Origin of the sequence: Shewanella sp. (assembly GCF_047975355.1) — a bacterium.
Taxonomy (GTDB): Bacteria; Pseudomonadota; Gammaproteobacteria; order Enterobacterales; family Shewanellaceae; genus Shewanella.
Genome location: NZ_JBKEDJ010000053.1, coordinates 1 through 43,918 on the forward strand (window position 1 = coordinate 1; position 43,918 = coordinate 43,918).

A 43,918-nucleotide genomic window follows, 5' to 3' on the forward strand; every position below is an offset into this window, starting at 1 on the left:
AAAGCGCAAGGCAAGACGTACTACTCGCACTCAGGCTTCCCTGGTGGCATTAAGCAAATCAGCTTTGAAAAGCTGCAAGCTCATAAGCCAGAAATGATCATCGAGAAAGCAGTTAAGGGTATGTTACCAAAAGGTCCTCTGGGCCGTGCCATGTTCCGTAAACTGAAAGTTTACGCTGGCGCAGAACATAACCACGCTGCACAACAACCTCAAGTTCTTGATATCTAAACGGGATTAAGCAAATGGCTGCAACTCAGTACTACGGCACTGGCCGTCGCAAAACCTCTACAGCACGCGTATTCGCTAAAGCTGGTAGTGGCAACATCGTTGTAAATCAACGTCCTTTGGACCAATACTTTGGTCGTGAAACTGCTCGTATGGTTGTTCGTCAACCATTAGAGTTAGTTGAAATGACTGACAAACTGGACATCTATGTAACTGTTAAAGGCGGTGGTATCACTGGCCAAGCAGGTGCAATCCGTCACGGTATCACTCGTGCTCTGATGCAATTAGATGAAGCTCTGCGTCCATCATTACGTTCTGCTGGTTTCGTTACCCGTGACGCTCGTAAAGTTGAGCGTAAGAAAGTGGGTCTACGTAAAGCACGTCGTAAGCCACAATTCTCTAAGCGTTAATACGTTTTGGAATCTCAAAAAACCCAGCTTATGCTGGGTTTTTTATTACCTAAAATTAGTTATCCTCGCGTTAACCATCATTTTTTAGGTTAGAAAAATTCTAAGAGAGGGAAAATGAGCTTACAGTTATTTATGGTGGCCGTGGCATTGGTGTTGATTTTGGAAGGTGTGGGGCCATTGTTATTCCCCAATAAATGGCGCCATTACTTGAACGAATTATCCAATCAAAATCAACAAGTTTTGCGTAGAATCGGTGGTTCATTAGTCACCGCAGGTGTGGTCATTTTGATTATTTTTTCATAAATGCCTTACCACTTGCGGTTTAAAATCTGTTAGAATTCTTTTTTAACCACAACCTTGCAGCAAACAATGGGCAAAAACGTAGTTGTTCTCGGCACCCAATGGGGTGACGAAGGAAAAGGTAAGATTGTCGACCTTCTAACAGAACAGGCAAAATATGTAGTTCGCTACCAAGGCGGTCACAACGCGGGTCACACTTTAGTGATCAATGGCGATAAGACCGTACTTCATCTGATCCCATCAGGCATCCTACGCGACAATGTGAAATGCATTATCGGTAACGGTGTGGTGCTTGCACCAGACGCACTGATGAAAGAGATCAACATGCTCAAAGAGCGCGGTATTCCTGTTGAGGAACGTCTGCTGATCTCTGAAGCATGTCCGCTGATCCTACCATTCCATTGTGCCTTAGATATCGCTCGCGAAAAAGCGCGCGGTAACAAAGCTATTGGTACTACGGGTCGTGGTATTGGTCCTGCGTATGAAGACAAAATTTCCCGTCGCGGTCTGCGTGTTGGCGATCTGTTCAATGCTGAACTATTTGCTGAAAAGCTGAAAGAAGTTATGGCATATCATAACTTTATGCTGACAGAATACTACAAAGTTGACGCCGTAGATTACGAGCAAACACTGAGCGATGCGTTAGCCTTAGCAGACTATCTGAAGAGCATGTGTGTTGACGTAACAGAACTGTTGGATAACGCGCGTAAAGCGGGTGAGCCAATCCTGTTCGAAGGTGCACAAGGTACACTGTTAGACATCGATCACGGTACTTATCCGTTTGTGACTTCGTCAAACACAACCGCAGGTGGTGTGGCGACAGGCAGCGGCTTCGGTCCACGTCATTTAGACTATGTCTTAGGTATCATGAAGGCATACACCACTCGCGTGGGTGCTGGTCCTTTCCCAACTGAACTCTTATGTGAAGTCGGTGATCATTTAGGTACTAAAGGTCATGAGTTTGGTGCGACTACCGGTCGTAAGCGTCGTCCAGGTTGGTTAGATGCAGTGGCAATGCGCCGCGCAGTACAAATCAACAGCGTAAGTGGCTTCTGCTTAACTAAGTTAGACGTACTCGATGGCCTGAAAGAAGTGAAAATCTGTGTGGGTTATCAACATCCAGATGGCAGTATCTCTAAGGTTACGCCTTTAGCGGCTGAAGGTTATGAGCAGGTCACGCCTGTTTATGAAACTATGCCAGGTTGGAGCGAGTCTACTTTCGGTGCGACCTCTTTAGAGCAGTTACCGCAAGCAGCTATCAACTACATCAAGCGTATTGAAGAGTTGTTAGAAACGCCGATCGACATCATTTCTACCGGTCCAGACCGTAATGAGACGATGATTTTAGTTAGCCCGTTTAACTAAAATCGTAAAGGCCGTGTTTCACGGCCTTTTCTTCCTTTGTTGTTCCTTCCTGTTTGCTTTCTGTGGTTAGAAATTCGGCTTGAGCTCAAGAAATAGGTTATACTGCCGATGCAAGTATTCACCCTATTGTCATTGAGAGTCGTTATGCTACGTACTGCATTAGTTGCACTGCTGCCCTTAGTATCTTCAATGTGCTTTGCTGAAACACAGGCGGTGGATATTTATTCGCAAGATCAATTGCTTGAAATGATCCGCGGCGAAAAATATCTGGCAAAAGTGAAGCAAGATGACTGTCAGTTAGTGCAAGATATCGAAGCGCGCGCAGAAGTCTTAAAGCAGCCCCTATATCAGTTTCTGTGGGGGGAAATGCTCAACCATGGCACCTGCGTAAAAGCCAATGCAGTCAAAGGGATGGGATTATTGCAAGAGGCGGCCGAGCAGGGCAGCCCCGAGGCCATGGTGAAACTTGCCGAATATTATCAAAATGGTAAGTTTGTTATTCGAAATAAAGACCGTGCGGTCAATTATTTATTACCCGCGGCGGCGAGCGGCAGTTTAGCCGCTCGGATGATGTTGGTACGTTTATACGGTGAAGGTTATGGTAGTCCAAGGGATTACGAAATGGCCTATAACTGGTTATACAACAATGTATTTACCGATGAGGCGACTAAGAAAAAAGCCTTGTCATTACTGCAGGTGTTAGCCGCTAAAATGCCCGCCAGTGCAGTGGCGCGGGCCCAGCAAGAGCACTTGCGAACCCGTTGAGATGTCTCTACAGATAGAGACAGAAATATTGGATATTGAATGATCAAAGACCCTCATTTCGAGCGTGAACTGGATAAGTACGAAAACCCTATCCCAAGTCGTGAGTATATTATCGAGTACTTACGTTCTCAAAAATCACCTATTACCCGTGACAGCATCGCTGTTGCACTACAGATCCACGATGAAGAACAGTTAGAAGCCCTACGTCGCCGTTTACGAGCGATGGAGCGTGACGGTGAACTGGTTTTTACCCGCGGTCAAAGCTATGGCTTACCTGAAAAAATGGATCTGATTTCCGGCACAGTCCTTGGGCATAGAGAAGGCTACGGCTTCTTTAAGCCTGACGAAGGTGGCGACGATTTATTTATCTCAAATCGCGACATGCTGATGTATTTTCATGGCGATAAAGTGCTGGCACAAAAAGCTGGTATGGATCGTAAAGGCCGTCGCGAGGCCCGTATTGTCCGTTTGATCCAGCCGCGCAGTGCCGCCATTGTCGGACGTTTTCATGTCGATAGCGGCATGGCATTTGTGATTGCCGATGATAAACGCATTACCCAAGAAATTTTAATCGCTAGTGAAGATCGCAATGGTGCCCGTCAAGGTGATGTAGTCGTGGTGGCGTTAACCCGTCGCCCTGGCCGATTCGTTAAAGCCGCCGGTAAAGTGACTGAAGTGCTCGGCAAGCAAATGGCGCCGGGAATGGAAATCGAGATTGCACTGCGTAATTACGATCTCCCCCATACTTGGTCGGCAGCAATTGAAAAGAAATTGCGCCGTATTCCCGATGAAGTGACCGAGGCGGATAAAGTCGGCCGTGTCGATTTACGCAATCTTCCGCTAGTGACAATTGATGGTGAAGATGCACGCGACTTTGACGATGCAGTGTATGCCGAAGCTAAACCCAGTGGCGGTTGGCGTCTATGGGTGGCGATTGCCGATGTCAGCTACTACGTGCGTACCGATTCGGCTTTAGATACCGAAGCTCGCGCCCGTGGTAACTCAGTGTATTTCCCGTCACAAGTGATCCCTATGCTGCCGGAGAAGATCTCTAACGGCCTGTGCTCGCTCAATCCTCATGTCGATCGTCTGTGTATGGTCGCGGAGATGACGATTTCGGCCCGCGGTAAGCTATCCGGCTATAAGTTTTATCCGGCGGTGATGCATTCACATGCGCGCTTCACTTACACTCAAGTGGCAGCCATGCTCGAAGGTGGACCGATTGCGCCTGAACATGAAGCGCTATTCCCGCATCTGCAATGTTTACAGTCGCTCTATTTAGCGCTCGATGAACAGCGCGCCGAGCGTGGTGCGATTGCCTTTGAGACCTTAGAAACGCAGTTTATTTTTAACGACCAGCGCAAGATCGATAAGATCGTGCCTAGAGCGCGTAATCAAGCTCATAAAATCATTGAAGAATGTATGATTTTAGCCAACGTATCGGCCGCTAAGTTTGTGAAAAAGCACAAGGGTGAAATCCTCTACCGCGTGCATGAGTCGCCTTCTGAGCAGAAACTGGCAAACTTTAAAGAGTTTCTGGCCGAACGTGGTTTAAGCATGGGCGGTGGACTCGAGCCAACGCCAGCGGATTACCAGAATGTGATGCTGCAAATCGCCGATCGCCCCGATGCAGAGCTTATTCAGGTTATGCTGCTGCGCTCAATGCGCCAAGCAATCTATACACCTGATAATGAAGGTCATTTTGGTTTGGCACTGGAAGAATATGCACACTTTACCTCGCCTATTCGCCGTTATCCTGACTTAGTGCTGCACCGCGTGATCCGCTACCTTCTGGCGAAGGAAAAAGGTGAAGCCAACGAGAAATGGACTCCCGATGGGGGCTACCATTATCAGCTTGATGAGTTAGATCTATTGGGTGAAGAGTGCTCTAACACCGAGCGCCGTGCCGATGAGGCAACGCGTGATGTAAGCGACTGGCTGAAATGTGAATTTATGCAGGACCATGTGGGTGACACCTTCGAGGCGGTGATTGCCTCTGTCACTAACTTTGGTTTATTCGTTCGCTTAAATGACTTATTTATCGATGGTTTAGTGCATATTTCTAGCTTGGGCAGCGATTATTATCAGTTCGATCCTATGCGTCAGCGTTTGATTGGTGAGCACACTGGGCAAGTCTATCAGGTGGGTGACCCAGTCACGGTAAAAGTGGCTGCAGTGAACTTGGATGATAGACAGATTGACTTAGTCATGCTTGGCGACAGCGGAAAAGGCGGTCGCCGTAAGTCTGCGCCGAGTCGAGAAAAACCGATGACAGCGCGTGAGCGGGTAAACCGTGAAGGCGCCAAAATGGCTAAGGCAGCTAAATCGACAGGCACTAAAGCGAAAGCCGGCTCAGACAAAGCTGGCAGCAAATCTAAGTCTAAAGCTGGCACTAAGCCTAAGAAAAGCGTTAAAGATTCGGCGAAGAAGCCAAAGGCCGCAAAGCGGAGCACGAGAAAGAAGTAAATGAAAAAACAAGATATTATTTTTGGGATCCACGCGGTTGAAGCGCTGTTAACACACAGCCCAGAGCGCATTATCGAACTTTGGTTGTTGCAGGGCCGTGAAGATGAGCGCTTAACCCCGCTTATTCGCCAAGCTAAGGCCTTTGGGACTAGCATCCAAGTCACTTCACGCAAAGTGCTGGACGATAAAGCCGAAAGTACTCAGCATCAAGGCATTGTTGCCCGTGTAAAAGCGGCCAAAATCTTGGCAGAGCATGATTTAGATGAGCTGTTAGCTAAGACAGACTTACCGTTTTTATTGATTTTAGATGGCGTTACCGATCCGCATAATTTAGGTGCTTGCTTACGTAACGCCGATGCGGCGGGTGTGCAGGGCATTATTGTGCCTAAGGACAACTCTGTAGGCTTAACGGCTGTGGTCAGTAAAGTGGCCTGCGGCGCCGCCGAAACTGTGCCCTTATTCCAAGTGACAAATCTTGCGCGTACCATGCGTCATTTGCAGGAAAAGGGCGTATGGATTGTCGGCACGGCGGGCGAAGCGGATTGCGAGCTGTATCAAGCCGATCTCAAAGGACCGCTGGCCATTGCAATGGGTGCCGAGGGCAAAGGATTACGTCGCCTAAGCCGCGAATGTTGCGATACCTTGGTTTCTATCCCGATGGCGGGGAGCGTTTCTAGTTTAAACGTGTCGGTTGCCACGGGCATTTGCTTATTCGAAGCCGTGCGTCAGCGCCGTAGCTAATCGAGTCATCCAATAAAAAGACGGCCAAGGCCGTCTTTTTTTTATCATTTTTTCGCAGAGCTTAACTGGCCTTGATCGCATCCTCTTGCTCATAGCTTGATGCTGTTAAGGCAAGTTCTTCATCGTCAGTCGGTTCCGGTGACACTGTTGATTCAAGCGAATCTATATCAAAACTAAAGGCGAGTTGCTGCTCATACTCAGTGTCACTATAGTTATCGGCATCTTCATCATCAATAGTGACTGCCATTTGCTCCTGAACAGACTCGACATCGACCCTAGGATCGAGCGCTGCCACCAGTGGCGAAGAAACTAAATCGCCTGTGGCCATAATGTAGTCTTGGGTGACATTGGTTTCGGCTTTTTGTTGCGAGTGAACATAACGCAGGCGTAAGAACAGGATGAGGGTACAGGCCGACATAAAGCCGTAGAGCATGCTATTGCCGAGCCATTGCATTAGGGTTGAGGCGATAAGCGGGCCGATACTGGCACCTACACCAAAGGTCAGCAAAATGGTGGCCGACAGACCGACCCTTTCACTCTGCTCTACACGGGAGTTGGCCAGTGCTGTCGCCAAGGGGTAGAAAGTAAAGCCAAGAATACCGAACAGGAAAGTCATCACCAGTGATACCACGGGATGATAAGGCGTGAGGGCGATACCTAATGCCAAGATCCCAAGCAGTACACAGTTAATGCGGATAAGGCGACTGCGGGACATGATGTCGGACAATTTCCCCATTGGCCATTGGGCCAGCAGACCCGCGAGAATCGTGGCTGTCATATAGGTGGCGACTTTCTCAGGCGGTAAACCTAAGTTACTCGCATAGGCGGGGGCCAAACCATAAAAGGAGCCGACAATCATGCTACCTATGGCGATGGTGGTCAGCGCCTGCGGTGCTTTTCGCCAATAGTGGGTGATTTTTAAGGGCGCAGGTACCAGTGGCGCCGGGTGAATACGGCGAGTTAACGAAATGGGGACGATACACAGGGCAAAACAGATAGCGATCAGCAATAACGGCTCTAGGCCGAGTTCGGGATAGAGGCTGATGGCCCCTTGACCCAATATCAAGCCGAAGTACGAGACAATCATGTAACTGGCAAACACTGTGCCGCGTTGGCTGCTTTCGGCCTGCTCATTGAGCCAGCTTTCGAGCACCATGTATTGGCACATCATACCCATACCTACGATAAGTCTTAGGAGGATCCAAACCGCTAACTCATCCACCAAGGCATGACCGAGGGCTGAGGCGGCAACAATCCCCGCGCTGGCGACAAAAGCACGAATATGCCCGACTTGGGCTATCAAACGGTGGCCTATCTTCGAGCCTGCCACCAGACCGACGTAATAGGCCGACATCATGCCGCCTATCCATAACTGTGGAACGTGCATCACCGACAGGCGCAGGCCTAAATAGGTGGTGAGTAAACCGCCTGCCAACACAGTTAATAGAGTCGTGCTATATAAAGAGGCGAAAGTGCGTAGCGGATTTGCCATTAACTACTCCTTGTATGATTGCAGGGAGATTATATCAGGAGTTGGTGTTTATTCCGTGTTGCAAAATATTGGGGTTTAATGACTAATTTATCGTTTTTCTGCGTAGGTCACTAAATTGCACTGAACTGAGGTTTGGCTGACATATATATATCGCTTCAGCCAAACCACTGGGTATCCCGATTATCTAAAAGTGTAGAGCAGGTTAAAGGTGGTGACTGTGTCTGTCTGCTTACTGCCCTCGGGCACCACTTCGGTGTATTTGATATTCATGCCAATCTTAAATGCCCAATCCTGAAACACTAAATTCTTGTAGTTCATATCGAGGGTGAGAGTATTGTTATTTTCGCCCACCTCGGCGGTGAGATCCGCATTGATGCTGGTGTATTCCTGCAATTTTTGCGAAAACTTAGCTGCAGTACGCAGGATCACATCCTTCTCGGCGGCAGGATCTGGCTCTGTTACCGATTCCGCAGGCAGGTTGTATCGATAACCTGGGCCGATTTCTAGGCTTAGTTTGGTCTTATAGCTGCTGATGGCATTAAAACCATAACCCGAAGATAGGGTTGAGATTTGGGTATAACTACCAAACTGATCCCAAGTAAAGTCGCCACGGCCAAAGATATAGCCCTTGGTGAGTTTATAGTTGCTCTGGAGTTGGAGTTCGTACTTTTCTGAGGTGGTTTGGTTTTTCTCTGAAGCAAAATAGGCTTTTAGCGTGGCTTCTTGTTTCGTTTGCTTGGCATCATAAATCAGCTGGGTGCGACCATTAAAGCTGCTCGACTCGGTATTGCCCGTGTTCAACTGTAAGCCCGCTTCGACTTCTGCGGTAAAATCGCTTGGCGGTTCCTGATAATCGGGAGGTACAAGCGCAAGTGCCGGAAAAGATAGGCAAAACAAACTCACGGGTGCGATAACTTTTAGCATTATAATCTGTTCTTGAGTGGCTGATGTCTGATATCCGATTAGGGGTGAGGCGTCATCATACCCGTATTGAGGGATGAGGCAAAGTTATTGCTTGAGTTTCACGTCTGCTTTCTGTACTATCTCGCGCTCGAATCAGTCACTATTTTCGTTCCTTGCCTCCACTTGGTCTGACTGAGCCAATAACGAGGCTACATAACCGTAAGGAGCAATAAATGCGTCATTACGAAATCGTATTTATGGTTCACCCAGATCAAAGTGAACAAGTACCAGGTATGATTGAGCGTTACACCGGTGTTATCACCGAAGCTAACGGCAAAATCCACCGTTTAGAAGATTGGGGCCGTCGTCAACTGGCTTACCCAATCCAAGACCTGCACAAAGCTCACTACGTTCTGATGAACGTTGAAGCACCAGCAGAGACGATTGAAGAGCTAGAAACTGCTTTCCGTTTCAACGACGCAGTTCTGCGTAACATGGTAATGCGTACTAAAGTTGCCGTTACTGAAGCATCTCCAATGGCGAAAGCTAAAGATGAGCGCGATTCACGTCGTGGCCCAGCTGGCGACCGCTCATATGATGAAGCTAACGCTGAAGAAATCGCTGAGTAAGTTTATCTGTGACCACCAATAACTTGGTGTTGTCAGGAACCATAACCCGTTCCAGACGCTTTAAAAGCCCGGCAGGCATCGCACACAGTGTGATAATGCTAGAACACAAATCGCAGCGTTATGAAGCAGATATGCTCCGCAACGTCTACGTACAAATACAAGTGATATTGAGTGGCCCACGCTTTGAAAGCGTGGCAGATAATCTGAAAGCAGGTGTGGAAGTACAAGTTCAAGGTTTTATGACGCTTCAACAGGGGCGCAATGGCCAAAATCGCTTAGTCATCCATGCCGAAAATGTCGAATTGAAAACTTAGGAGACTGTCAAATGGCACGTTATTTCCGTCGTCGCAAGTTCTGCCGTTTCACCGCTGAAGGTGTTGCAGAAATTGATTACAAAGATATCGTTACTTTAAAGAACTACATCACTGAAAGCGGCAAAATCGTTCCAAGCCGTATCACTGGTACTAGTGCTAAATATCAGCGTCAACTAGCTCGCGCAATCAAGCGTGCTCGTTATCTTTCTCTACTGCCATACACTGATTTACATCAGTAATTGCAGTATTCCTAATCGAATATAGAGGATTTGATAATGAACGTTATTCTGCTTGATAAAATCGCTAACCTGGGTAACCTGGGTGACCAAGTTGCAGTTAAAGCTGGTTACGCTCGTAACTACCTGCTGCCACAAGGTAAAGCTGTTGTTGCTAACGAAAGCAACGTTAAAGTATTTGAAGCTCGTCGCGCTGAATTAGAAGCTAAATTAGCTGCTGATCTGGCTGCTGCTAACCAACGCGCTGAAAAAATCGCTGCTCTGGAAGCTGTTGTTATCGCTTCTAAAGCGGGTGATGAAGGCAAACTGTTTGGTTCAGTTGGCACTCGTGACATCGCTGATGCAGTCACTGCTGCTGGCGTTGAACTGGCTAAAGCTGAAGTTCGTTTACCATTAGGCGCTCTGCGTACTACTGGTGACTTCGAAGTTGAAGTTCAGTTACACACTGAAGTTAAAGCTGTTGTTAAAGTATCTGTTGTTGCAGAAGCTTAATTACTAACAGCTTTAAATGGAAAACACCGCTTCGGCGGTGTTTTTTTATGGCTGAATTTAGGATTTAAGGATATTTACTACTGTTTTGATACCAGCTCTACTATGGGGGGAAGTGCCAGTGATATGCAGATACTCATTCTGCACTAAAGTAAATGCGTTTCTAGAATACAAGCCAAAATAAAAGCCGCTTACAGTAAACACTGAGCGGCTTTTTGTCTAGAGCAGCCTATCGCTCAGGGGATTAATTTCTCACTAACTCGAGTTCTTTAATTAAATTATCAGCATGGTCGACTTCATCCATCATCCACAGGATATAACGAATATCCACGTGTACGGCACGGGTGATGGTGGGGTTGAAGAACCAGTCCTTGGTGATAGCTTCATAGGTGGAGTCAAAGTTAAGGCCGACGAGTTCGCCTTTGCCGTTAAAGACGGGGGAGCCCGAGTTGCCGCCAGTGGTATCCACGCTCGACAGGAAGTTAACTGGCACAGAGTTAAATTCTTCTGGCTTGTCTAGGCAAGAGAATAGACGGCAAATCCAGCCGCGTGGATCTTGGTAAACAGATTGCACTAAGTGGTCGCCAAAACGCTGCTCATGAATTGCATCGAGCAGTTTTTTCGGTGCGTTATAGGGTTCAACACCTGTGTGCTTGGCTACAATACCATCGAGACGAGTAAATGGCTGCTTGTAGAGGGCATCACGAGATTGATAACCATCAACCATGCCGTAACTGATGCGCAGGGTACCGTTTGCATCGGGATACACTGGCCAGTTGTTGGCTTTGTAGTAGTCGATAACGGCTGCCATGTAGGCTGGACGAGCGGTAGACAGTTTACCTGCAAGGATTTTTTCCGCTTTTTCCTGTGCCATATTGGTGTCGTACAAAGCGACTGCTAGGCGGATAAAAGGATCGCTGCTGGTTTCAAAGGCCTTCGCATCGGCGTCCATCCACGCCAGACGTTGTGCTTGGTCGGTTAGAGTAGTCAGCGAATAAAGGCCATCGAGTTTTGCTTCTAGACTGACGTTTTTATCGTCTAAATTCAGCATATTGTCTAAGGCAGTAACGCGATTTGGCTGTGACAAGTAGGCATTTAAGTCTTGTAACCAAAGGGTTTTATCGACTTTGACATCAAAGCTGGAGTCGATACGCTTTAAGCGCGAGCTGAACATGGCTAAGTCGCGCTCTTGGAAACCGATTTCACGCTCAGCATCACTCTTTTGCTTTTCCTTGGCTAAACGATAGAGATTGTTGGCCGCAGTGAGTAAAGTGCTCGATTGGGCGTTGGTGAAGTAATAATTGGTTTGGGTTTGCAGTTGCTGCTCGGCCAATAAGACTTCAAGCTCGCTGATAAGATTCTGATTAAGGCTGGGATTTTTATTTAACCATGCCAGAAAGTCATCTTCGCGTTGCTGCTTAATACCCACGATATCCGTAGCTTTAAAGCCTGCCAGCAGACCGTTGAGTTTTTTCATCCGGTTAGCCATAGACGCCATATTGCCTGCATATTTAATGGCGATATCGGCATCTTCCTGACCCATGGCTTCAATAGTATCAATCTGTAATTGATAGCGTTTTGCCTGAGTTGGATACAGCCAGTCGCTGGCAAATTTAAGCTCGCTAGTGAGATTGTAACGACTGGTGGTGCCTGGATAGCCCGCCACAAATACGCCGTCGCCCGCTTTTACGCCATCGGCGTTCACTTTAAGGTAGCTCTTTGGCGTGTAAGGGATGTTATCTTCGCTGTAGGCCGCAGGTTTACCATCTTTCCCCACATAGGCGCGCAGGAAGGCAAAATCGCCAGAGTGACGAGGATACTCGTAGTTATCGATATCACCACCGTAAGCGCCAACGCTTTCTGGTGGCGCATACACCAGACGCACATCGCGGATCATCAATTGTTTGATTAGGTAATATTCTAAGCCATTGTGGAAGCTGCGGACGTTACAGCGGTAGTTATCATCGGCCTCGCAGCTCTTGATTAAGGCCTTGCTGTGGTTTTCGATTTCTTCGTAGCGTTTGAGCGGATCTTGACTTAAGTCTTTGGTGATCTCGGCGGTGACATTGGTCACGGCTTCGGTGATGTATAAACGCTCGTTAGGGCCTGCCGACGGTTCTTTATCCATCGAGGTGGCTAAAAAGCCCTGTTCGAGATAGTTATGTTCTTTCTTAGTGTTATATTGTATCGCCTTGTAGGCACAATGATGGTTTGTCACAACTAGCCCTTGGGGCGAGACAAAACTGGCGGTACAATAGCCCAGCCCGACAACGGCATTCATAGGATAACTTGTGAGATCGGCTAATTTATCAGCGGGAATATCAATTCCACGCGCGCTGAGTTTGTCTGCAATTGAAGGCATTTGATAAGGTTGCCATTGTCCTTCATCGGCTGTTGCAATGCCGGAGGTCAGTACTAAGGTTGCAACCAATGCAATACGCATGTTCTTTCCTTATTTTTAGTTAGAGTGTCCGTTGAAATGAGATAACAGGCGAATGTAAACGGCCTGTTTGCTTGACGCGGGTTTTATATCATATTTTGTTAAGTTGTTGGAAATCGGGAGTGTTAATGTCACAACAAGGTGCTTTTAAGCCTAAGAGTAAGCCGAGGGATTTGCAGGTCGATAGCCTCAAGCTGCCGCCGCATTCAATAGAGGCTGAACAATCGGTATTAGGCGGCCTCATGTTAGACGCCGACGCTTGGGATAAGGTGGCCGAAACCGTGGTGAAAGAGGATTTTTATTCCCGCTCACACAGGATGATTTTTGCGGCCATGCACCGTTTAGTCGAAACGGGTCAACCCATCGACTTAATCACGGTTTCTGAACAGCTTGAACTTGAAAATCAACTCGAAGAAGCAGGTGGCTTTGCCTACTTAGGCGAGATTGCCAAAAACACCCCGAGCGCGGGTAACATCGTTTCCTACGCCGAGATTGTCCGCGAGCGCGCCGTGGTGCGGGAGATGATCCGCGTTGCCCATGAGATTGCCGATGCGGGTTACAATCCCGAGGGACGCGATTCCAGCGCCTTGCTCGACTTGGCCGAGAGTAAAGTCTTTAAGATTGCTGAGCAGCGCACCAATGCCAACGAAGGTCCCGAAGGCATCAAAACCATTCTCGAAAAAACCGTCGATAAGATTGAGCAGCTATACAACAACCCACACAACGGTGTGACTGGTGTATCGAGCGGTTTTAGCGACCTCGACCGAATGACAGCAGGCTTCCAATCCGGTGACTTGATCATCGTCGCGGCGCGTCCCTCTATGGGGAAAACCACCTTCGCCATGAACCTCTGCGAACAGGCGGCGATGAATGAAGACAAGCCTGTGCTGATTTTCAGTCTCGAGATGCCCTCGGAACAGATCATGATGCGTATGCTGGCCTCCTTGGGGCGCGTCGATCAAACTAAAATTCGTACCGGCCAACTGGATGATGAGGATTGGGCGCGGGTGTCATCGACCATGGGGATCATGCTCGAGCAGGGCAAGATGTATATCGACGACGGTTCAGGCTTAACCCCAACCGAAGTGCGTAGCCGTGCCCGCCGTATTGCCCGTGAACATGGCGGCTTATCGATGATCATGGTCGACTACTTGCAGCTGATGCAAGTGCCAGCATTATCAGATAACCGTACCCTAGAAATTGCCGAAATCTCTCGCTCTCTCAAGGCATTGGCTAAAGAGTTAGAGATCCCCGTTATTGCACTTTCCCAGCTCAACCGCTCGCTCGAACAACGTGCTGACAAGCGCCCAGTAAACTCGGACTTACGTGAATCGGGTTCTATTGAGCAGGATGCGGACCTCATCATGTTTATTTACCGTGATGAGGTGTATAACAACGATTCTCCCGATAAGGGCACGGCAGAAATCATTATCGGTAAGCAGCGTAACGGCCCAATTGGGCGTGTGCGCTTGACCTTCCAAGGCCAGTTTTCCCGTTTTGATAACTATGCTGGCCCACAGTTTGAAGAAGATTAATTTCTGGAGTTAGAAGCTAAGCACTGCTTATGTATTCTTTTTTATTTCCTGACTTTTCCAAATAGACAAGGCAAATTTTGAAACCTTTTCCCCGAGCAGAAATTAGCAGTAGTGCACTGCAAAACAATCTCGCCGTCTTGCGTCAACAGGCGAGTCGCAGCCAAGTGATGGCGGTGGTGAAAGCCAATGGTTATGGTCATGGATTATTAAATGTTGCCAACTGTTTACACACTGCCGATGGCTTTGGCCTAGCCCGTTTAGAAGAGGCATTAGAGCTGCGCGCTGGTGGTGTTAAGGCGCGTTTGTTATTGCTTGAGGGCTTCTTTAGAAGCACCGATTTACCTTTATTGGTCGCCCACGATATCGATACAGTGGTGCACCACGAATCGCAAATCGAGATGTTAGAGCTGGCAACGTTATCGAAACCTGTTACAGTCTGGTTGAAAGTCGATTCGGGTATGCATCGTTTAGGCGTGACACCAGAGCAATTTGCACAGGTGTATGCGCGTTTGACGGCCTGTGAAAATGTCGCTAAACCTATCCATCTGATGACCCACTTTGCCTGTGCTGATGAGCCCGAAAATTATTACACCCAAGTGCAAATGCAAACCTTTAACCAGTTAACCGCGGATTTACCGGGTTTTAGAACTCTTGCCAATTCGGCGGGAGCGCTTTTTTGGCCTAAAAGCCAAGGGGATTGGATCCGTCCAGGGATCGCACTCTATGGTGTGTCTCCCGTGACCGGGGATTGCGGTGCTAATCATGGTTTGATCCCGGCGATGAACCTAGTCTCTCGCTTGATTGCGGTGCGCCATCATAAAGCGGGGCAACCCGTAGGTTATGGTTGTTATTGGACGGCGAAACAAGATACTCGCCTTGGCGTTGTAGCCATTGGTTATGGTGATGGTTATCCGCGTAATGCGCCAGAAGGCACGCCTGTGTGGGTTAATGGTCGCCGAGTGCCAATTGTCGGTCGTGTATCTATGGATATGCTAACCGTCGATTTAGGTGCCGATGCGACAGACCTTGTGGGCGATGAAGCATTGCTCTGGGGCGCCGCCTTACCAGTTGAGGAAGTCGCCGAGCATATTGGCACCATCGCCTATGAATTAGTGACTAAACTTACTCCAAGGGTCGCGGTTTGCCTTGCATAAGCCATCCTAGTGGATACAAGAAAACGGTGCATTCGCGCCGTTTTTTATGGTCAAAAAATGATTATTGAGCGGATATCTGCCAGCCGTTCTGCACTTGGTTATTGTAGCCTTTAAGGGCGATAATCAAGCTTGCAGAGCGACGTGAATGGAGTGCTACAGATTAGCTATTGATGATGGGTTAATTTTCAAAGCAGATTTCAATAAAAGCTGTGCCGTATGGGCTACTGAAGGGCATGATAATTTTAGTGCCATTTGCTTTATGGGAAATGGTATGCCCTTTACCCGAGACTACCATAGGGGTTGCCATTTCGAACTCGTAACCCTTTTGTCCTAAAAGATTTTTTGCCCCACCTGTGACCATGTTGGTGATTTCACCCACGAGATCTGTGACTTCTTCGTTTATCTTACCTGGGTTTTCCCCAAGCATATTTTGCATGATCTGCAGTACCAGTTTCTGTTCAAAGGTAATAGATAACGACCCCTTAGTCTGCGGTCCAACCATACCAATTAACCCTGACACATCACCCTTGGCTAAGTTGTCGGTTTTAATTTGGGGCTTGCCCGGAGTGAGATCCATACTGGCCATCGTCGAAATCACATTGAGCAGGGATTGCAGAAAAGGGTTAATAAAATTGACGTTCATGCTTCAGTGTTTCCTCTTATGAACTTAAGCCTTATGGTCACCATGTCATTAAGGTTAGACGAAAAGTGGCTGAATCACAGCAATCTTAATCACACTCTATCAGCTTAGATGACACCAATGGAAATGTGAGGTTAATTTCACGATTTTATTGTTATTTATCCTCGAAACAGCTTAAAACCACATCACTCAAGAGCCGCATTTTCGATATTTTTAGCTCCGATTATCGATACGCGATTTTGTCAGCCCAAGTTTGCTTACTCCCTATGGATCAACCAATTTCACCTAAATAAAGATGGGTAGTTGCTGATAGCATTCTAGATTTTTACCTCTTTAGAAATTTAATGTCATTAATTTTCATGGTGTTAGTTTTATTTCCATATGGAGGTTTAGCTTATTAAATCGCCAGCAAGACCTAGCGCGCATTTCAGTTTCAAATTGTGACTAAGATTAAATTGTAATGTAAATGATAATAATTATTGATTGCAATTTATGTTTTGCATATATTAGCGGCGATTAACAGATGGGGGACATCTGTTACAGAGTTTACTCCGCAACAGGAATGCTTTTGATGAAATTTGCAAAACGCCGCAATGGCCGAGTTACGCTCGGTGCCCATGTTTTAGGTTCGTTAACGATTGGTATGGCGGTTTCAGCCGCTCCGGCTATGGCGACGGAGCCTCAGCCACAAGTCGTTGATAAAAAAGTTGAACATATTGAAGTGAACGGTGAGTACTTAGGTTACAACACCCGTAAAGTGCAATCGGGTAAATTTACCGAAGATCTGCTCAATACCGCTAAAACTGTTACCGTTATCAATCAAGATTTAATCAAAGACATGGGCGCCCAGAGCTTTACCGATGCGCTGCGTGCAACTCCTGGTATTACCTTAGGTACAGGTGAGGGTGGCAACCCCTACGGTGATAGACCTTTCATTCGTGGTTACGATGCCCAATCTTCAACCTTTATCAATGGTATGCGTAATGTGGGCTCACAAAGCCGCGAAACCTTTAACATTGAACAAATTGAAGTCCTGAAAGGCCCAAGCTCTGTGTATAACGGTCGTGGCGCCGTTGGCGGTAGCATCAATATTGTGACCAAAAAAGCCCAATCCGAAGACTTTATTAATGCCGATGTTGCCGTCGGAACGGATTCGCTTAAACGCGCCAGTGTCGATGTGAACCATGTGATTGCCGATGAGGCTGCAGTCCGTATCAACATGATGGCCCACGATGCCGATACCCCAAGGCGCGATGAAGTCACGGGTAATCGTTGGGGCGTAGCGCCTTCGGTGACCTTTGGTTTAACCACGCCAACCAAAGTCACACTCGAATATTATCACTTTGAAAATCATGATATTCCTGATTACGGTATTCCCTACGATCAGGCAACGGGTCAACCTGCGGATGTCGACCCTGATAACTTCTACGGTTTGTTGTCGCGGGATTTTCGCGACACTATGGATGATACGGCGTCAGTGTTGATCAGCCATGATTTCAACAACGACATGCAGTTCACTTCGACCTCCATCTATAGCCGTAACAGCAATTACTATATTGTGACTAACCCAGACGACACTACGGGTAACGTGGCTAATGGTTATGTTTGGCGAAACACTAAGTCGCGCCATTCGGTTACTAAGACCTTAGCGACTCAATTGCAACTCTCGGGTGAAGCAAAACTCGCGGGAATGACTAACCGTTTTGCCGTCGGTACTGAACTCAGTAACGAACGTACCAGCAATTTGAGTTACGCCATCGATACGGGTAATGGCCGTAACGCAGGTTGTAATCAGGCGATGCTAGATAACTATAACTGTACCTTGTTGGATAATCCAAATCCGCACGATCCTTGGGTAGGCACTATCACACTTGGCACAGATCCGACTGTGACTGAAACCGATACTCGCTCTATTTATGCCTTTAACACCATTGAGTTAACCGAAGCGTGGATGGTGAATGCAGGGATCCGTTGGGATGATTACAGCACCAGTGCGGAGAACTCCACCTCTCAATTTAGCAATGACACTGACTTCTTCAACTACCAATTGTCGGTACTTTATAAGCCTGCTGAAAACGGCAGTATTTATGCCGCGTGGGGCACTTCTTCTAATCCTCCGGGTACCTCAAATGGTGATGGCGCGGATCGCCTCGGCAGTGCCAACGCCGATTTAGAACCTGAAGACACCGAAAGCTATGAGTTAGGCACTAAGTGGGACTTCTTTGCGGGACGTTTATCTCTGAATGGTTCGGTATTCCAAATCGAGAAAAACAACGCTCGGGTCGCGACCTCTGGCGATCGTAATTCGCCGCAGGAAAATGTGGGCGAGCAAAAGGTTAAGGGTTTTGAGCTAGGCTTCTCCGGTGACTTTACTGAGCATTGGCAAGGTTTTGGTGGCTATACCTACTTGGACGCGACGCTGGAAAGCAATGGTTATAACCAAGCACTGAATGGCAATCGCTTCCCTAATACCGCTAAAAATAGCTTAAGTTTATTCACGACTTACGATGTGGCTGAGGCGTTCACTGTCGGTACGGGTGCGTACTACATGGGTAAAGTTTATGGTAATACGGCTAATACGCTGTCGATTCCATCCTACTGGCGTTTTGATTTGACTTCATCTTATAAAATGAATGAATTCTTGACCTTACGCCTGAACGTGCAGAATCTAACGGATGAGCGTTATTACGATAAAGCGTACACTGCGCACTTTGCTAATATGGCCCCTGGTCGCTTAGTGATGTTAAGTGCCGACATGCACTTCTAAGCCGTATTAATCGAGATCTGAATGGCAGCCCTAGGGCTGCCTTTGATGTTTATGCTATTCCAATAGGATTTTGAAATGCTTATTGAAATTCCGAATATATTTTCTAAAGAAGAAGTCAATCAGCTAAGGGAGGAGCTCGATGCCCGCACTTGGATTGATGGCAATCAGACCTCGGGCGTGATGGCGAGTACCCGCAAACGTAATCAGCAGTTAGACAAAGATGATCCCGTGGCGCTTCAAATCGGTGAGCTGATCATTGCGCGTTTATTGGCCCACCCTTTATTTGTGTCGGCGGCCCTTCCATTACAGTTTTATCCTCCCTTGTTTAATCGTTATCAAGGCGGAGAAACCTTTGGCTATCATATCGATAATGCGATTCGCTCAACCAGCGAAGGCATGGTGCGTACCGATCTGTCAGCCACCTTATTTTTAAGTGAGCCAGACACTTATCAAGGTGGTGAGCTGGTGATCCAAGATACCTATGGTCAGCAAAGCATAAAGCTCGCTGCGGGCTCATTGGTGTTGTATCCCTCGACAAGCTTGCATCAAGTTACTCCTGTTAACTCGGGTGAACGCACCGCTGCGTTTATGTGGTTGCAGAGTATGGTGCGCGATGAGGGGCAGCGCCGCTTGCTATTTCAACTCGATCAATCGATTCAAGCGTTGACGGCGCAGGCCGCGCCAGAACAAGAGTTGTTTAATCTGACGGGGGTTTACCATAACTTGCTCAGACGTTGGAGCGAGTTGTAGTGATTCTAAGCTAGGCTTCTCTACCTGCTTCATCTCCCCAAAGCGGGCGGTTTAGGGTATAATCCCGCCAGCTCTGAGGGGCAACAAAACAGTAAACGTTAACTCGTTTACTGTTTTTGTATTTTTACGCTGGCGCAGCATTGCTCATCCGCGGCTTAAATTAAGGCGCTTTATCCCTCAAAGCTTGAACTTACTGGCAAATTTTAATTACTAGAGTCGATAGTCACGTGTTGAAAAATAATCTTAATGATGGTCTACAGCTCGACCGCACTTTTTCCATTGCGCCCATGTTTGATTGGACGGATCGTCATTACCGTTATTTTGCGCGTTTGATGTCGACCAATGCCTTGTTGTATACCGAGATGGTGACGACGGGGGCGATTTTGCATGGTCGTGGTGATTACCTTGCCTATAACCAAGAAGAGCATCCTCTTGCATTGCAATTGGGGGGCTCGAATCCTGCTGAACTTGCTCGCTGCGCCAAACTTGCCGCCGAGCGCGGTTATGATGAAGTAAACCTCAATGTGGGCTGTCCTTCCGATCGGGTGCAAAATGGTCGCTTTGGTGCCTGTTTGATGGCTGAGCCTGAGCTGGTGGCTGAGTGTGTCGATGCCATGAAGCAAGTGGTTGATATTCCTGTGACGGTAAAAACGCGCATCGGAATTGACGAGCAGGATAGCTATGAGTTTTTGACTCACTTTATTGATACTGTCATGGCTAAAGGCTGTGGTGAGTTTATTATCCATGCGCGTAAAGCGTGGTTACAGGGATTAAGCCCGAAGGAAAATCGCGAGATTCCGCCCTTAGATTACGACCGAGTGTATCAGCTCAAGCGTGATTATCCGACGCTCAATATCAGCATTAACGGTGGCATAACCAGTCTTGAACAGGCTAAAACCCACTTGCAGCACTTAGATGGTGTGATGGTCGGGCGTGAGGCTTACCAAAATCCGTATATCCTCGCTCAAGTTGACCAACTGCTCTGTGGTAGCCAAAAGGCGGTAATTAGCCGTGAAGCTGTGATTGAGGCTATGTTGCCCTACATCGAGGCTCACCTGCAGGCAGGCGGGCGCTTAAATCATATCACTCGCCATATGATTGGCTTATTCCAAGGCTTACCTGGGGCCCGTGCTTGGCGTCGTTATTTGAGCGAAAACGCCCATAAAAACGGTGCTGGTATTGAGGTGGTCAAGCAAGCTTATCAAAGTATTCAGAGCGAAATGGTTGCTCAGTAATTATTCGATTTAAAAAGTGGTGAGATTGGCTAATGCTTGTAGTATTTTTCACCACTTTAACCTTTCTCAAAAATCTCGCTCATATAGCCCACCCTAAAAATTAATTGTTAAATCATTAATAATTAATGTGTTAAATCGATTTTGATAAATTGGCACGCCCTTTGTAGTAGTCCCTATGTCAAGTTAATCAATCGGAAAGGGACGACATCATGTTTACTTCAAATGCTAAAAAATCAGTTCAAGCAAGTGTGTTATTCGGTGCATTAATGGCGAGCGTTGCAGCACACGCCGAAGCGGCACCAGTATCAGACGTAGTGAGCGCCATCGAGCAAACTTTGAGTACCCAAGCGCAGGAGTTGTTGGTTAACACTAAGCGTGAACTGGTGTTATCACTGCAAACACAATTAGCTGAAAGTATCTACGACTTCAATAGCCAGCTAACACTGAGCGCGGATAACCAAGGTGAGTCTGTCACCTCAGGCGAATACAGCGCAAACAAGTAAGGAGCTGCCTATGTGGTTTGTAGCACCTCTTATGACTCTGCTACTGCTACCAGTGATTAGCCTAGCGTTGTTTTCAGGAATTATCTGCTGGTTTCAGTGGCACAGTGTCAGCGATAAATAAATCATTCATCGATTGGAGTTCAAAAATGAAACGAGCGCAAATGCGAATGGACAATTCAGAACGTTTAGTCTGTGGTGTTGCCTCTGGTATGGCGTGGCAATTCGGTTGGTCCTGTTTTTGGACTCGTGTGGTGTGGGCTGGCGCGATTCTGTTTATGCCGGGTGTGAGCCTGCTGGTTTACTTTGTATTGGCTTTACTTGTCGATCAATGGAAAAGACCGATTTAACCTAAGTTTCTGCTCCCTCGATTTGGGGACGTTAACGATTACAGCCGATGCAAGTTTATGGACACAACCTTTAGCGGGATGTTATCAACAAGAGGGCACATCGACCCTCATGCCAATAGTGAACTCTGTTTAAATGGGTATCACTTTTTAAGAAAAGCCTGAAATCTGGCCTTTGCTTCATCGCTTTTGAGTCTTGCACTAAATTGTTCTAACTCTTGATGCATCTGGTGTTGCACGCGATTTTTATGTGGTCGCATCAACTGACGGGTAATTTGTAGTGCTTGCGGTGGTTGGTTAGCCAATTTCTTGGCCTGATTAAGTGCGTAACCGAGCAACTCTTCTTGGGCGATCACATCGTTGATGATATTCAGCCTGTGCGCTGTGTTAGCATCAAAACTTTCACCTAGAAGTAATAGCTCTGCCGCCTTCTGATAACCCACCAATTCGGGTAAGAGTAAGCTTGCGCCAGCCTCGGGCACTAGGGCCAAATTCACGAAGGGCAGTTGGAATTTAGCTGTGTTGTCGGCATAGACCAAATCACAATGCAACAGCACCGTTGTGCCTATGCCAACGGCTGCACCAGAGACCGCAGCGACCAGTGGCTTTTTGAGTTCCAATAGGCAAAATAGGAAGCGCACCGCGGGGTGATTTGGACCTAAGTCACTATTTTTCAAAAAGTCAGCAACATCATTGCCCGAGGTGAAACAATTATCTTCGCCATGGAGCATAAAGGCACGAATGTCGTTGTCTGCTTCACCTTCGATCAGGTATTCTGTCAGTTGTTTATACATATTAAGATCAAGTGCATTGCGTTTATCTGGGCGATTAAAGCTGATAATACGAACGCCCTGATCATCCCGAACCTGTATATGACTCATGGGTTGTTTTCCTTTACGACGACATTGGGTAGACATGGAGTTTAAGACATTGAAACCGATATTCAAACAGATGTTTAATTTTGTCGCATTATCCTGCGCATCATTTTCTGTTTTCGCCAGCGTAGTGATGACCGAAGGTCATGTCCGTGCAATGCCTGATACAGTGCCAAATACCGCCGCTTACTTTACGCTCGAAAATCATAGCGATAAAACGGTTCGCCTTACCGGAGTGACCACTGATGTCGCAAAGGAAGCGCAATTACACACTATTATTGAAGAACAAGGCATGGTCAAAATGCGCCAAGTTGAAGGCTTCGATATTCCATCCCATGGAAAATTATCCCTAACGCCGTCTGGGGAGCATGTCATGCTAATCGGACTCAAAGCCCCATTAGCCTTAGAGCACCAAGTTAAACTGCAATTAGAGTTTAACAATGGCGAGAATATGACGATTACACTGCCTGTTGCTAAGCAGGCCGAGAATGCTGCTGAACATGAGCATCATCACCATCATTAAGGAGTCACTTGATGCAAGTAACATGGAAGAAGGTCACCGGAGTCGGTTTATTTGTTGTTTTAATTGGTTATCTTGTGAGTGTCTGGTGGAGTATTGAACCCGATACTCTGACACCACAACAGCTGACGGCCACAGAGAAGAATGTCGTGGGTTATGCAACCACTACGTCGTTGATCCTGACCGTTGAAACATTGCTGGATAAACAGGGTGGTTGGTTATCAAACGATGTGATGCCACCTTCGATTTTTATGGATAACATGCCTGCGTTTGAGTACGGCGCTTTAGAGCAAGTCCGTGATTTAGCACTGATTATGCGTAAAGAGTTTAGCCGCTCCCAGTCTCAATCCGCGGCGGATAAAGACTTAAGCGAAGCGCAGGCGAAGCTGAACATCGACCATACCAGTTGGTTAGTGCCAAGCGCTGAGAGCGAATACCGCGATGGCGTTAAGCTGCTCAAGTTGTATCGCGCACGCATGATGGATCCAAACAATCAGGATGCCCAGTTTTACGCTCGTGCCGACAACCTTAACGAGTGGCTCAAAGAAGTTCAAAAACGTTTAGGCAGTATGTCGCAACGTTTATCGGCAAGTGTTGGGCAAGAGCGGTTAAATACTGATTTAGCGGGCGATAATGCCGCGCGTCAATCGACTCCCAATTTAGCCAGTCATCAGGTGAAAACCAGCTGGTGGAAAATTGATGATGTGTTCTATGAGAGCCGTGGTGCCTCGTGGGCACTGCTGAATTTTATGCGTGCAGTCGAAGTCGACTTTGCTGATGTATTGAAAAAGAAAAATGCTGAGGTCAGCCTAAGACAGATCATTCGTGAGCTGGAGGCGACTCAACAAACAGTTTGGAGCCCTGTGGTACTTAATGGCAGTGGTTTCGGTCTAGTCGCTAATCATTCATTGGTTATGGCTAACTATGTGTCCCGTGCGAATGCCGCGGTGATTGATTTAACGAACTTGCTATCTCAAGGTTAATTATGAAAAAAACACTCCTCGCCAGTGCGGTATTAGGATGCTTAATGGCCACTTCTGCCCAAGCGGCAACAGTGGTTGGGTTTAAAATTGGTGGTGATTACTGGCGCGCCGATACCAGCGGTACTTTTGCCGACAAGGGTCAGCCACAACAAGGTTTTGACTACAGTTCATCGGCACAAGGTAGCTACTGGATTGCGGTTGAGCATCCGCTGCCGTTTATCCCGAATCTAAAAATTCGTGAAAATAGCTTAGATCAGAAGGGCAGTCTGACTAATGCAGACTTCAGCTTCAATGGCCATGATTTTACGGGTAATGTAACCAGCTATACCGATCTTAGTAACACAGATTTTGTGCTTTATTACGAGCTGCTAGATAACGACATTCTGTCTTTGGATCTCGGTGCTGCCTATAAGCTAATGAATGGCTCTTTGCGCGTCCAAGATGCGGGTCATCCTGAAGAGAAAGACGTCGATAGCGGCATTGTGATGGGTTATGCCAGTACGCACGTGAGCATGCCTGGTCTAGGGTTATTCGGCTTTGCGGATTTAATGCTTGGGGTGAACGAGTCTAACGTACATGACTATGCCATCGGCTTAGGCTGGGAGTTTGACGGCGTGGCGGTGGATACCCGTGTGCGCGTTGGTTATCGTGAGTTTGCCTTTGATGTGAATAATTTCTCTGGCATCAGCGCCGATACCAAGTTTGACGGTTATTTCGCGGGCGTAGAAATTGATTTCTAAGCGCTAATGCGTAAGCAATAAAAAACCGCCATTTAGGCGGTTTTTTATTGGCGGTTAACGCTTAACTTATTCGACTTTTAAGCCGTTGTTGATGGCGATAACGTCGTCTTCATTTAAGGTTCCGGCGGCTTGTTTCAGCGCAACAATTGAGTTGATGTAGCTGTAACGTGCATCAGATAGCTTACGTTTTGAGTCGTACAGGTCACGGGTACGGTTCAGTACGTCAACAATGGTACGAGTACCGACTTCAAAGCCCGCTTGTGTCGCTTTTAACGCACTTTCAGAAGAAATCACTGACTGCTCATAGGCACGGATAGAGCTGATAGAGGCACCCACGTTGTTGTAGTTGTTACGAACGTTTTTCACTACACTACGGTAGGTTTGCTCTAACTTCTCGCTCGCTTCCACATATTGGAACTGCGCTTCTTTTACCTGTGAAGTGACTTTAAAGCCTTCGAAGATTGGAATGCTTAAGTTCACGCCTACGTTCACATTGTCAAAATCAGGCTCATTCACATCGCCAGTCTTTTGCTCTAACCCTTTGTTATAGCCAGCATTTAAACTCAGCGATGGCATGTGGCCCGCTTTGTAGAGGCTAATGGTCTCTTGGGCGATATCTTTACCGATGCGTTGAGTCATCAGATCGACACTGTTGGTCTCAGCAATCTTTAACCAGTCGCTTGATGAGCTTGGTGCAGGCGTTACCGCAGAGAAGCGGTTTGTGTCGAGCACGTTTAGAGCTTTGTGATCGATACCTGTGATTTCACGCAGGGCTTCGTAACTGTTAGCTAGCGTGTTTTCTGCCAAAATTTCAGTGGCCGAGGCTAAGTCATACTGAGCTTGCGCTTCATGTACGTCGGTAATCGCAGTTAAACCCACGGCAAAACGTTGTTTAGTTTGCTCGAGTTGACGTTCAATCGCACGTTTTTCAGCGCCTTGGAACTCGTAGTTATCTTTAGCCGTTAACACATCAAAGTAGGCTTTAGTCACACGAGTGATCAAATTTTGCAGTGCAGAAGCATAGTTAGAATCGGCTTGAGAAGCGGCTTTTTCGGCAAGACTTAAGCCAACCCAAGCGCTGTGATCATAGATCACTTGATTCAGCTTTAGGCTTCCGGTCAATCCACTGGCATCGCTCTTAGGATCATTCCATGCTTTGTCATAACCCACGTTAGCACTGATGGTTGGTAACAGTGGTGCACGGTTTTGTTCGATCTTTTCAAACAAGGCATTACGTTGAGCTTGTGCTTGTAATACTAGCGGGTCGCTCGTCAGTGCTTGTTGATATATTTGCAGTAAATCGTCTGCTTGAACCGCTTGAGCGGAAGCTGCGAGAGTTAATGCTGCGCATAGAGAACGGATCTTAAATTTCATTTGCTGTCCTTATTAGACAAATTCTCCAAAAGGAGAAATATGTAACTTCGTTTAGACTAAGTAATGCCTTTACCAAGGCGGTTTGCGCTTCCCGACGCTTCCCGATACAGCTAAAACTTAATGTCGTAGAGTCTAAAAACTCCCACACGTTCAAGTCAACTGCGAAGTGTAACAGATTTTATTTTAAAAATGAGCCAAATTGCCTTGATAATAGGCGAAAATTTAACGCTTAAGGATTGAAATATGAAGCCTGCTGGTTTTTCACAAACAGATGTTGAAATTCTCGAGAAAAAGTCACTGTATCAGGGCTTTTTTGCCTTGGAGCAGTTTACCTTCAAGCATAAACTATTTGCTGGCGGTTGGAGTCAAGCCGTTACCCGCGAAGTATTCGAACGCGGTCATGCCGTGGTGGTTCTGCCCTATGATGTAGCGCGTGACAAGATTGTTTTAATTGAACAAATTCGATTTCCTGCATTAGCGACAACTAAATCTCCTTGGCTAATGGAGTTGGTCGCGGGTATGATTGCGCCCGACGAAACGCCACTGGATGTCGCGCACCGCGAACTGCTGGAAGAAACGGGTTTAACCGCCTGCAATATGCACTATGTGAACAGCTATCTGGCAAGCCCTGGTGGAAGTACGGAGCGTTTCTATTTCTATTGGGCCGAAGTGGATTCATCTAATGCGCAAGGTCTGCACGGATTAGCTGACGAACACGAAGATATTCGATTGCATGTTTTAGACCGTGAGGATGCCTATAATGAGGTCGTCAGCGGGGCAATAGACAATGCGTCGACCGTAATTGGATTGCAGTGGTTGCAATTAAACTATCAGCAACTGGTTAAAGTTGGATAAAAGTTTGACTACTTCAACATCGCACCGAAAACCGCGATATCAACCTAACGTGAGCGACTTTTTAGCGCTGTGCGGGCGTAACTATGGCTATATGCAAAAGTGGTTACCGCTCGATATCGAAGTGGGCCAGTCTTGGCAACTCGAAGGTGACGTGGGTGTATTAGTGATCCGTATTTTAGAAAATACCAAATATACTCAATTAGTTGAGATCTCACGCCCAGTTCAAATCGTGGAGTTTATTAATACTCCCAAGGTGTTAGTGAGAATTTATCACGATGCTAAATTAGCAGAAGTGTTAACTGGTCAACAGATTTACCAATTGCGCCCAGTGTATGATTACCCCAATTTACGCATGTATCATAGCGATGAAAAGTACCAGGTTAATGCATTCCTGGGGGAGTTATTGAAGATTGGTTGCCAACAACGTTTGGTGTGCCAATCTTAGAATTGGGTATTCAATGTGCTGAAAGAGGCTGTCTCTTACTCAATAGCTGAAGAAGAAAGTGTGCGCATAGTGCAAGTCACTGATCCGCACCTTTTTGCCGATCCTGAGGCTCAGTTATTAGGGGTCAACACCAGTAAAAGTTTTGCTGCTGTGCTTAATACGATTCGTGCTGTTAACTATCCCGCGCACCTGATGTTAGCCACGGGCGATTTAAGCCAAGATTATTCCCCCGAATCCTATCGTCAATTCGTGGTCGCGGTGGCGCCACTCAACTTACCTTGCCATTATCTTCCGGGTAATCATGATGATCCGCGGATTATGTTTCTGCATATGCAGGGTGAGCGGATTTTTGGCCAACAACGTATCCTTGCGGGTAGATGGCAAATCTTAATGCTGGACTCCACCGTGCGGGGAAAGCCCGGCGGCAATATGGCCGAGAGTCAATTCGGACTCATTGAACAGGCCATAGCCGCACATCCAGACCGTCATACCTTACTGGTGATGCACCATAACCCTATCTTGGTGAACTGTGCTTGGTTAGACCAACATTGTATGGATAATGGCACTGAGTTCCTCAGACGTGTCGCTCAATACCCACAGGTTAAAGGCTTACTCTGGGGCCATGTGCATCAACAGTTGGATACCGACTACGACGGCCCCCACGGCGCGCTGCAATTAATGGCGACGCCTTCTACTTGTATCCAGTTTAAACCACAATCGCCTTATTTTGCCCTCGATGGACTGCAACCGGGTTATCGTTTGCTGGAGCTGAAGGCCGATGGTAGCATCTGCACTAATGTGTATCGCGTGCCGGGAAATCTGTTTTCCCCCGATAAAGATTCCAGCGGTTATTAACGCGAGTGACCGCAGCTTGAGGAACTATGCTGCTCTATATTCACGGATTCAACAGTTCACCTTTCTCCGATAAAGCGGTGATGACGGCGCGGTATATGGCCGAGCATCACCCGTCCTTAACGTTCCATCAGCCGCAATTACCCAATACACCTAAGGCAGCGATGGCCTTGCTACAGCGTTATGTTGAGGCGGCTAAGCAAGCGAATCAGCCGCTTAACTATATTGGCTCGTCCCTAGGCGGCTATTTTGCGAGTTACTTGGCCGAGCGTTATGGTGGCAGCGCCGTGTTAGTGAATCCGGCGGTAAAACCCTTTGAGCTGTTCGATGAATTTATGGGACCGCAATTTAACCCTTATACCGAAGAACACTACCAGGTATTGCCAGAACATAAGCGCGAAGTGGCTGAATTTAATACGGCTGTTATCCGCAATCCCGATCGTTTTTTGGTACTATTGCAAACGGGCGATGAAGTGCTGGATTATCGAGAAGCACTGCATAAGTATCACCATTGCCAATTGCGGATTGAATCCGGTGGTGATCACAGTTTTGTGGGTTATGAGCGATATTTGCAAACTGTAAGCCAATTTTTACACTTACCTTGACAAACAGTCATCCAGAGCCGCAACATGGCCGGATATAACAACTTATAGCGTACACTATGACGAATCAATACACCTCTGACGCCATTGAAGTTCTTAACGGACTCGACCCAGTTAAACGCCGTCCAGGTATGTATACGGATACCACCCGACCTAACCACTTAGGCCAAGAGGTCATAGATAACAGTGTGGACGAAGCCTTAGCTGGCCATGCCACCAAAATTGAAGTTGTGCTCCACACCGATAACTCCCTCGAAGTCACCGACGATGGTCGGGGGATGCCAGTCGACATTCATCCTGAAGAAGGTATTCCAGGGGTCGAGTTGATCCTCACCAAATTGCATGCTGGCGGTAAATTCTCTAATAAGAATTACCAATTCTCCGGTGGTTTGCACGGTGTGGGGATTTCAGTCGTTAACGCCCTGTCTCGCCGTGTCGAAGTGACAGTGCGTCGCGATGGTCAAGTGTATGATATTGCTTTTGAAAATGGCTTTAAAGTTGAAGAGTTAAAAGTTACTGGTACTTGCGGTCGTCGCAATACGGGTACCCGAGTGCATTTCTGGCCCGACGCCAGCTATTTTGATTCGGCGAATTTCTCCAACTCTAAACTCATCTATTTGCTGCGTGCTAAGGCCGTTTTGTGTCCAGGCCTGAGAATTAAATTTACCAACAAGCAGACCAACGAAGTCCATGAGTGGTATTACGAGACTGGCTTAACCGATTACCTTAAGGCGGCGGTTGGCGATAACTTAATGTTGCCTGAAGAGCCCTTTATCGGCAGTTTTAAAGGTCAAATTGAAGCCGCAGATTGGGCCATTACTTGGTTGCCTGAAGGTGGCGATGCGATTAATGAGAGTTATGTTAACCTCATTCCCACGCCACTCGGTGGTACCCACGTCAATGGCTTCCGCCAAGGTTTGCTGGAGTCGATGCGCGAGTTTTGCGAATTTCGCAATCTGATCCCCCGCGGTATCAAGCTGTCGCCTGAGGATATTTGGGATCGCGCGGCCTTTATTCTATCGGTGAAGATGCAAGACCCACAGTTTGCCGGCCAAACCAAAGAGAAACTGTCGAGCCGTCAAAGCTCGGCCTTTGTCTCTGGCATTGTGCGCGATGCATTCTCACTGTGGCTCAACTCTAATACTGAATTGGCCGAGTCATTGGCTGAGATGTGTATTAACAACGCGCAAAAGCGCTTAAAAGCCGCTAAAAAAGTAGCCCGTAAAAAAGTCACCTCAGGCCCAGCATTACCGGGTAAATTGACCGATTGTAGTGGCCAAGATCCAATGCGCGGCGAACTCTTCCTTGTGGAAGGGGATTCTGCGGGCGGCAGTGCTAAACAGGCGCGTGACCGTGAGTTTCAAGCCATTATGCCGCTGCGCGGTAAGATCCTGAATACTTGGGAAGTCGATGCCTCGCAGGTGTTAGCATCGCAGGAGGTACATGATATCTCTGTGGCGATTGGTTGCGATCCCGATAGCAACGATATCTCCGAGTTAAGATACGGCAAGATTTGTATTCTCGCCGACGCGGACTCCGACGGGCTACATATTGCAACTTTACTCTGCGCTTTGTTTCTGAAACATTACCGTGTGCTGGTTGAACAGGGCCATGTCTATATCGCTATGCCACCACTGTTCCGTATTGATATAGGTAAGGATGTTTACTACGCCTTAGATGAGGCTGAAAAAGAAGGCATTCTCGACCGTATCAGCGCCGAGAATAAAAAGGGTAAGGTTCAAGTGACACGCTTTAAAGGGCTGGGTGAGATGAACCCTCTGCAATTGCGTGAAACAACCATGGATCCAAACACTCGTCGTTTGGTTCAGTTAACCATTGATGACGTAGAAGAAACTGACTCACTAATGGATATGTTGCTAGCTAAGAAACGTTCACCCGATCGTAAAAACTGGCTCGAAGATAAGGGTGACATGGCGGTACTTTAATGTTGTGCACTATTGCCGATAACAATAAAACTTAGGCATAAAGAAAATTACCATGTTGTATCTAAAAACTAATAATTATAAATATTTAAAGGTGTTCTCAGCCTATCGGACCCTATTGGCGAGTCTGGCGTTATTATCGAGTCAGGCTGCCATTGCAGGGTCTCAATCGATCATGATTACCGTGTCAAAGGGATTTGGTTTATCCCTTTATGCCTCCGATCTCGGGGATGCAAAACAGATTGCCATGGGGTCGAATGGCACGCTATTTGTGGGTTCAAATAAGAGTGGCATTGTGCATGCTCTGGTAGACAGCAACCAAGATGGTCGTGTCGATAAGCGTTATGTGATTGCCAAAGGCCTGGAGTCCCCCGATGCGATAGCTTTCCGTAATGGCGATCTTTTTGTTGCCACTGAAAATCGTATCGTGCGTTTTATTGATATCGAGCAGCGCTTACGTCGCCCCACTCGGCCAAAAGAGATCTATAGCGATCTACCTGAGTCAGATAAGAAAAGTGCCCGTGCGATGAATTTTGGCCCCGATGGCAGGTTGTATGTTTCTATCGGCGCACCGTGCAACGTGTGTGAGGCGGGGGCGCCCTATAGCAGCATTATTGCGATTAATGTCGATACGGGGGCGAGTGAGCAGATTGCACTTGGCGTTCGCGATGCGACTGGATTCGACTGGTCTCCTCAAGATGGTAAGTTATGGTTCGCCGATCAGGGACGCGATTGGATGGGGGATAACCTACCGCCCGATGAAATCAACCGGGTCGATGTCATTGGTAGCCATTATGGTTTCCCGTATTTGCATGCCTCGTCCGTGGTAGAGCCTGCCTACGAAAAACCTAAGAATTTAAAAATTACCGTCCCCGTGTATGAGCTGCCGGCCCATGTTGCTCCAACGGGCCTCGCGTTTTACCGTGGCAAGCAATTCCCTGAGATCTACCATAACCAATTGTTTGTTGCTGAAAATGGTTCTTGGAACCGTTCAAGCAAAGTAGGTTATCAGATCGTCATGTTGAAACTCGAAAATGAACAGGTCGTAAGCCGTGAAACGGTAGTGAGTTTTCTTGATGGCGAGTTTCCCGTTGCCCGTCCCTATGCTTTGTTATCTGGGGGAGATGGGTCAATGTACATCTCGGATGATTTGAAAGGTAACCTGTATCGGCTGTTCTATAGGGATGGCGATAATACTGAAGAACCACAGGAACTAGAAGAAAATGAGTGACGCGATCAAGTTAAGCTTAGATGGCGTAGAGCAAATGCCCCTGCGGCGCTTTACCGAAGAAGCTTATCTGAATTATTCCATGTACGTCATCATGGACCGAGCCTTGCCCCATATCGGTGACGGTCTCAAGCCGGTACAGCGCCGGATTATTTATGCTATGAGTGAGCTCGGTTTATCGGCTCAGTCAAAACATAAAAAATCAGCCCGTACAGTCGGTGACGTATTAGGTAAGTACCATCCCCATGGCGACAGCGCCTGTTATGAGGCTATGGTACTGATGGCGCAGCCATTTTCCTACCGTTATCCGTTGGTCGATGGTCAAGGTAACTGGGGGGCTCCAGACGATCCTAAGTCCTTCGCGGCGATGCGTTATACCGAGGCGCGCCTGTCCAAGTTCTCCGAAGTCTTATTGTCTGAGCTTGGGCAAGGTACAGTCGAGTGGGGCGCTAACTTCGATGGCACCTTGAAAGAACCTAAAGTACTGCCCGCACGTTTACCGCATATTTTACTCAATGGTATCACTGGGATTGCGGTGGGTATGGCGACGGATATTCCGCCACACAACGCCAGAGAGCTAGTTAATGCCTGCGTGGCTTTGCTTGATGATCCTAAACTCGAGCTTGAGCAGTTGATGGGTTATGTGCCTGGGCCAGATTATCCGACCGAAGCCGAGATTATTACCCCGTCTGCCGACATTGCCAAAATCTATGAAATGGGTCGCGGTTCCTTAAAAGCCCGAGCAGTCTATAGCGTCGAAGCTGGTGAGATAGTGATCACCGCACTGCCACATCAAGCCAGTAGCGGTAAGATTTTAGAGCAGATCGCCGCTCAGATGCAGGCGAAAAAACTGCCTATGGTAGCGGACTTACGTGATGAGTCTGACCATGAAAACCCTGTGCGACTGGTGGTTGTACCGCGCTCAAACCGCGTCGATTGCGATCAACTGATGGCGCACTTGTTTGCGACCACAGATCTTGAGAAAAGCTTTAGGGTAAACCTTAACGTATTGGGCCTCGATGGTCGTCCACGTGTCAAAGGACTGAAAGAGCTATTAACCGAATGGTTAGAGTTCCGTGTCGATACCGTTAGACGTCGTCTCGAGTATCGCCTAGATAAAGTCCTAGCAAGGTTACATATCCTCGAAGCCTTGATGATCGCCTTCCTTAATATCGATGAAGTGATTGAAATCATTCGCTTCCACGATGAGCCAAAGGCCGAGTTAATGGCGCGCTTTAACCTGACGGATAGGCAAGCCGAAGCTATCCTCGAGTTAAAATTACGTCATTTAGCCAAGTTAGAAGAGTTTAAAATCAAGGCTGAGCAGGATGAGCTTGAGGCTGAGCGTGAGAAATTAGAACAGCTATTAAGCTCAGATCGCCGCTTAAAAACCTTGATCAAGAAAGAATTAATTCAAGATGGCGAAACCTATGGCGACGATCGCCGCTCACCGATTGTTGAGCGCCATGAGTCCCGTGCCTTAACCGAGCAAGAGCTGACGCCGAGCGAGCCAGTGACTGTGGTGTTATCTGAAAAAGGCTGGGTGCGTTGCGCTAAGGGCCATGATATCGACGCCGAGTCTTTGTCCTATAAGGCGGGCGATCAATATCTATGCAGTGCGATGGGGCGCAGTAATCAGGCGGCGGTATTTATTGATTCATCGGGACGCGCCTTTGCGACCGACAGTCACAGCCTGCCATCGGCGAGGAGCCAAGGCGAGCCGATCACCACGCGCTTTAATATGGCGCCGGGTGAAACTATGCAGCATGTGATTTTGGGTGAAGACGAGCAATGTTTCCTGCTCGCCACCGATGCAGGTTATGGTTTTATCTGTAGTTACAATGATATGGTGTCACGTAACAAGGCGGGTAAAGCCCTGTTAAGCCTACCGACGAATGCCAAGTCCTTATCGCCGAGACCGATTGACCGCAATCGCGAGATGTCGATTCTAGCCATCACCAATGAAGGACGTATGTTACTGTTTTCATTGGAAGCATTACCACAGTTGTCTAAGGGTAAGGGTAACAAGATTATCGGTATCCCGAGTGAACGTGCTAAGAATCGTGAAGAGCTGATGACCCACTTACAACTTGTGCCTGCTGACACTTCGGTCACCCTATGGGCGGGTAAGCGTAAACTCACCTTAAAACCGAGCGATTTAGAGCATTATCGTGGTGAACGTGGCCGTCGCGGCGCCAAGTTACCGCGCGGGTTACAACGTGTTGATAGCGTTGAATTAGGCGAAGGTGCAGAGGTTTTACCAAGCATTTAACTGGTAATTTGAGCTTGCGTAAGCTGTAATCGAAGTTAATCAAAGCCACTTGAGTGGCTTTTTTATGACTAGAGTTATGCGCTAAAGAATCACTTATCTTAAATACAAGGCATAAAAAAACCTACCGCAAGCGGTAGGTTTTTATTAGCGAATATCCGAAAGGATATTAGAAGTCGTAACGTACACCTACAGAGAATACGTTGTCGTCTTGTAAGTCAACTTTGTTACCCGCTACGACATGATCACCACGGTACATTGCGTATTGGCCATATACCATAGTTGATTTAGATAAACGGTAGTCTGCACCAAGGTTAACGTTTTGTACGCTGATATCAGTACCAGTTGCGCCACCTTTGTTTACGTTTTTGTAGTAGTTACCGAAACCAGCTTCGTCTGAACCGTATTCAGCTTTCAGGTTAACACCGTTTAAGGTGTAAACAACGTTCACAAAGTAAGTGTTACCGTCAACAGAGCTGTCAGTTACGCTTTCAGAGTTTTGGAATAAACCACCAACTTTGAAATCACCAAATTTAACTTGAGCTACACCACGGTACGCGTCAACACCAGCGATACCTTTGTTGTAAGCAACTGCTACATAGTAGTTTTGCTCTTTAAACTTGCTATCACCCAGAGTCGCGCTCAGAGCGTATAAGCTTTCGTTAGTTTTAGCAGTAGTGTCATTATCGTCGAACAGGTAAGTTGCGTTTAACGTCACTAAGTTAGCGATTTTTGGAGAGTAGTACCAAACACCGTCAGCGCTACGAGTTTGAGCACTTACTAAACGGTCGATATCCGCGTTGGTGTTACCAAATACGTCAACCGCGCCTTCAGCTTGTTTGAATACAGTGTCGTTACGACCCACTAACACAGTACCTGCGTTAGTTTTTAAACCTAAGTAAGTGTTACGAGCTTTGAAAACATCACCAGAGCCAGAAGTGTTTTCAACTTGGAATTCCATTTGATAAACAACATCATAGCCATCAGCGATCTTTTCAGAACCTTTAACACCTAATAGAGAGAAGTTGTTTTCTAAATAGGTACCAGCGTTGTTCTCATCGGCATAGTTTGCGTCTAAGCCGTTAGTACCAGATTGTAGAGTTGCACCTGTCTCAGTATTGGTTACTGCAAGCTCTAAACGACCGTAGAAGCTTGGGCCTTCGGCTAGCGCGCCGAATGAAGCCAGTGCCAGTACTGATGCAACTGATGCAGAGATGAATGTCTTTTTCATGTTTTGTGCTCCCTCGAACCTAAGTTCTTTTCCATTTTTCATGGTTTTTGTGTGGTTTAACACATTTGTTACTGGAATCGGTAACAAAGTTGCCGCCGATTTTTACAGTTTTACGACTTGCAGGCTGTGTTGCAGATCATGTTTTTGGCTCTCCTTGTCCATATTCGGGGTTTTTTAGGATATTTCCGTATATCTCAACCGCAAATTGGAGTGAAAGTGGTAAAACAGTATTTTTCACTTACTACTAAAGGGGTAGGTAAAGCGCTGTGGCTTAAGTGAGTCGGCGAGGCTAACTGTAGCATATACTAATGTTGTCGCAAGTTTGTCATAAATGGGGAGAGAGAGTGCTATTTAGTATGAGGTACAATAAAAAAGCGGCCAAAGCCGCTTTTTTATCAAATATCATCACTTTTGAATTAGGATAATACTATTAGAAATCAATACGTAAACCTACAGTAAACACATTGTCATCTAAGTCTTGTTTTGTACCTGCTAGCATAAGGTCGCCGTCGAAGCGAGTGTAGTGACCATAGACCATAGTCTTAGTACTGAGCCGGTAATCTGCGCCTACACTGAGCTGTTGAAGGTCAACATCGCTGACTTGTTCAAGGTTGCCACTGTCCTGACTGCCAACAAAACGGCTGACATATTTACCTAAACCTGAGTCATCTTTGCCGTAAACCAACTTAAACTTCACATCGCCCATCAGGTAAGCAGCATTGACAAAGTAGGTCTCACCCGAGAGGTTGGAGAATCTGTCATCAATATGCTCACTGTGCTGATAAATCGCGCCAAAGAGGAAATCGCCAAATTTTGCTTGGGCAACACCACGGTAGGCTTCGATGTTTTCGATGCCATCATTATAAGCCGCCGCAACATAGTAGTTATGGGCTTTAAAGGTCTTGTCGCCTAAAGTGGCGCTTAAGGCATACATTTGATCTTGGCTATAAACTTCGTTGCCTTGGCTATCACGTTGATCATAGTTATCACTCATCAAATAGGTGGCATTGAGGGTGATAAGATCGGCGATCTTAGGAGAATAATAGGAAATGCCATCGGCAGAGCGAGTTTGGCCTGCCAGTAACAGGTCGATGTCAGCGTTGGTGTTGCCAAACAAATCAAAGCCGCCTTCGGACGCTTTAAATACTGTATCGTTACGGCCAGCTAATACGGTACCAGCAACGCTTCTAACGCCTAAGAAGGTATTACGCGCATTGAAGGTTTTATTCGAGTTATCAAAGTTTTCTACGCCAAATTCCATTTGATAAATGATATCAAAGTATGGACTTACGCTTTCAGAGCCTTTAACGCCAACCCAAGAAAAGTTGTTTTCGAGTACTGTGCCATCTTTCTGATTTTGAGCGGCATAACCTTTTTCTGAATCGGTAATACTCAGATCGACATGGCCATAAAACTCTGGGCCATCGGCTAGGGAGCTAAATGAGCAAAATGCGAGACTAGCGGTAATCGCTGTAGCGAGCAGATTCTTTTTCATCTTCATTTTCCTGTACTTATATCATTATTTTTATGCAGCAAGAGTTACCTCAATCCGCTGCGGAGGGTGGAGCTTTGGTGCTCGCAGTGTGACAGGCAAATGAAATTAAAATGTGATCTGGATCATTGGATATTGAAATGGCCATGTTTTTAACATCATGTTTTACAAGCTTAAAACGAACTTTTAATCTGATTTTACCTAATGTATGCGCCTATGATTCAGGAAAGTGTTAATTACTACATTCGCCGCACTTTTGTATCTGAGTGCAACTTGACGGTGCTTGGCTGAGATAGATTTCGGTTTTTTGCCCAAATCGTATAAAATCCACTGCGCATTTTTATTGCGTTATGCTGCTGTAGATTGTTTTTCGCATCCTCTAAGGGCGGCCATTGTTAGTTAGATATAAGGTAAGTATTGATGACTGAAGCCTATCAGAATCGCTTTGGTGGCATTGGCCGCTTGTACGGGCAAAAGGCGCTCGCTAAATTTGCCACCTCCCATGTGGTGGTGATTGGCATTGGCGGCGTTGGCACATGGGCGGCGGAGGCTTTGGCGCGCAGTGGTATTGGTCAAATCACCCTGATTGATTTAGATGATATCTGCGTGACTAACACTAACCGTCAAATTCATGCACTGACAATGACAATCGGTGAGTCTAAAGTGGCTGTGATGGCGAAGCGGATCCGTGCGATCAATCCCGATTGCCAAGTCAATGAAGTCGAAGACTTTATTACGGTCGACAACCTTGGCGAGTATTTGCTTGGGGCAAAGGCGGGTGGCAATATTGATTATGTAGTTGATTGTATTGATGCGGTTAAGCAAAAGGCGGCGCTGATTGCTTGGTGTAAACGTCAAAAAATCAAGATAGTGACAGTTGGCGGTGCGGGCGGGCAAACGGATCCGACGCAAATTCAATTAACCGATCTGGCAAAAACCTACCAAGATCCTTTATTAGCCAAAGTGCGTAATATTCTGCGCCGTGAATATAACTTCTCTAAAAATGTGCAGCGCCGTTTTGCCGTCGATGCGGTGTTTTCCAGTGAGCAATTAGTTTACCCCCAAGCTGATGGCTCAGTCTGTAACAGCAAGGCAACGGCCGAGGGCTCTATGCGTATGGACTGTGCCTCTGGCTTTGGCGCCGTCACTATGGTGACAGGCACCTTTGGCTTTGTAGCTGCTAGTCGTGTACTTGCTAGGCTCGCGCAAATTGCAAATGAATAAGTTGCGAATTAATAAGGTGTGCACTTACCTTTAACAACAAAAATCCACAGCCAATGCTGTGGATTTTTGTTTAGTGGCATTAGCGCCGCTTCTTACTTTCCTTATAAAAGAGCACTCGTCATTTTATAGGAATGACTCTCGATCACGCCTTGTTTTGCGAGTATGCGCTTGCTAGAGCGAAGCAACCCAGTCCAGTCTAGAAAAGTAAAATAGCCAAGTTATCAAATCGCAAAGTCGTGGTTTGTGGTGAGTTTGGGAGCGTTGCATTGGGTGAGGGGAATACGGATATTGAATTTTGCTCCTCCGAGTGCCGAGTCCGCTTGATAGTTCATGGTGCCTTTTAGCAGTGTGGCGGCATTAAAGGCGGCGGATAAACCTAATCCTGTCCCACCTTTACTCCTGTTGGTGGTAAAGAAAGGTTCGAACATATGCTCTGCCACCTCGGGCGGAATCGGGATACCATTGTTTTCAATACTGATATTTACATAGCCTTGCTCTAACTTGGCTGTAATCTGAATTTGGTTATTTTGCCGATCTTGGAAGGCATGGGTGAAGGCGTTGGAGAGAATATTGCTAACGATTTGATTGAGTAGGCTGACATTGGTTTGGATGTTGAGTGCAGGCGCAACCTCTAGCTGGGTTTGTGCTGTTAACTTGGGATACATTATTAAGGTCGATTCTAAAATCTCCTGCAGCTGACTTTTTAAATTAATGCATTGATGTTCTTCGTGACTCCGATCGATGGCGATCGTTTTAAATTTTTGGATAAGACTGCTGGCTTTGGTGATATTACGGACTATCAGCTCACAGCTTTCCTGATACTCATCTAAAATCGCATTGATTTCGTCGAGAGTGGCATGCTCGCTGTGAATAAGAACAATCAGCTCCTCGATATGGTTCAGTTGAGTGCTGGCCGCCGTCAAACAAATGCCGATCGGCGTATTGATCTCATGGGCAACCCCAGAAACGAGCCCGCCCAATGCCGCCATTTTTTCCTGCTCGACTAACACCTGCTGCGCCCGTTTCAGTGCTGTCAGTGATTGTTCTAATTCCTGGGTTCTTTCTTTGACTTGCCTTGCGAGTTCTTCCTTATAGCTGCGCTCGAGTTTTAGCAAGCGTTCTCTGTCTTCTAAGGAGGTTTGCAGTTCGGCTTTTGAACGTTTGAGGGCTTCAAATGAGCCGCGTAATTGTGCCTGCATGCTATTGATGGCATCGGCTACTTGGGTAAATTCATCGAGTTTTTGTTTGCGATCAAAGGCTAATGGTTCCACATCTGTATCGAGATCGATACGCTTACAGTAATTACTGAGTTTGTCTAAGTGCTTAGTGATGTTGTACCAGACCAAAAATAGAATAAACCCAGCCACCAGGAAGGTTTTAATACCATTGGATAGCAGGATGAGGATGGCTTTATCGTAGAGGCGTTGATAAATGGCATCCATATCCACTTGTACTTCTAAACTGCCGACATTGATATTATCTGTGGGCGACTTATACACCAGAGGGAAGGTTTTACTGAGAGTATTAGTTGGTTTCTGAACGCCAGAATTCCACGCCTGGCCACTGTCGTCTTTGATCGAAATATAATTGATATCAGGTAGTTGGATAAGGCCATTCAGTTGAGTATTAATCAGTCTTTCATCTATCACCCAGATACTGGCGGCGAGTACATCGAGGTTGGCTTTGTCAATATTGGAGAAAACACGGTCGATGCGAGTGACGTCGCTACGGTAGTCGTTAACCAATTGGTAGGCTGTGGTCATTAAGGTAATCAAGGAGCTAAAGAGTACGATAGACAAGGTGAGATGCCTACCTATTGGGCTTTTGAGAAATTGGCTAAAGAAAGTTGGCATCTTAAATTATCTATAGCTAATAGCGAGTTGGATGCTTATAAGCATAGACTCAAGCATTCTGATTGTGCATTTTATCCCCATGAAATATCCCGCAATTTTGACCGATAGAGTGGCATTAAACTTGCTTTATGCCGTTAAAGTTCAATTTTTTGTCGCCGGGATAACATTATGATTAAACTCAAACTGGATTCAGTGAAATTGTTTAGCCCTAAAAGGATGATGTTTCGGGTCATGTTGTGGTTAATGGTAAGCTGCGCTGTGTTGTTGGCGCTCCCATCCAACGTGCTCGCCATGCTGGCTTTGGATAAGTTTGTCCCCGAGCATGCTCACTTCGTTGGCCTTGGGTTGATTATCTCAATTGCTTATTTTTTAACGCAATTATTGAATCTTGGCTTAGATGAGTCGATTCGTCACTTAAGTGATAAACGAATGATTGAAACCATTGAGGCTAAGGTCAATCTGATGGATCGTGCCGAGCGCGCCTTATTACGGGAGTTCTTTTTACAGGGCGCCACCATTTTGACATTGCCGCAAAATGAGCCCGCGGTAAAAAGTTTGCTTAATGCCTGTATCCTCGAATGTTTAGGTAACGAGCGCCATTATGCGATTCAAGGGCCTACGGCGGATTATAAAATTTCGATGAAGGCTCGCATGTATCTCAATCGCGGAGTACTGCGTTTACCCGCGGGAGAGCCGAGTCAGGAAGAAATGCAGCATTTGATTAAAGCGCGCCCGCAGTTTTTAAATGGTTTAGTGCAAAACCGTAAACACGCCGCTTGATTCGGGTTGGGATGTAAAGCGGAAACCGCAGGCACAAAAAATGGGGGTTAGCTTAACCCCCATAACAACGTGCAATTTTTACAATGAACAGAATAACAATTTGGAAGCAAAAACTACGATTGTTGCGCGGACTTCACGATGAACATCCAAGTGATATAAGAAATTATCCCTATAGTGCTAAAGATAACGATCATTGAAAGTAAACCAATTGGGTTACCGAACATTAAATCTAACCAAAATGCCATGATTGAAATCCTCTTTCCTGTGAAGTCCCCTCTACACTAGCGCCGTTAGCGGCAAGAAATACTGATCTTGATCAATAAAAAATCGACATCTTAAAACAATGTTGTAACTACAGTTTAACCCTGTGATCTAGCTCAAATTTAGGCTTGAGTGAAATAGCACTAATCTCGATTGTTTTAGCTTTGTTTCTTACTCTATTCGGGACTAGTCTTAAGGGTATAGGGTACGAAAAAATAATTAAACGATACAAAGATCTGAGTGTTACAAACGAGTTGACTCCGAGATTCAACACTAACTGCATTTTTGAAGGAGACAAGAATGGCTGGCAACAGTTTCAAAAACGGCACTATGGGATACGGCATTATCTTCGCGCCCATGGTCTTACTTTTATATCCATTCTATTGTTTAGTGACGAGCGCGTATTGGGGCGCTGCGCTTTGCTTAATTGCCCTTGCCGTGATTCTCTTTTTAAATATTAACAAACTTATCCGTAATTTAAGGCACTTAGAGCGCGCTGCCCATCATTTAGGTGAGGGGGATTTAAGTTATCAGCTCGATGAAAAAGATGCGGGTGTGTTTATTATGGTCGTCCATAGCATCAACCGCATGGGGGAAGATGTCAGCCGCACTATCCTATCCTTAGTTGATACCAGCGAGTGGATGAAAAAAGTCGCGACCGATATCAAAGCGATCAGTGAACAGGCAAAGCAGGGCGTCCTCGAGCAGGAACGGCAAACCGAACTTGCAGCAACGGCCATGACGCAAATGGTCTCCACAGTACAAGAAGTATCACAAAATGCTGCCAGTACGGCTCAAGCGGCAGATATTGCCCAAGGTTCGGCTAAACACGGTGATGAGTTAATTGGTACTATCGTAAATAAAATCAACGATATGAAATCGCAAATTCACCAAACTAGAAACGTTATCGAACATCTTGCCGCCGACACTAATAGCATTAGCAGTATTATTGAAACCATCTCCCAAGTGGCAGAACAAACTAACCTGTTGGCGCTCAACGCGGCAATTGAGAGCGCACGTGCTGGTGAACATGGCCGTGGCTTTGCGGTCGTTGCAGACGAAGTACGCAACTTAGCCAAACGCACCTCAGAGGCCACTGCCGAAATTCAGCAGCAGATTACGATGCTGCAAAAGGGCGCGCAGCAGAGTGTGGAAGTGATGCTCAAGAATGTCACTATTGCCGATGAAACCGCCCTGATGGTGGAGCAAGCTCATCAAGCGCTCGGCGATATAGTGACGCAGGTCGAGAGCATTACCGATATGTCCCACCAAATCGCGACGGCTTCGGAGGAACTGCATGCGGTTGCTGAGGAAATTAACAAAAATATCAGCGTGATGGCGGAGCTTGCCTTAAAGAATGCGCGTCATACCAATCACACTAATTTATCTAGTCTCAAGGTATATAACATGTCGCAGGAAATTGGCTCTTTACTGCATCGATTCCATGTTGATACCAAAGTGTTCGACTCTAACGAAGCCCAGAGCAAGTTATTCGTAAAATGGGGGCCGGAGCTTGATATAGGTATGCCCGAGATCAACCGACAACACCAACGCTTAGTCTCATTAATCAATGAATTACATCGAACCTTAAGTGAGGCATACGGGCTCGAGGCTATTAAACGCATCGTTCAAGGGCTGGTGGATTACACTGCTAACCATTTCTCCTATGAAGAAGAGCTGTTTGCGCGTTTTGGTTATCCACAAACTGTTGCCCATAAAGAAAAACATGCGCAACTCGTTGGTCAAGTGCTTGATTTTCAAAAGCGGGTAGCTAGAGGTGAAGATGTGGCCGATGAATTAATGGCATTTCTAAAAGCATGGCTGGTCAATCATATTCAAAAGAGTGATAAGGACTACACGCAATTTTTGCTTGCCCATGGCGCTGAATAAGAGGTTAGAGTTTTATCAGAGTTGGATTTTTGAGCGGTTAAAACTAATTTGCCAAAGTGTCTCTGAAAAGGGCTTGCCATTGTCAAAGGCAAAGGTATAATTCCCAGCACTTAGAGCCAGCTAGTTGTTTTTGTTAGCTCTAAATCTTGATGCCAGAGTGTTGAAATTGGTAGGCACAGTGGATTCAAAATTCACTGTGTTACAATATCAAATTCACTAAGCTGTTGATTAAAAATGTTAATTGAAAATGATTAACACGCAAAGACGATGCAAAGATTTGCAAAGTTTTTGAAGCTCCAAAGTTGTGCCAGAGTGGTGAAATCGGTAGACACAGTGGATTCAAAATCCACCGCCCTTAAAAGCGTGACGGTTCGAGTCCGTCCTCTGGTACCATACATACAGCCGACATTAAGTCGGTTTTTTTGTATCTAAAATCCAGCATTGTTAGATACTTACCGCTTTAAATCCCGCTTTTTGTTGGTACGTTTATTTCCCTAAATATCACCACTCTGCACATACCGATCTAGGTTAGATCTTTAATCGTCGTGGTTTTCCCATTCTCCATTACCGACTTGATCCCATGGTCTCTTGCTGCGGTACTCGAATACCTTTGGCTAGTGCCAATGATCTGATGGTTCGCGGCTTTTAGGTTGAAGTACGGCTTATCGTTTTTTGCCACTTCATTGGCATATCGGGCTTCGAGAGGGGAGTTGGTTTGAACGGATTCGATACCATTCATGGCACCACTCTTACCCGTGTAGAGTTCGCTGGTGAGGATGACTTCTCCGTTACCAGCCT

42 protein-coding genes and 1 tRNA gene are annotated in these 43,918 nt (G+C 46.7%); 32 read left to right on the forward strand and 11 right to left on the reverse strand.

What is annotated here, in order from left to right; genetic code table 11:
• The 7 genes from rplM to rlmB form a co-directional block, all read left to right on the forward strand.
• Positions 1–228: 50S ribosomal protein L13 (gene rplM, locus ACK5NH_RS14255; protein ID WP_416921093.1), on the forward strand; the 228-nt coding region annotated here is incomplete at its 5' end.
• A gap of 14 nt (positions 229–242) precedes the next feature.
• The gene (gene rpsI, locus ACK5NH_RS14260) at positions 243–635 is read left to right on the forward strand and encodes a 30S ribosomal protein S9 (RefSeq protein WP_006083052.1); all 393 of its coding nucleotides are present in this window, start codon (positions 243–245) and stop codon (positions 633–635) included.
• Between the two features lie 114 nt (positions 636–749).
• Complete coding sequence (locus tag ACK5NH_RS14265) at positions 750–938, forward strand: DUF2065 domain-containing protein (protein WP_416921094.1); 189 nt, start codon at positions 750–752, stop codon at positions 936–938.
• A 66-nt stretch (positions 939–1,004) separates the two neighbouring features.
• Positions 1,005–2,300 carry an adenylosuccinate synthase gene (locus ACK5NH_RS14270; RefSeq protein WP_416921095.1) on the forward strand — a complete coding sequence of 432 codons (1,296 nt, stop codon included), beginning with the start codon at positions 1,005–1,007 and terminating at the stop codon, positions 2,298–2,300.
• 108 nt (positions 2,301–2,408) lie between these two features.
• Positions 2,409–3,065, forward strand: a complete 657-nt coding sequence (gene motX, locus ACK5NH_RS14275; RefSeq protein ID WP_416921096.1) for a flagellar protein MotX — start codon at positions 2,409–2,411, stop codon at positions 3,063–3,065.
• Between the two features lie 39 nt (positions 3,066–3,104).
• The gene (gene rnr / locus ACK5NH_RS14280) at positions 3,105–5,531 is read left to right on the forward strand and encodes a ribonuclease R (RefSeq protein WP_416921097.1); all 2,427 of its coding nucleotides are present in this window, start codon (positions 3,105–3,107) and stop codon (positions 5,529–5,531) included.
• Positions 5,532–6,272, forward strand: coding sequence for a 23S rRNA (guanosine(2251)-2'-O)-methyltransferase RlmB (gene rlmB / locus ACK5NH_RS14285; protein ID WP_416921098.1), 741 nt, complete (start codon positions 5,532–5,534; stop codon positions 6,270–6,272). It begins immediately after the preceding gene.
• 61 nt (positions 6,273–6,333) lie between these two features.
• Here rlmB and ACK5NH_RS14290 read toward each other — a convergent pair whose 3' ends face one another.
• Entirely contained in the window at positions 6,334–7,764 is a 1,431-nt protein-coding gene (locus ACK5NH_RS14290; RefSeq protein ID WP_416921099.1) for an MFS transporter, read from the reverse strand.
• Between the two features lie 180 nt (positions 7,765–7,944).
• Entirely contained in the window at positions 7,945–8,688 is a 744-nt protein-coding gene (locus ACK5NH_RS14295; protein WP_416921100.1) for a DUF481 domain-containing protein, read from the reverse strand.
• Positions 8,689–8,900: 212 nt separating this feature from the next.
• Between ACK5NH_RS14295 and rpsF the strand changes: the two genes are divergently transcribed.
• Genes rpsF through rplI form a run of 4 tightly spaced genes read left to right on the forward strand, consistent with a single transcriptional unit; the run spans position 8,901 to position 10,338 of the window.
• A complete protein-coding gene (rpsF, locus tag ACK5NH_RS14300; protein WP_011623998.1) occupies positions 8,901–9,296 on the forward strand; it encodes a 30S ribosomal protein S6 in 396 nt (131 codons plus the stop codon).
• An 8-nt stretch (positions 9,297–9,304) separates the two neighbouring features.
• Positions 9,305–9,610, forward strand: a complete 306-nt coding sequence (gene priB, locus ACK5NH_RS14305) for a primosomal replication protein N (RefSeq protein ID WP_011073673.1) — start codon at positions 9,305–9,307, stop codon at positions 9,608–9,610.
• An 11-nt stretch (positions 9,611–9,621) separates the two neighbouring features.
• Positions 9,622–9,849 carry a 30S ribosomal protein S18 gene (gene rpsR / locus ACK5NH_RS14310; protein WP_006083042.1) on the forward strand — a complete coding sequence of 76 codons (228 nt, stop codon included), beginning with the start codon at positions 9,622–9,624 and terminating at the stop codon, positions 9,847–9,849.
• A 36-nt stretch (positions 9,850–9,885) separates the two neighbouring features.
• Positions 9,886–10,338, forward strand: coding sequence for a 50S ribosomal protein L9 (gene rplI, locus ACK5NH_RS14315; RefSeq protein ID WP_011623996.1), 453 nt, complete (start codon positions 9,886–9,888; stop codon positions 10,336–10,338).
• 241 nt (positions 10,339–10,579) lie between these two features.
• On the opposite strand, the gene ACK5NH_RS14320 is transcribed toward rplI, so the two are convergent.
• A complete protein-coding gene (locus ACK5NH_RS14320; RefSeq protein ID WP_416921101.1) occupies positions 10,580–12,778 on the reverse strand; it encodes a S46 family peptidase in 2,199 nt (732 codons plus the stop codon).
• A 125-nt stretch (positions 12,779–12,903) separates the two neighbouring features.
• Between ACK5NH_RS14320 and dnaB the strand changes: the two genes are divergently transcribed.
• Positions 12,904–14,310, forward strand: coding sequence for a replicative DNA helicase (gene dnaB / locus ACK5NH_RS14325; RefSeq protein ID WP_011623987.1), 1,407 nt, complete (start codon positions 12,904–12,906; stop codon positions 14,308–14,310).
• A gap of 77 nt (positions 14,311–14,387) precedes the next feature.
• A complete protein-coding gene (alr, locus tag ACK5NH_RS14330; RefSeq protein ID WP_416921102.1) occupies positions 14,388–15,464 on the forward strand; it encodes an alanine racemase in 1,077 nt (358 codons plus the stop codon).
• 178 nt (positions 15,465–15,642) lie between these two features.
• Here the strand turns inward: alr and ACK5NH_RS14335 are convergent, their stop codons facing one another.
• Complete coding sequence (locus ACK5NH_RS14335) at positions 15,643–16,107, reverse strand: chemotaxis protein CheX (RefSeq protein WP_011715879.1); 465 nt, start codon at positions 16,105–16,107, stop codon at positions 15,643–15,645.
• Between the two features lie 568 nt (positions 16,108–16,675).
• Between ACK5NH_RS14335 and ACK5NH_RS14340 the strand changes: the two genes are divergently transcribed.
• The 5 genes from ACK5NH_RS14340 (at position 16,676) to ACK5NH_RS14360 (ending at position 21,706) form a co-directional block, all read left to right on the forward strand.
• The gene (locus tag ACK5NH_RS14340; RefSeq protein ID WP_416921103.1) at positions 16,676–18,871 is read left to right on the forward strand and encodes a TonB-dependent receptor; all 2,196 of its coding nucleotides are present in this window, start codon (positions 16,676–16,678) and stop codon (positions 18,869–18,871) included.
• A 75-nt stretch (positions 18,872–18,946) separates the two neighbouring features.
• Positions 18,947–19,621 carry a Fe2+-dependent dioxygenase gene (locus ACK5NH_RS14345; protein WP_416921104.1) on the forward strand — a complete coding sequence of 225 codons (675 nt, stop codon included), beginning with the start codon at positions 18,947–18,949 and terminating at the stop codon, positions 19,619–19,621.
• 227 nt (positions 19,622–19,848) lie between these two features.
• A complete protein-coding gene (dusA, locus tag ACK5NH_RS14350) occupies positions 19,849–20,856 on the forward strand; it encodes a tRNA dihydrouridine(20/20a) synthase DusA (RefSeq protein WP_416921105.1) in 1,008 nt (335 codons plus the stop codon).
• A 209-nt stretch (positions 20,857–21,065) separates the two neighbouring features.
• Positions 21,066–21,359: a hypothetical protein gene (locus tag ACK5NH_RS14355; RefSeq protein ID WP_416921106.1), complete on the forward strand. Its 294-nt coding sequence runs from the start codon at positions 21,066–21,068 to the stop codon at positions 21,357–21,359.
• 146 nt (positions 21,360–21,505) lie between these two features.
• Positions 21,506–21,706 carry a PspC domain-containing protein gene (locus ACK5NH_RS14360; RefSeq protein ID WP_011623980.1) on the forward strand — a complete coding sequence of 67 codons (201 nt, stop codon included), beginning with the start codon at positions 21,506–21,508 and terminating at the stop codon, positions 21,704–21,706.
• A gap of 140 nt (positions 21,707–21,846) precedes the next feature.
• Here ACK5NH_RS14360 and ACK5NH_RS14365 read toward each other — a convergent pair whose 3' ends face one another.
• Entirely contained in the window at positions 21,847–22,584 is a 738-nt protein-coding gene (locus ACK5NH_RS14365; protein ID WP_088211083.1) for an enoyl-CoA hydratase-related protein, read from the reverse strand.
• 34 nt (positions 22,585–22,618) lie between these two features.
• Between ACK5NH_RS14365 and ACK5NH_RS14370 the strand changes: the two genes are divergently transcribed.
• Genes ACK5NH_RS14370 through ACK5NH_RS14380 form a run of 3 tightly spaced genes read left to right on the forward strand, consistent with a single transcriptional unit; the run spans position 22,619 to position 24,821 of the window.
• The gene (locus ACK5NH_RS14370) at positions 22,619–23,101 is read left to right on the forward strand and encodes a copper chaperone PCu(A)C (RefSeq protein ID WP_416921107.1); all 483 of its coding nucleotides are present in this window, start codon (positions 22,619–22,621) and stop codon (positions 23,099–23,101) included.
• An 11-nt stretch (positions 23,102–23,112) separates the two neighbouring features.
• Positions 23,113–24,081, forward strand: a complete 969-nt coding sequence (locus ACK5NH_RS14375; RefSeq protein WP_416921108.1) for a DUF2333 family protein — start codon at positions 23,113–23,115, stop codon at positions 24,079–24,081.
• Between the two features lie 2 nt (positions 24,082–24,083).
• Positions 24,084–24,821 (forward strand): TIGR04219 family outer membrane beta-barrel protein, encoded by a 738-nt coding sequence (locus tag ACK5NH_RS14380; RefSeq protein WP_416921109.1) that lies wholly within the window; start codon positions 24,084–24,086, stop codon positions 24,819–24,821.
• A gap of 66 nt (positions 24,822–24,887) precedes the next feature.
• Here ACK5NH_RS14380 and tolC read toward each other — a convergent pair whose 3' ends face one another.
• Complete coding sequence (gene tolC, locus ACK5NH_RS14385) at positions 24,888–26,195, reverse strand: outer membrane channel protein TolC (RefSeq protein WP_416921110.1); 1,308 nt, start codon at positions 26,193–26,195, stop codon at positions 24,888–24,890.
• A gap of 243 nt (positions 26,196–26,438) precedes the next feature.
• On the opposite strand from tolC, the gene nudF reads away from it, so the two are divergent.
• From nudF to parC, 7 genes are read left to right on the forward strand one after another with little or no spacing between them, the layout of a single operon-like run.
• Complete coding sequence (nudF, locus tag ACK5NH_RS14390) at positions 26,439–27,050, forward strand: ADP-ribose diphosphatase (RefSeq protein ID WP_416921111.1); 612 nt, start codon at positions 26,439–26,441, stop codon at positions 27,048–27,050.
• A gap of 4 nt (positions 27,051–27,054) precedes the next feature.
• Complete coding sequence (locus ACK5NH_RS14395; protein ID WP_416921112.1) at positions 27,055–27,495, forward strand: DUF1249 domain-containing protein; 441 nt, start codon at positions 27,055–27,057, stop codon at positions 27,493–27,495.
• A 15-nt stretch (positions 27,496–27,510) separates the two neighbouring features.
• Positions 27,511–28,350, forward strand: coding sequence for a 3',5'-cyclic-AMP phosphodiesterase (gene cpdA / locus ACK5NH_RS14400; RefSeq protein WP_416921113.1), 840 nt, complete (start codon positions 27,511–27,513; stop codon positions 28,348–28,350).
• A 26-nt stretch (positions 28,351–28,376) separates the two neighbouring features.
• Entirely contained in the window at positions 28,377–28,952 is a 576-nt protein-coding gene (locus tag ACK5NH_RS14405; protein ID WP_416921115.1) for a YqiA/YcfP family alpha/beta fold hydrolase, read from the forward strand.
• Between the two features lie 56 nt (positions 28,953–29,008).
• Positions 29,009–30,895 (forward strand): DNA topoisomerase IV subunit B, encoded by a 1,887-nt coding sequence (gene parE, locus ACK5NH_RS14410; protein ID WP_416921117.1) that lies wholly within the window; start codon positions 29,009–29,011, stop codon positions 30,893–30,895.
• A gap of 52 nt (positions 30,896–30,947) precedes the next feature.
• Positions 30,948–32,123 carry a PQQ-dependent sugar dehydrogenase gene (locus ACK5NH_RS14415; RefSeq protein WP_416921119.1) on the forward strand — a complete coding sequence of 392 codons (1,176 nt, stop codon included), beginning with the start codon at positions 30,948–30,950 and terminating at the stop codon, positions 32,121–32,123.
• Positions 32,116–34,392 (forward strand): DNA topoisomerase IV subunit A, encoded by a 2,277-nt coding sequence (parC, locus tag ACK5NH_RS14420; RefSeq protein WP_416921121.1) that lies wholly within the window; start codon positions 32,116–32,118, stop codon positions 34,390–34,392. The genes ACK5NH_RS14415 and parC overlap by 8 nt, the downstream gene beginning before the upstream one ends.
• 166 nt (positions 34,393–34,558) lie before the next feature.
• Here the strand turns inward: parC and ACK5NH_RS14425 are convergent, their stop codons facing one another.
• Together ACK5NH_RS14425 and ACK5NH_RS14430 are read right to left on the reverse strand one after the other, a co-directional pair.
• Positions 34,559–35,620: a porin gene (locus ACK5NH_RS14425; RefSeq protein ID WP_416921123.1), complete on the reverse strand. Its 1,062-nt coding sequence runs from the start codon at positions 35,618–35,620 to the stop codon at positions 34,559–34,561.
• Positions 35,621–36,050: 430 nt separating this feature from the next.
• Positions 36,051–37,115 (reverse strand): porin, encoded by a 1,065-nt coding sequence (locus ACK5NH_RS14430; protein WP_416921125.1) that lies wholly within the window; start codon positions 37,113–37,115, stop codon positions 36,051–36,053.
• 417 nt (positions 37,116–37,532) lie between these two features.
• Between ACK5NH_RS14430 and tcdA the strand changes: the two genes are divergently transcribed.
• Complete coding sequence (gene tcdA / locus ACK5NH_RS14435; RefSeq protein ID WP_416921127.1) at positions 37,533–38,336, forward strand: tRNA cyclic N6-threonylcarbamoyladenosine(37) synthase TcdA; 804 nt, start codon at positions 37,533–37,535, stop codon at positions 38,334–38,336.
• A gap of 221 nt (positions 38,337–38,557) precedes the next feature.
• Here the strand turns inward: tcdA and ACK5NH_RS14440 are convergent, their stop codons facing one another.
• Positions 38,558–40,189 carry an ATP-binding protein gene (locus tag ACK5NH_RS14440; protein WP_416921129.1) on the reverse strand — a complete coding sequence of 544 codons (1,632 nt, stop codon included), beginning with the start codon at positions 40,187–40,189 and terminating at the stop codon, positions 38,558–38,560.
• Positions 40,190–40,357: 168 nt separating this feature from the next.
• Between ACK5NH_RS14440 and ACK5NH_RS14445 the strand changes: the two genes are divergently transcribed.
• Positions 40,358–40,969: a superinfection exclusion B family protein gene (locus ACK5NH_RS14445; protein ID WP_416921131.1), complete on the forward strand. Its 612-nt coding sequence runs from the start codon at positions 40,358–40,360 to the stop codon at positions 40,967–40,969.
• A gap of 113 nt (positions 40,970–41,082) precedes the next feature.
• On the opposite strand, the gene ACK5NH_RS14450 is transcribed toward ACK5NH_RS14445, so the two are convergent.
• The gene (locus ACK5NH_RS14450) at positions 41,083–41,214 is read right to left on the reverse strand and encodes a DUF3149 domain-containing protein (protein WP_011715898.1); all 132 of its coding nucleotides are present in this window, start codon (positions 41,212–41,214) and stop codon (positions 41,083–41,085) included.
• A gap of 316 nt (positions 41,215–41,530) precedes the next feature.
• On the opposite strand from ACK5NH_RS14450, the gene ACK5NH_RS14455 reads away from it, so the two are divergent.
• Together ACK5NH_RS14455 and ACK5NH_RS14460 are read left to right on the forward strand one after the other, a co-directional pair.
• Positions 41,531–43,120, forward strand: a complete 1,590-nt coding sequence (locus ACK5NH_RS14455; protein ID WP_416921133.1) for a bacteriohemerythrin — start codon at positions 41,531–41,533, stop codon at positions 43,118–43,120.
• A 306-nt stretch (positions 43,121–43,426) separates the two neighbouring features.
• A tRNA-Leu gene (locus ACK5NH_RS14460) sits at positions 43,427–43,513 on the forward strand.
• A gap of 130 nt (positions 43,514–43,643) precedes the next feature.
• Here ACK5NH_RS14460 and ACK5NH_RS14465 read toward each other — a convergent pair.
• A partial coding sequence (locus ACK5NH_RS14465) for a YegP family protein (protein ID WP_416921135.1) occupies positions 43,644–43,918 on the reverse strand: 275 nt, incomplete at its 5' end.

Coding starts and splice junctions, on each gene's coding strand:
- rpsI (WP_006083052.1), top strand. CDS start 243: ATGGCTGCAACTCAGTACTACGGCACTGGCCGTCGCAAAACCTCTACA.
- ACK5NH_RS14265 (WP_416921094.1), top strand. CDS start 750: ATGAGCTTACAGTTATTTATGGTGGCCGTGGCATTGGTGTTGATTTTG.
- ACK5NH_RS14270 (WP_416921095.1), top strand. CDS start 1,005: ATGGGCAAAAACGTAGTTGTTCTCGGCACCCAATGGGGTGACGAAGGA.
- motX (WP_416921096.1), top strand. CDS start 2,409: ATGCAAGTATTCACCCTATTGTCATTGAGAGTCGTTATGCTACGTACT.
- rnr (WP_416921097.1), top strand. CDS start 3,105: ATGATCAAAGACCCTCATTTCGAGCGTGAACTGGATAAGTACGAAAAC.
- rlmB (WP_416921098.1), top strand. CDS start 5,532: ATGAAAAAACAAGATATTATTTTTGGGATCCACGCGGTTGAAGCGCTG.
- ACK5NH_RS14290 (WP_416921099.1), bottom strand. CDS start 7,764: ATGGCAAATCCGCTACGCACTTTCGCCTCTTTATATAGCACGACTCTA.
- ACK5NH_RS14295 (WP_416921100.1), bottom strand. CDS start 8,688: ATGCTAAAAGTTATCGCACCCGTGAGTTTGTTTTGCCTATCTTTTCCG.
- rpsF (WP_011623998.1), top strand. CDS start 8,901: ATGCGTCATTACGAAATCGTATTTATGGTTCACCCAGATCAAAGTGAA.
- rpsR (WP_006083042.1), top strand. CDS start 9,622: ATGGCACGTTATTTCCGTCGTCGCAAGTTCTGCCGTTTCACCGCTGAA.
- rplI (WP_011623996.1), top strand. CDS start 9,886: ATGAACGTTATTCTGCTTGATAAAATCGCTAACCTGGGTAACCTGGGT.
- ACK5NH_RS14320 (WP_416921101.1), bottom strand. CDS start 12,778: ATGCGTATTGCATTGGTTGCAACCTTAGTACTGACCTCCGGCATTGCA.
- dnaB (WP_011623987.1), top strand. CDS start 12,904: ATGTCACAACAAGGTGCTTTTAAGCCTAAGAGTAAGCCGAGGGATTTG.
- ACK5NH_RS14335 (WP_011715879.1), bottom strand. CDS start 16,107: ATGAACGTCAATTTTATTAACCCTTTTCTGCAATCCCTGCTCAATGTG.
- ACK5NH_RS14340 (WP_416921103.1), top strand. CDS start 16,676: ATGAAATTTGCAAAACGCCGCAATGGCCGAGTTACGCTCGGTGCCCAT.
- ACK5NH_RS14345 (WP_416921104.1), top strand. CDS start 18,947: ATGCTTATTGAAATTCCGAATATATTTTCTAAAGAAGAAGTCAATCAG.
- ACK5NH_RS14355 (WP_416921106.1), top strand. CDS start 21,066: ATGTTTACTTCAAATGCTAAAAAATCAGTTCAAGCAAGTGTGTTATTC.
- ACK5NH_RS14360 (WP_011623980.1), top strand. CDS start 21,506: ATGAAACGAGCGCAAATGCGAATGGACAATTCAGAACGTTTAGTCTGT.
- ACK5NH_RS14365 (WP_088211083.1), bottom strand. CDS start 22,584: ATGAGTCATATACAGGTTCGGGATGATCAGGGCGTTCGTATTATCAGC.
- ACK5NH_RS14370 (WP_416921107.1), top strand. CDS start 22,619: ATGGAGTTTAAGACATTGAAACCGATATTCAAACAGATGTTTAATTTT.
- ACK5NH_RS14375 (WP_416921108.1), top strand. CDS start 23,113: ATGCAAGTAACATGGAAGAAGGTCACCGGAGTCGGTTTATTTGTTGTT.
- ACK5NH_RS14380 (WP_416921109.1), top strand. CDS start 24,084: ATGAAAAAAACACTCCTCGCCAGTGCGGTATTAGGATGCTTAATGGCC.
- tolC (WP_416921110.1), bottom strand. CDS start 26,195: ATGAAATTTAAGATCCGTTCTCTATGCGCAGCATTAACTCTCGCAGCT.
- nudF (WP_416921111.1), top strand. CDS start 26,439: ATGAAGCCTGCTGGTTTTTCACAAACAGATGTTGAAATTCTCGAGAAA.
- ACK5NH_RS14405 (WP_416921115.1), top strand. CDS start 28,377: ATGCTGCTCTATATTCACGGATTCAACAGTTCACCTTTCTCCGATAAA.
- parE (WP_416921117.1), top strand. CDS start 29,009: ATGACGAATCAATACACCTCTGACGCCATTGAAGTTCTTAACGGACTC.
- ACK5NH_RS14415 (WP_416921119.1), top strand. CDS start 30,948: ATGTTGTATCTAAAAACTAATAATTATAAATATTTAAAGGTGTTCTCA.
- parC (WP_416921121.1), top strand. CDS start 32,116: ATGAGTGACGCGATCAAGTTAAGCTTAGATGGCGTAGAGCAAATGCCC.
- ACK5NH_RS14425 (WP_416921123.1), bottom strand. CDS start 35,620: ATGAAAAAGACATTCATCTCTGCATCAGTTGCATCAGTACTGGCACTG.
- ACK5NH_RS14430 (WP_416921125.1), bottom strand. CDS start 37,115: ATGAAAAAGAATCTGCTCGCTACAGCGATTACCGCTAGTCTCGCATTT.
- tcdA (WP_416921127.1), top strand. CDS start 37,533: ATGACTGAAGCCTATCAGAATCGCTTTGGTGGCATTGGCCGCTTGTAC.
- ACK5NH_RS14440 (WP_416921129.1), bottom strand. CDS start 40,189: ATGCCAACTTTCTTTAGCCAATTTCTCAAAAGCCCAATAGGTAGGCAT.
- ACK5NH_RS14445 (WP_416921131.1), top strand. CDS start 40,358: ATGATTAAACTCAAACTGGATTCAGTGAAATTGTTTAGCCCTAAAAGG.
- ACK5NH_RS14450 (WP_011715898.1), bottom strand. CDS start 41,214: ATGGCATTTTGGTTAGATTTAATGTTCGGTAACCCAATTGGTTTACTT.
- ACK5NH_RS14455 (WP_416921133.1), top strand. CDS start 41,531: ATGGCTGGCAACAGTTTCAAAAACGGCACTATGGGATACGGCATTATC.